The sequence below is a fragment of the Neoroseomonas soli genome, from assembly GCF_018129065.1.
Lineage (GTDB): Bacteria > Pseudomonadota > Alphaproteobacteria > Acetobacterales > Acetobacteraceae > Neoroseomonas > Neoroseomonas soli.
The window spans coordinates 1-44,417 of the sequence record NZ_JAAEDM010000036.1 but is presented as its reverse complement, the minus strand read 5'-3'; the positions used below and the strand labels follow the sequence as shown (position 1 = coordinate 44,417).

At 70.1% G+C, this 44,417-nt stretch carries 34 protein-coding genes; 12 read left to right on the top strand and 22 right to left on the bottom strand.

Translation table 11 applies throughout. The features are described from left to right. The 9 genes from GXW76_RS13965 to GXW76_RS13925 all read right to left on the bottom strand — a co-directional run. Positions 1-2,467: molybdopterin oxidoreductase family protein (locus tag GXW76_RS13965; RefSeq protein WP_211862695.1), on the bottom strand; the 2,467-nt coding region annotated here is incomplete at its 3' end. Continuing rightward, positions 2,467-4,041: a sulfite reductase subunit alpha gene (locus GXW76_RS13960; protein WP_211862694.1), complete on the bottom strand. Its 1,575-nt coding sequence runs from the start codon at positions 4,039-4,041 to the stop codon at positions 2,467-2,469. The genes GXW76_RS13965 and GXW76_RS13960, both read right to left, overlap by 1 nt. After that, a complete protein-coding gene (locus tag GXW76_RS13955; RefSeq protein ID WP_211862693.1) occupies positions 4,038-5,765 on the bottom strand; it encodes a NirA family protein in 1,728 nt (575 codons plus the stop codon). The genes GXW76_RS13960 and GXW76_RS13955 overlap by 4 nt, the downstream gene beginning before the upstream one ends. Then, the gene (locus GXW76_RS13950) at positions 5,765-6,955 is read right to left on the bottom strand and encodes an NAD(P)/FAD-dependent oxidoreductase (protein WP_211862692.1); all 1,191 of its coding nucleotides are present in this window, start codon (positions 6,953-6,955) and stop codon (positions 5,765-5,767) included. Before GXW76_RS13950 ends, GXW76_RS13955 begins: the two co-directional genes overlap by 1 nt. Before the next feature lie 2 nt (positions 6,956-6,957). Beyond that, complete coding sequence (locus tag GXW76_RS13945; protein WP_211862691.1) at positions 6,958-7,749, bottom strand: ABC transporter ATP-binding protein; 792 nt, start codon at positions 7,747-7,749, stop codon at positions 6,958-6,960. Positions 7,750-7,760: 11 nt separating this feature from the next. After that, a complete protein-coding gene (gene ntrB, locus GXW76_RS13940) occupies positions 7,761-8,642 on the bottom strand; it encodes a nitrate ABC transporter permease (protein WP_211862690.1) in 882 nt (293 codons plus the stop codon). 4 nt (positions 8,643-8,646) lie between these two features. Further along, complete coding sequence (locus tag GXW76_RS13935; RefSeq protein ID WP_211862689.1) at positions 8,647-9,921, bottom strand: CmpA/NrtA family ABC transporter substrate-binding protein; 1,275 nt, start codon at positions 9,919-9,921, stop codon at positions 8,647-8,649. Next, complete coding sequence (locus tag GXW76_RS13930; protein WP_211862688.1) at positions 9,918-11,024, bottom strand: CmpA/NrtA family ABC transporter substrate-binding protein; 1,107 nt, start codon at positions 11,022-11,024, stop codon at positions 9,918-9,920. Before GXW76_RS13930 ends, GXW76_RS13935 begins: the two co-directional genes overlap by 4 nt. 234 nt (positions 11,025-11,258) lie before the next feature. After that, entirely contained in the window at positions 11,259-11,813 is a 555-nt protein-coding gene (locus GXW76_RS13925) for an ANTAR domain-containing response regulator (protein WP_338150961.1), read from the bottom strand. 215 nt (positions 11,814-12,028) lie between these two features. Between GXW76_RS13925 and GXW76_RS13920 the strand changes: the two genes are divergently transcribed. The 3 genes from GXW76_RS13920 to GXW76_RS13910 are packed head-to-tail and all read left to right on the top strand — an operon-like array spanning position 12,029 to position 16,932. Beyond that, positions 12,029-13,072 (top strand): HlyD family secretion protein, encoded by a 1,044-nt coding sequence (locus GXW76_RS13920; protein ID WP_246514292.1) that lies wholly within the window; start codon positions 12,029-12,031, stop codon positions 13,070-13,072. Then, entirely contained in the window at positions 13,069-15,807 is a 2,739-nt protein-coding gene (rbbA, locus tag GXW76_RS13915) for a ribosome-associated ATPase/putative transporter RbbA (protein WP_211862686.1), read from the top strand. The genes GXW76_RS13920 and rbbA overlap by 4 nt, the downstream gene beginning before the upstream one ends. A gap of 3 nt (positions 15,808-15,810) precedes the next feature. Further along, positions 15,811-16,932 (top strand): ABC transporter permease, encoded by a 1,122-nt coding sequence (locus tag GXW76_RS13910; protein ID WP_211862685.1) that lies wholly within the window; start codon positions 15,811-15,813, stop codon positions 16,930-16,932. Positions 16,933-16,939: 7 nt separating this feature from the next. On the opposite strand, the gene GXW76_RS13905 is transcribed toward GXW76_RS13910, so the two are convergent. From GXW76_RS13905 to GXW76_RS13885, 5 genes are read right to left on the bottom strand one after another with little or no spacing between them, the layout of a single operon-like run. Next, positions 16,940-18,004, bottom strand: coding sequence for an ABC transporter ATP-binding protein (locus tag GXW76_RS13905; RefSeq protein WP_211862684.1), 1,065 nt, complete (start codon positions 18,002-18,004; stop codon positions 16,940-16,942). After that, positions 18,001-20,208 carry an ABC transporter permease gene (locus tag GXW76_RS13900; protein WP_211862683.1) on the bottom strand — a complete coding sequence of 736 codons (2,208 nt, stop codon included), beginning with the start codon at positions 20,206-20,208 and terminating at the stop codon, positions 18,001-18,003. The genes GXW76_RS13905 and GXW76_RS13900 overlap by 4 nt, the downstream gene beginning before the upstream one ends. 9 nt (positions 20,209-20,217) lie before the next feature. Further along, positions 20,218-21,240 (bottom strand): ABC transporter substrate-binding protein, encoded by a 1,023-nt coding sequence (locus GXW76_RS13895; protein WP_211862682.1) that lies wholly within the window; start codon positions 21,238-21,240, stop codon positions 20,218-20,220. A gap of 27 nt (positions 21,241-21,267) precedes the next feature. Then, positions 21,268-22,290 (bottom strand): ABC transporter substrate-binding protein, encoded by a 1,023-nt coding sequence (locus GXW76_RS13890; RefSeq protein WP_211862681.1) that lies wholly within the window; start codon positions 22,288-22,290, stop codon positions 21,268-21,270. Between the two features lie 26 nt (positions 22,291-22,316). Next, positions 22,317-23,351, bottom strand: a complete 1,035-nt coding sequence (locus GXW76_RS13885) for an ABC transporter substrate-binding protein (RefSeq protein ID WP_211862680.1) — start codon at positions 23,349-23,351, stop codon at positions 22,317-22,319. Between the two features lie 332 nt (positions 23,352-23,683). On the opposite strand from GXW76_RS13885, the gene urtA reads away from it, so the two are divergent. From urtA to GXW76_RS13855, 6 genes are all read left to right on the top strand, one after another. Continuing rightward, complete coding sequence (gene urtA / locus GXW76_RS13880; RefSeq protein WP_456307109.1) at positions 23,684-24,925, top strand: urea ABC transporter substrate-binding protein; 1,242 nt, start codon at positions 23,684-23,686, stop codon at positions 24,923-24,925. A 7-nt stretch (positions 24,926-24,932) separates the two neighbouring features. Next, a complete protein-coding gene (gene urtB / locus GXW76_RS13875) occupies positions 24,933-26,498 on the top strand; it encodes an urea ABC transporter permease subunit UrtB (protein ID WP_211862679.1) in 1,566 nt (521 codons plus the stop codon). Positions 26,499-26,542: 44 nt separating this feature from the next. After that, a complete protein-coding gene (gene urtC / locus GXW76_RS13870; protein WP_211862697.1) occupies positions 26,543-27,598 on the top strand; it encodes an urea ABC transporter permease subunit UrtC in 1,056 nt (351 codons plus the stop codon). Then, positions 27,595-28,332 carry an urea ABC transporter ATP-binding protein UrtD gene (gene urtD, locus GXW76_RS13865; RefSeq protein WP_211862678.1) on the top strand — a complete coding sequence of 246 codons (738 nt, stop codon included), beginning with the start codon at positions 27,595-27,597 and terminating at the stop codon, positions 28,330-28,332. Before urtC ends, urtD begins: the two co-directional genes overlap by 4 nt. 6 nt (positions 28,333-28,338) lie before the next feature. Further along, a complete protein-coding gene (gene urtE / locus GXW76_RS13860) occupies positions 28,339-29,031 on the top strand; it encodes an urea ABC transporter ATP-binding subunit UrtE (protein WP_211862677.1) in 693 nt (230 codons plus the stop codon). A 432-nt stretch (positions 29,032-29,463) separates the two neighbouring features. Continuing rightward, the gene (locus tag GXW76_RS13855) at positions 29,464-31,017 is read left to right on the top strand and encodes a HAMP domain-containing protein (RefSeq protein ID WP_211862676.1); all 1,554 of its coding nucleotides are present in this window, start codon (positions 29,464-29,466) and stop codon (positions 31,015-31,017) included. Positions 31,018-31,209: 192 nt separating this feature from the next. Here GXW76_RS13855 and GXW76_RS13850 read toward each other — a convergent pair whose 3' ends face one another. Both GXW76_RS13850 and GXW76_RS13845 read right to left on the bottom strand, forming a co-directional pair. Continuing rightward, complete coding sequence (locus tag GXW76_RS13850; protein WP_211862675.1) at positions 31,210-31,974, bottom strand: arginyltransferase; 765 nt, start codon at positions 31,972-31,974, stop codon at positions 31,210-31,212. 53 nt (positions 31,975-32,027) lie between these two features. Then, positions 32,028-34,412 (bottom strand): penicillin acylase family protein, encoded by a 2,385-nt coding sequence (locus GXW76_RS13845; protein WP_338150960.1) that lies wholly within the window; start codon positions 34,410-34,412, stop codon positions 32,028-32,030. A gap of 193 nt (positions 34,413-34,605) precedes the next feature. Here GXW76_RS13845 and GXW76_RS13840 point away from each other — a divergent pair, with 193 nt between their 5' ends. Next, positions 34,606-37,098, top strand: coding sequence for a tetratricopeptide repeat protein (locus GXW76_RS13840; RefSeq protein ID WP_211862673.1), 2,493 nt, complete (start codon positions 34,606-34,608; stop codon positions 37,096-37,098). A gap of 102 nt (positions 37,099-37,200) precedes the next feature. Here GXW76_RS13840 and GXW76_RS13835 read toward each other — a convergent pair whose 3' ends face one another. Further along, positions 37,201-37,743 (bottom strand): surface-adhesin E family protein, encoded by a 543-nt coding sequence (locus tag GXW76_RS13835; RefSeq protein ID WP_211862672.1) that lies wholly within the window; start codon positions 37,741-37,743, stop codon positions 37,201-37,203. Between the two features lie 356 nt (positions 37,744-38,099). Continuing rightward, complete coding sequence (locus GXW76_RS13830) at positions 38,100-38,750, bottom strand: hypothetical protein (RefSeq protein WP_211862671.1); 651 nt, start codon at positions 38,748-38,750, stop codon at positions 38,100-38,102. Between the two features lie 460 nt (positions 38,751-39,210). Here GXW76_RS13830 and GXW76_RS26155 point away from each other — a divergent pair, with 460 nt between their 5' ends. Together GXW76_RS26155 and GXW76_RS25720 are read left to right on the top strand one after the other, a co-directional pair. After that, positions 39,211-40,806, top strand: coding sequence for an HsdM family class I SAM-dependent methyltransferase (locus tag GXW76_RS26155; RefSeq protein ID WP_211862670.1), 1,596 nt, complete (start codon positions 39,211-39,213; stop codon positions 40,804-40,806). A 53-nt stretch (positions 40,807-40,859) separates the two neighbouring features. After that, the gene (locus GXW76_RS25720; RefSeq protein ID WP_211862669.1) at positions 40,860-41,507 is read left to right on the top strand and encodes a restriction endonuclease subunit S; all 648 of its coding nucleotides are present in this window, start codon (positions 40,860-40,862) and stop codon (positions 41,505-41,507) included. Here the strand turns inward: GXW76_RS25720 and GXW76_RS13815 are convergent. The 4 genes from GXW76_RS13815 to GXW76_RS13800 all read right to left on the bottom strand — a co-directional run bounded on the left by GXW76_RS13815 (position 41,504) and on the right by GXW76_RS13800 (position 44,109). Continuing rightward, on the bottom strand, positions 41,504-42,532 hold the full coding sequence (locus GXW76_RS13815; RefSeq protein WP_211862668.1) for a hypothetical protein: 1,029 nt from the start codon (positions 42,530-42,532) through the stop codon (positions 41,504-41,506). The two genes, GXW76_RS25720 and GXW76_RS13815, sit on opposite strands and share 4 nt — an antisense overlap. A 100-nt stretch (positions 42,533-42,632) precedes the next feature. Then, a complete protein-coding gene (locus GXW76_RS13810) occupies positions 42,633-43,031 on the bottom strand; it encodes a hypothetical protein (protein WP_211862667.1) in 399 nt (132 codons plus the stop codon). A gap of 17 nt (positions 43,032-43,048) precedes the next feature. After that, positions 43,049-43,342, bottom strand: a complete 294-nt coding sequence (locus GXW76_RS13805; RefSeq protein ID WP_211862666.1) for a hypothetical protein — start codon at positions 43,340-43,342, stop codon at positions 43,049-43,051. Beyond that, on the bottom strand, positions 43,339-44,109 hold the full coding sequence (locus tag GXW76_RS13800; protein WP_211862665.1) for a hypothetical protein: 771 nt from the start codon (positions 44,107-44,109) through the stop codon (positions 43,339-43,341). The genes GXW76_RS13805 and GXW76_RS13800 overlap by 4 nt, the downstream gene beginning before the upstream one ends. Between the last annotated feature and the right edge of the window lie 308 nt (positions 44,110-44,417).

The following is a 44,417-nucleotide window of genomic DNA, read 5'->3' as shown; positions in this document are numbered from 1 at the left end:
CGACCAGCAGCGCCGCGCGATCGGCCGGCGCCAGCAGTCCGGCGGCCATCAGCGCCGCGAGCCAGGCCCGCGGCGGCAGTTCGGCCGCGGGCGCGACCGCGACGAAGCCTGTCAGTGTCCCGCCGGCGAGCGACGCAGCCCGGAAAACGCCTGCGACGGGGTCCTCGAGCAGCGCCCAGTCCTCGGCGGGCAGCAGGGCGCGCAGGCGAGCGAAAGCATCGGCCGGGGCTTCCTGCCCGGCAAGTTCGTGCCGCCAGGCGCCGCCATCGAGCGGCGCGGCGGCGCACCATTCGGCGATGTCCGGCTGGCAGCGGTGCGGCGCGAGCAGGAAGCCGTGCCAGGCGGCGGCGTAGGGCGTCACGCGCAGCGGCGTGTGCTTGAGCTCCGGCTGGCCGCTGACGGGGTCCGTCGCAGCGATGAGTGCGGCATTGATGCGAGCAGCGGGAGCGAACTGCGCGGTCCAGTGCATCGGTGCGAAGGCAGTGCCGCGGCGTTGGCCGGCATCGCGAGCGAGGCGCATCACGGCCGCGCCGGCCGGTGTCTCGGCGCGCACCAGGCTGTCGGCCTGCAACTCCGTCAGGTCGTCGGGATGCAAGGTCAGCACCGGCTCCGGCGCATGGGCCATCAGGCGCGGGACGCTGCCGGTGCGCGTCATCATGTGCCACTGGTCGCGCAGACGACCCGTCAGCAGGCGAAGCGGGAAGTCCTTGTCGGGCTGGGCGCGCGGTGCGCGAAAGGGCGTGGGCACCAGCCGCGCGCGGCCTGCGGGGAAGCCGCCGGCGGCGAAGAAGCGTGCGTCGGGCTCGCCCTCGGCCGGCACCGGCCAGCGCGTCGGGGGCATGGCGGCGTAGTCGGCGTCGCTGATGCGGGCAAGGCCGGAGATGTCGAAGGCGCGCGGCGCCGGGCGGGCGAGGCCCGTCACCGCGGCATGCTCGCGGAAGATCGCCGCGGGATTGCTCCAGGCGAAGGCCTGGCCGTGGCCCAGGCGCTTCGCCACCTGCGCGACCGCCCACCAGTCCGGCTTCGCCTCGCCGGGCCGGCGAAGAAAGGCGCGCTGGCGGCTCATGACGCGCTCGCTGTTCGTCACCGTGCCGTCCTTCTCGCCCCAGCCGAGGGCGGGCAGGCGCACATGCGCGAAACTCGCCGTGTCGGAACGGCGCGTGACCTCGGAGACGACGAGGAAGGGCGCGCGCGCCAGCGCATCGCGCACCGCATCGCCTTCGGGCAGGGATACCGCGGGATTGGTCGCCATTACCCAGAGCGCGCCGATGCCGCCCTCGCCGAGTACGCGGAACAGGTCCAGCGCCTTGAGGCCTGGCTTCGGCGCGAGCCGTGGCATGCCCCAGAAGGCCGCGAGCGCCGCGTGCTCGCCCGGCCGGTCCCAGTCGAGATGGCCGGCGAGCATGTTCGCCAGCGCCCCCGTCTCTCGCCCGCCCATCGCATTGGGCTGGCCGGTGACGCTGAAGGGACCCATGCCAGGCCGGCCGATGCGCCCGGTGTAGAGATGCGCGTTGATGATGGCGCCGGCCTTGTCGGTGCCGGCGCTCGACTGGTTGACGCCCTGGCTCCAGAGGGTGACGACGCGCGGCGCTTCCGCCCACATGGCGCAGAAGCGATCTATGTCGGCGGCCGGCAGGCCGGTCAGTGCGGGCGCCCCGGCGGCCGTGGCGCGCGCGGCGGCAAGGGTTTCCGTCACGCCTTCCGCGTGCTGCGCCAGGAAGGCGGCGTCACCGAGGCCACGCGCCTCCAGCGTGGCGAGCAGCGCGGCGAAGAGCGCGACATCGCCGCCCGGTGCAATCGGCAGATGGAGGTCGGCGCCCTCGCAGGTCGCTGTTCGGCGCGGGTCGATGACCACGATCCGCATCCCGGGCCGCGCCGCCTTCGCCGCCATGACACGCTGGAACAGCACCGGATGGCACCAGGCAAGGTTGGAGCCGACCAGCACGAGCAGGTCCGCCTGCTCGAGGTCCTCGTAGGTGCCGGGCACCACGTCCTCGCCGAAGGCGCGGCGGTGCGCGGCAACCGCGCTTGCCATGCAAAGGCGCGAATTGCTGTCGATGTTCGCGGTGCCGAGCACGCCCTTCGCGAACTTGTTGGCGGCGTAGTAGTCCTCGGTCAGCAATTGGCCCGAGACGTAGAGGGCGACGCCCTCCGGCCCGAGCCGGGCAAGGGCGCGGGAGAAGCCCTCGGCCACCGCATCGAGCGCCGCGTCCCAGGAGGCGCGCCTGCCGCCGACCTCCGGGTGCAGCAGCCGGTCGGTCAGGCCCAGCGTCTCCCCGAGCGCGGTGCCCTTGCTGCAGAGGCGGCCATGGTTCGCCGGGTGCGCGGTGTCACCCTCGATCGCCGCCCCGCCCCGCCCATCCGGCGTGGCACGGACGCCGCAGCCGACGCCGCAATAGGGGCAGGTGGTGCGGACGGCCTGCGCGCCCGCCCTGCCGGCCGTGCGGGCACCAAGCGAGCCGTCCATCAGTAGACGTCCCGCTGGTAGCGGCCCTGGCGCGCGAGGGCGACGATCCAATCCCGCGCCTGGTCCTGGGTCATCCCGCCTTCGGACAGCGCGATGCCGCGCAGCGCCGCATCGACATCCTTCGCCATGCGGGAGGCGTCGCCACAGACGTAGAAATGCGCCCCGTCCTGGAGCCAGCGCCAGAGGTCGGCCGCTTCCTCCTTCATGCGGTGCTGCACGTAGTCCTTGCGCGCGCCGTCGCGGCTCCAGGCGAGGGAGAGGCGGGAGAGCGCGCCCTCCTTCCGCCAGGCCTCGATCTCCGGCTCGAAGAGGAAGTCGGTGGCGCGGCGGCGGTCACCGAAGAACAGCCAGGACCGTCCCTTTTCGCCGCGCGCGGCGCGGTGCTGAAGGAAGGCTCGGAACGGCGCGATGCCCGTGCCGGGGCCGACCATGATGATGGGTGTCGCCGGATCGGCCGGAAGGCGGAAGTGGCTGACCTGGATCTCGGCGCGCAGCGGCGCCTTTGGCGTCGCGCGATGCGCCAGGTGGCAGGAAGCGACGCCGTCCCGCGCGCGACCGTGCCGCGTTTCCCGCACCACGCCGACGCAGAGTTCGACGCGTTCCCCGACCGCGCTTTGCGAGGATGCGATGGAATAGAGCCGAGGCTTCAGCGCCGGCAGGCTGTCGAGCAGCGCCTGCAGCGGCGGGCGAGCGGAGGGAAAAGCCTGCAGCAGGTCGAGCAGGTCGGCATCGACGGGCTCGGCGCCGTCATTGCCATCGGCGAGGGCGCGCAGCGCGGCGGCGTGCGGAGCATGCGTCGCGGCACCGGCGAGCAGGTCGAGCGTGCGGTCGAGGGGGCGGGCGATGTCGAGTGATTCGGCGAGCGCCTCGCCGAGCGTGGTCTCTCCCCTGCCGGCGCGTACGGGCGCGGCGGAATCGGCATGAAGGGCGTCGATCACCGCCGTGACCAGCGCGGGATCGTTCGGGCAGGCGAGGGAGAGGCTGTCGCCCGGTTCGTAGGCGAGCCCGCTGCCGGAGAGGTCGATCACGACATGGCGCACGTCCTTTTCCGATCCGTCACCGGTGAGGCGCGCAGTGGAGATAACGGGCACGAGCACGCCACGGGGCTTCGCAGCAGCCGGCGCTGCGGCGGGGGGCGGGGTAGGGACGATGGGCGCCGGCGCCTCGGCGAGGATCGCCTTCAGCGCCTTCTGCGTTGGCTTGGCGCCGGGCGCGCAGAGCGCCGTGGATGTCTCCGCCCCGCCGGCCAGCGCCTCGGCATAGGTCTGGCAGACATAGCCGCATTGGCCGCAGTCGAGCTGCGCCATCGCCGCCATCAGGCGACGGGGCAGGGGACGGCCCTCGGCGAGTGTCAGGCGCTCATCGAGTTCGAGCGCCGGATCGTGCCAGGGGAAGTCCTCGGCCGGGGGCGAAGGAGCGGCGGAGGCATTGTCCGCCGCCTGTGCCGCACCACCGTAGATCCCGGCGAGGAAGCCATTCAGCCAAGCGCGCTGCGCCGGCGTGAAGGGCGCGCTCTCGGGGATGAGCGGCACAGGCGCCGAACCGGGAAAGGCCTGCGGGATGAGGGCGTTCATGCCGGGTCCTCCACGCGCGAGGCGGCCTCGGCGAGGGCGGCGTCCTGCTGCCGGGCGCAGAAGAGGTGGAAGGTTTCGCCCGGCGCTCGCTGCGCGAGCCAGGCCTGCAGCATGCCGAGCACGACCGGGCCCAACTCGTCATGCGCGACCTTGGCGCGAATCAGGCGACCGATCTTCTGCTCGGGTCCTGCACCACCGCCGACATGGAGGTCGTAGCCCTCGACCAGGTCCTCGCCGCGTTCGACCTTGGCGCCGAGCAGGCCGATGTCGGCGATGTAGTGCTGCGCGCAGGAGTGATGACAACCGGTGAGGTGGATGTTGACCGGCTGGTCGAGCGTCAGGCGCCTTTCGAGGTAGTCCGCAAGTTCCGCCGCGTGCCGCTTGGTGTTGCTCGCGGCGAACTTGCAGCCGGCATTGCCGGTGCAGGCGACGAGGCCGCCGCGCAGGGCGCTCGCCTCGTGCGTCAGGCCGAGCGCGGCGATGGCGACGATCGCTTCCTCGATCTGTGCCTCGGGGACGTCGCTGACCAGCAGGTTCTGCCAGACTGTCAGCCGCAGCGTGCCGGAACCGAAGCGTCGGGCGATGTCGGCGAGGCCGCGCAACTGCGTGACCGTCAGTCGCCCGACCGGCGTGACCACGCCGATGTAGTGAAGGCCCGGCTGCTTCTGCGCATGCACGCCGACATGGCCGTGCTTCAGCGGCGGCGTGGGCGGGCGGATTGCGGCTTCCGGCAGGCGCTCCAGTGCGCGTCCGAGGCGCTGCTCGACCAGGCCGAGGAAGGCCTCGATGCCCATGCGGTCGAGCGCGTATTTCAGGCGCGCCGTCTTCCGGTCGGTGCGGTCGCCTTCGGCGATGAAGACGCGCAGGATGGCGTCGCAGACCGCCATGATGTCGTTCTCCGCCACCACAACGCCGGTGCCGCGCGCAAAGTCGCGATGCCCCGTGATGCCGCCGAGCGTGAGGCGGAAGCGCAGGCCGTGGTCGGTGTCCACGGCGGAGAGGCTGATGTCGTTGGTCTCCTGCAGCACCTCCACCGCGCCGCCGCCGGCGACCGAGATGTTGAACTTGCGCGGCAGTGCAAACAGGTCGCGGGTGTTGAGGATGTGGTGGTGCAGCGCGCGCACCGCCGGGCGCGTGTCCGCCAGTTCCTGCGCATCGATCCCGGCGGTCGGGCTCGCGGTGATGTTGCGGATGTTGTCCGCGCCGGTGCCGCGCGGCAGCAGGCCGATGTCGCCGAGGCGCATCACCACCTCCGGCCCCTTCGCTGCCGGGATCTCGCGCAGTTGCAGGTTGGCCCGCGTGGTCACGTCGGCGTAGCCGCCGGCGCAGTCCTCGGCGATGGCGGCGATGCCGTCCATCTGGTGCGCGGAGAGGATGCCGCCCGGGATGCGCAGCCGGCACATGAAGGCATCCTGCGCCGGGCCCACGAAGAAGAGGCCGTGGTACCGGCCGATGAAGTCGTCGATGGGCTTGGGGAACTTGCCCTCGGCGGCACGCGCCGTCAGTTCCGTCCAGCGGTCGAGCGGGTGCTTCTCGCGCTTGGCTTCCTCCTGCGAGACCAGCTTGCCGCCGCGCGCAAGCGTCGCGTCCTGCGCGGCGCGGAGCGCGTCGGGCGGCCCGCCGCCCTCGCCGGTGGGCAGCAGGCTGCCGCGGCGGGCCTCGACGCCGGCCATGAAGCCCTTGAGGTATTCCTGCTGATCGACGGAGAATGGTGCGTCGTTCATCACGCGGCGTCCTGGAAGGCGGGCCCGAAGGGCAGCAGTCCGCGCATCGGCGCGACGTCGCGACCCTCGGTCATCAGGTTCAGGTAGAAGGGCGCATCCGCCGTGTCCCCGTAGAGCACGGCACCGACCAGCCGGCCGGCGCGCAGCCAGAGCCGGCGATAGCGGCCGGCGGCGGCGTCGGAGAGGGTTATCGCCTCGGCGTCCGCAGGCCCGATCTCGCCCGCGGACCAGACGTCGATGCCGGAGACCTTGAGCGCGGTTGGGTCGGGGCGCGGGGCGTAGACGGCCGCTTCGCCGCGCAGTGTCGCCGCGGCGGTCTCGGCCATCGCAAGCGCCGGCGCAACAAGGCCGCAGACCGTACCGCGATGCTCAGCACATTCGCCGATGGCGAGCACCGAAGGCGCGCTGCTGCGCATCGCGTCGTCCACCACGATGCCTCGCCCGACCTCGAGCCCGGCCTCGCGCGCCAGCGCCACCGAGGGCCGGACCCCCACGGCCATGACCACCATCTCGCAGGGAATGCGCTTGCCGTCGGCGAGACGTAGCGCGCGGACATGCGTCTCGCCTTCGATCGCCTCGGTGCGCGCGGGCATCGCAAAGGCGAGGCGGCGGATGGCGCCGAGCTGGCGGGCGAGCAGCGCGCCGGCGGCGGGATCGAGCTGGCGTTCCATCGGCCAGCCCACCGCGTGCACGACCGTCACGCGCGCGCCGCGCTGCGAGAGCGCCGCCGCGGCCTCGAGCCCGAGCAGCCCGCCGCCGATCACCGCGACGCGCGTGCCGGAACCAGCCGACCGGCGCATCGCCAGCACATCCGCCATGCTGCGGTAGAGATAGACCCCCGGCAGGCTGGCGCCTGGCAACGGCAGGAGCACCGCCTCGGACCCCGTGGCGATGACGGCGCGGTCGAAGGCGATGGTTTCCCCGCGAGCCGTCACCGCGCGTCCGGCGGGGTCGAGCGCGGCGATGCGCGTTGCCGGCCGGAAGGCGATACCGAGGTCGCGGAGCCGTGCAGCATCGTGGCTGATCAGCGCCTGGACCTCCGCCTCCCCCGACAGCACCCGGCCGAGCGAGACCCGGTCATAGGGCAGGGCGGGCTCGGTGCCGCAGAACGTCACCGCGAGGCCGGCTTCCGCCGCGCGTTCGGCGCAGCGCATGCCCGCCGGCCCGGCGCCGATGACGAGGACGCGCATGCTCAGGCCACTTCCGGCAGGGCGTGGCGCTCGTGCAGGAAGCGGAGCACCGCCTCCCGCGCCGCGAGGAAGCGCGCATCCGAGGCCAGTGCCAGGCGGTCGCGCGGACGCGGCAGGTCGAGGTCGAGGACTTCTCCGATCGCCGCGTTCGGGCCGTTCGTCATCATCACGATGCGGTCGGAGAGCAGAACCGCCTCGTCCACGTCGTGGGTGATCATCATCACGGTGGTGCCGAGCCGGGCGTGGATGTCCATCACCTGGTCCTGCAGATGCGCACGCGTCAGGGCATCGAGCGCGCCGAAGGGCTCGTCCAGCAGCAGCACCTTCGGGCGCATCGCGAGCGCGCGGGCGATGCCGACGCGCTGCTTCATGCCACCCGAGATCTCGTGGGGGCGCTTCTGCGCATGGTCGGTCATGCGGACCAGGGCGAGGTTTTCCCGCGTCCAGGCATCGCGCTCGGCGCGCGACATGCTCCGGCCCACGGTGCGGTCCACGGCGAGGCGGACGTTCTCGTAGACCGTCAACCAGGGCAGCAGGGAATGGTTCTGGAAGACCACGGCGCGATCGGGGCCCGGTTCGTTTACCTCGGTCCCTTCCAGCACCACGCCGCCGAGTGTTGCCGGTAGCAGCCCCGCCACCACGTTCAGCAGAGTCGACTTGCCGCAGCCCGAGTGACCGATGACGGCGACGTATTCGCCCTGCTTCACCTTGAGGTCGACGCCGTTCAGCACCGGCAGAGCACCGGCGGAGAAGCGCACGACCACGCGGGAGATGTCGAGAAACGTGCGTTCCATGGCCGGCCCCTTCACTGCTGGGAGGTGCCGCGCGTCACGGCGCGGCCGACGAGTGCCATGGCGCGGTCGAGCACGAAGCCGATGACCCCGATGTAGACCAGCGCCACGATGATGTCCGAGAGGTTGGAGGAGTTCCACGCATCCCAGACGAAGAAGCCGATCCCAACCCCGCCGATCAGCATCTCGGCGGCGATGATGGCGAGCCAGGAAAGACCGACGCCGATGCGCAGCCCCGTGAAGATGTAGGGGGCGGCGGCCGGCACGACGATGCGCAGGAACCAATCGATCGGTGAGAGACGGATGACACGCGCGACGTTGCGGTAGTCCTGCGGCACGTTCCTGACGCCGACCGCGGTGTTGATGATGATCGGCCAGACCGCGGTGATGAAGATGACGAAGAGCGCGCTGGGCTGCGCCTCGCGGAACGCTGCGAGCGACAGCGGCAGCCAGGCGAGCGGCGGCACGGTGCGCAGCACCTGGAACAGCGGGTCGAGCGCGCGCATCGCGAAGCGCGACGAGCCGACCAGCATGCCGAGCGCGACGCCGGCCACGGCGGAGAGCAGGAAACCGATCGCGACGCGCTGGAGGCTCGCGGCGAGATGCAGGCCGAGGCCCTTGTCGAGCCCGCCGCGGTCGTAGAAGGGATCGAGGATGAGCTCGTTCGCATCCGCCCAGACGCGGGAGGGTGGCGGCAGCGAGGCGGAAGGGCCGCTCGCCGCCCATTCCCAGATGCCGAGCAGCACGGCGACCAGCAGCGCCGGCGGCAGGATCACCGCGAGCACATTCTGCACGTGCGGGCGCATCCGGTCGGTGAGGCTCGGCGCGCGGCGTGGCGCAGCGGTGGAGGAGGCGGCGAGTTCGGCCGCCGCGGCCGGGGGCGTGATCGCGTTCATCGGATCACGCCGAGCCAAGCTTCTTGATCGCGAGGCTGTCGAGGTAGGCGCGCGGTGCCACCGGGTCGAAGACCTTGCCATCGAAGAAGGTCTCGCGGCCGCGCGAGGTGCCCGACGGCATCTCTGCATTCGGCACGCCGGCGCGCGCGGCGGCCGCGCGCCAGATGTCCTCGCGATTGACCTCGCCGATCAGCTTTGCGGTGTCGAGATCCTCGGGCAGCACGCCCCAGCGGATGTCCTCGGTGAGGAACCACAGCTCGTGCGAGCGGAAGGGGTAGGAGGCATGATCGCGCCAGTACTTCATCGCGATGTTCGCGTTGGTCACCCGTCGCCCGTCGCCGTAGTCGATCACGCCCTGGGTGCGTCCCAGGATGTCGGCCGGCGGCACGTTGAACCAGGCGCGACGGCCGAGGATGGCGGCGAGCTCGGCGTGGTTCGCGGGCGTGTCGCACCAGCGCGCCGCCTCGATCACCGCGGCAGTCAGGGCTTCCGTCGCGTTCGGGTGCCGGGCCACGAAGTCGGCGCGCAGGGCGAAGGACTTCTCCGGGTGGTCCTGCCACAACTCGCCGGTGACGAGCGCCGAGTAGCCGAGGTTCTGGTTGACGAGTTGCGCGTTCCAGGGCTCGCCGACGCAGAAGGCATCCATGATCCCGACGCGCATGTTGGCGACCATCTGCGGCGGCGGAACGACAATGGTCTGCACGTCCTTGTCCGGATCGATGCCGGCGGCGGCGAGCCAATAGCGGATCCACAGGTCGTGGGTGCCGCCGCGGAAGGTCATCGCGACCTTGCTCTCGCTGGTCAGCGCCGAGCGCAGCGGCGCTGCATCAAGCCGCGCGCCAAGCGACTGGTGCTTCTTCGCCACCGAGATCGCCTGGCCGTTGGTGTTGAGCCGCGCCAGGATCGCCATCGGCACGGGCTGGTTGTTCTGGACGATGCGCCCGGTGTGCATGAGGTAGGGCATCGGCGTCAGGATGTGTGCGCCGTCGATGCCTCCGCGCTCGCCGCCCAGCACCAGGTTGTCGCGCGTGGCGCCCCAGGAGGCTTGCTTCGAGACCTCGACGTCCGGCATGCCGTGCTTGGCGAAGAAGCCCTTCTCCTTGGCGACAATGAGCGGCGCGCTGTCGGTCAGCGCGATGTAGCCGAGCGTCGCCTTGCGCACCTCCGGCGTCGTGGAGCCCTGCGCGAAGGCGCCTCGGGGCAGGGCGGCCCGCGCGGTGGCAAGCAGCGCAGCGGCGCCGGCGATGGCGGCGCGGCGGCGGATCGGTGTCTGGCTCATGCGTCGGACTCCAGCGGCATCTGAAGGAGAGGTGAGGGGGAGGCGCGCCCAGTCACGGGCCGAGGAGAGAAGCGCGCGGCGGCGCGATCCCAGAGGTCGGGGCGCCAGGGCGCGAGCGCTTCGGCGTCCGCGGCCGCTGCGTGGCCCCAGCGGCGCATCGCCGAGAACCAGGCGGCCGCCTCCTCACGCCGTGGGCGGGACGCCGCGAGGAAGCGCATCGGTGCTGCGATCGGTTGCGGCGAGAAGCCGGGCGCGGCCGCGACACGGCCCTCGAGCGCGGCGGTGATGGTCGAGAGCGGCAGTTCGGAGAAGGCGCGCTCCTGCAGGATGCGCGCGGCGCTCGGGCGATTGGCCGGGTCTTCCAGCCAGGCCGCTGCCTCGATCACGGCCGCGGTGACGGACAGCACCGCCTCCTCGTCGCGCTCGGCGATGCTTTCGCCGAAGGCGAGGACCTTCTCCGGGTGGTCGCGCCAGATGTCGCCTGTGGCAAGCACGAAGCGGCCTGCGCCCGTCACCACAGCCTGGCTGCCCCAGGGCTCGCCGGCGCAGAAACCCTCGATTGCGCCTTCGGTGAGGGCGCGGGCGACCCGCGGCGGCGGCACCACCACCAGGCGCACGTCATGGTCCGGGTCGAGCCCACCGGCCGCCAGCCAATGCCGCAGCAGGTAGTTGTGCGAAGAGAACGGGAAGACGACGGCGAGAGTGGGCGGCGGCAATCCTTCCTCGGCGCGGGCGTGCAGCGCCTCCGCGAAGCGGCGCGGGTCGAGCGGTGGAGCGAAAGGTCCGATGGCGGCGGCGAGCGCAGGCGAGAGGACGATGGTATTGCCATTGCGCGCGAGGCCGGTGGTGATCGTCAGGCGCCGCCGCAGCCCGCCGGCCCCGGCGGCCAGCGCGATAGCCAGGGGACCGAGAAGATGCGCCGCATGCAGCGCGCCGAAAGCGAGCTTGTCGCGCAGCGCGGCCCAGCCGGCCTCGGCCGAGAGCACCACCGGCACGCCGTGGCGAGCAAAAAGGCCCAGCGCGTCGGCAAGCAGGAGTGGCGCTGCGTCCGTGAGCGGCACGTATCCGACACGCAGTGGCCGCTCGATGGTGGGGGCAGGCATGGCCAAGGGCGCGTGCTCCGACGGAGGTGCGAGGCACCCCACAGAGCGGACCGCCATTGGACCGCCGGACTGGACCCGGAGCCTTGCCCGTTGACCACGCCATTGCGGCCAGGGGCGCGCTGCCTGTTGCAGCGCACCATGGTTAGACCGCAGGCCTTGTACCGAGAGGAAGGAAAAACCTGATCATTCGAGAGGCGATTTCTCGCTGGCAGACATGAATTGCCTGCTTAATGATCACTTTGCATCATGTTCGGACAGCAGTTGCCGCGCAACCTCCACGAGGCGCTGGCTGCGGTCCATCGCCCAGCGCCGCATGAGGCGATAGGCCTCCCCCTCCGATAGACGCCGGCGCTGCATGAGCACGCCCTTCGCACGTTCGATCAGCGTGCGTTCGGCGAGCGTGGCGCGGGCCTCGTCCAGTTCGTTGCGCAGGGCCTGGAAGGCGCGGAAGCGGCGGATCGCGACCTCCAGCACCGGACGCACCCGCGCGGGGGCAAGGCCCTCGACCACGTAGGCGGCGACGCCGGCCTCGAGCGCGGCCTCGATCTGGTCGGGTTCGCCGCGGCTGGCGAAGACCACCACGGGGCGCGGTTCGTCGCGGTTGAGCACGCGCATGCTCTCGAGCGCGTCCCGGGAGGGGTCGTCGAGGTCGCAGACGATCACGTCGGCCTGCGATTCCCGCACGAGGCGGGTGAGGTCGGCGGTATCGGCGGAGACGGCGACGACCTGGAAGCCAGCCGCTTCCAGCCCGGCCTGCACCTCGCAGGCGCGCCTCGAATTCGAATCCACGAGCAGGATGCGCAGGTGGCGGCTCCCATTGGAAAGTCACGCCGTGCCGCGGTTCCTCTTGCCACCCTTATGCCCCGGTTCCGCTGCCTGTGAGAAGGGTTGGCGAAAAAGGATCGGGCTGCCCTTCGCCGCAATGCACCGTTACCCTCCACGCCGAGCCCTCCACAGCCGACAGGCCCAGACCAAGCATGAATGCCACGAAACGACGCTGGATCTTGCGCATCGCCGTCCTGGGTGCGGCCGCGGCGGGCGCCGCCGGCTGGTGGGTCCTGACCCCGGAGGGGCTTCCGGTGGGCATCGCCCGCGGCAATGGCCGCGTCGAGGCGGTGGAGATCGACGTCTCCACCAAGACCGCCGGCCGCATCAGCGAGATCCTGGTGAACGAGGGCGACTTCGTCACGGTCGGCCAGGTGGTGGCCCGGATGGACACGGCCGTGCTTGAGGCCCAGCTGCGCGAGGCCCAGGCACAACTGCAGCGCGCAGCCATCGGCGTCCAGACCGCCAACAGCCAGGTCACGCAGCGCGAGGCGGAGAAGGTCGCGGCCGAGGCGGTCGTCGCCCAGCGCGATGCGCAGGTGACCGCGGCGTATCGCCGGCTCGCGCGCACGGAGGAACTCGCATCCCGCGGCAATGCGCCGCTCCAGACCCTCGACGACGACCGCGCCAGCTACGAAGGCGCGCGCGCGGCGCTGAGCGCGGCGCGCGCGCAGGTCGCGGCCGGGGACGCGGCGATCAGTTCTGCGCGGTCGCAGGTCGTGAGCGCCCAGGCGGCGGTCGAGGCCGCGCATGCGACCATCCAGCGCATCCAGGCCGACATCGACGACAGCGCACTGAAGTCTCCGCGTGCGGGCCGCGTGCAGTTCCGCGTGGCGCAGCCGGGCGAGGTTCTCGCGGCGGGCGGTCGCGTGCTGAACCTTGTGGACCTCACCGACGTCTACATGACCTTCTTCCTGCCCACCGTGGATGCCGGGCGCATCGCGCTCGGCACGGAGGTCAGGCTGGTGCTGGACGCGGCGCCGCAATACGTCTTCCCGGCACGCGTCTCGCTCGTCTCCGACGTCGCGCAGTTCACGCCGCGCATGGTGGAGACGGCGGAGGAGCGGCTGAAGCTGATGTTCCGTGTCCGCGCGCGCGTCAGCCCGGACCTGCTTCACGAGTACGTCACGCAAGTGAAGACCGGCCTGCCGGGCATGGCCTATGTGCGGGTGGACGAGCGGGTGGAATGGCCCGCCAACCTGCAGGTGCGGCTGCCGCGATGATCGAGCCCGTCGCCCGCCTGCGCGAGGTCGGGCTCCGTTACGGCAGGACCGTCGCGCTGGACTCCGTCACACTCGACCTGCCGGCGGGGTGCATGGCCGGGTTGATCGGGCCTGATGGGGTCGGGAAATCGAGCCTGCTCGCGCTGGTGTCGGGCGCGCGGCAGATCCAGGCCGGAAGCGTGGAGGTGTTCGGCGGCGACATGGCCTCCGCGCGGCACCGCGGCGCGGTCGGCCCGCGCATCGCCTACATGCCGCAGGGGTTGGGCAAGAACCTCTACCCGACGCTCTCGGTCTTCGAGAATATCGACTTCTTCGGGCGCCTCTTCGGCCATGACCGCGAGGAGCGCGAGCGCCGGATTGCCGAACTGGTCGAGGCGACCGGCCTGACCCCCTTCACGGACAGGCCGGCGGGCAAGCTTTCGGGCGGCATGAAGCAGAAGCTCAGCCTCTGCTGCTCGCTGATCCACGATCCCGACCTCCTGATCCTGGACGAGCCCACCACGGGCGTGGACCCGCTCTCCCGCCGCCAGTTCTGGGAACTGATCGACCGCATCCGCGCCGGGCGTCCGGGCATGAGCGTGCTGGTGGCGACCGCCTACATGGAGGAGGCGGCGCGCTTCGACTGGCTGGCCGCGATGGATGGCGGGCGCGTGCTCGCGACCGGCACGCCGCGGGCGTTGCTGGAGCGTACCGGCACGTCGTCCCTTGAGGCTGCCTTCATCGCCCTGCTGCCGGCGGAAGACCGGGAAGGCTACCAGCCCGTCGCCATCCAGCCCTTCGTGGCCGAGGATGGCGACGAGGCCGCGATCGAGGCGCGCGGCCTCACCATGCGCTTCGGCGACTTCACCGCGGTGGACAACGTCGGTTTCCGGATCCGCCGCGGCGAGATCTTCGGCTTCCTCGGTTCCAACGGCTGCGGCAAGACGACGACGATGAAGATGCTGACCGGCCTGCTGCCGGCGAGCGAGGGCCAGGCATGGCTGTTCGGACAGGAGGTGGACGCCGGCGATATCGAGACGCGGCGCCGCGTCGGCTACATGTCGCAGGCCTTCTCGCTCTACTCCGAACTGACGGTGAGGCAGAACCTCGAACTGCACGCCCGCCTCTTCAGCCTGCCGGCCGAGGCCATTCCCGACCGCATCGAGGAGATGGCCCGCCGCTTCGGCCTCGCCGACATCATGGACGCGCTGCCGGATGCGTTGCCACTCGGTCAGCGGCAGCGCCTCTCGCTCGCGGTCGCCATGATCCACGGGCCGGAGATGCTGATCCTGGACGAGCCGACCTCCGGCGTGGACCCGGTGGCGCGTGACGGCTTCTGGCGCATCCTGATCGAGCTCGCGCGCCGCGACCGCGTCACGATCTTCATTTCCACCCACTTCATGAACGAGGCGGAGCGCTGCGACCGCATCTCGCTGATGCACGCAGGCCGTGTGCTGGTAAGCGACACGCCGGGAGCCTTGGTGGAAAGGCGCGGCGCGCAGACGCTGGAACAGGCCTTCATCGGTTATCTCGAGGAGGCGGTCGCCGAGGCGGGCGATGCCGGGCCGGCCCCGACGACCCAGGGCATCACGAAGGCGACGCCACCCGCGCACCGTCCCCATCGCGGCTTCGACTTCCGCCGCATGTTCTCCTTCTCGCGCCGCGAGGCGATGGAACTGCGCCGCGACCCGATCCGAGCGACGCTGGCGCTGCTGGGCAGCGTGATCCTCATGCTCGTCATGGGCTACGGCATCACCATGGATGTCGAAGACCTGACCTTCGCCGTGCTCGACCGCGACCAGACCATCACCAGCCGCGACTACGCGCTGAACATCGCCGGCTCCCGCTACTTCACGGAGCGGCCGCCGATCAGGGACTACGACGACCTCGACCGCCGCATGCAGGCGGGGGAGGTGACGCTCGCGATCGAGATCCCGCCAGGTTTCGGACGGGACGTGGCGCGCGGCAGGCCCGTGCAGATCGCCGCATGGATCGACGGCGCCATGCCTTCCCGCGGGCAGACCATCCGCGGCTACGTGCAGGGCATGCACGCCCATTGGCTGGCGCGGCGGGTTGCCCATTCATCCACGGGCACTACGGCGGCGGGCCAGCTTTTCAGCATCGAGACACGCTTCCGCTACAACCCGGATGTCCGCAGCCTGGTGGCGATGGTGCCGGCGGTGATCCCCATCCTGCTGATGCTGATCCCGGCGATGCTCACCGCACTCAGCATCGTGCGGGAGAAGGAGATGGGTTCGATCGTCAACCTCTACGTGACGCCGGTGACGAGGTTCGAATTCCTGTTGGGCAAGCAGGTGCCCTATGTGCTGCTCGGAATGGTCAACTTCCTGCTGCTCGTGCTGCTCGCGATGTTCGTGTTTCGTGTGCCGCTCACCGGCAGTTTCCTAGTCCTGACGGCCGGAACCGCCCTGTACCTTTGCGCGGCCACGGCGCTCGGGCTTCTCGCCTCGAGCTTTCTCAAGACCCAGATCGCCGCCATTTTCGGCACCGCGGTCATGACGATCGTGCCCGCAACCCAGTTTTCCGGCCTGATCGACCCGGTCTCCTCGCTGGAGGGGATGGGCGCCGTGATCGGACATCTCTATCCCACCACCTACTACGTCACGATCGCGCGCGGCACCTTCTCGAAGGCGCTGCAATTCTCCGATCTTCGCAGTGAATTCCTCCCGCTGCTGCTCGCCGCGCCGGTGCTGATCTCGCTGAGCGCGATGCTGCTCAGGAAGCAGGAGCGCTGAGCCATGCGGCTGGCCAACATTGCGAACCTGGGCGTCAAGGAACTCCGCAGCCTGATCCGCGACCCGATGATGCTGGTGCTGATCGTCTATTCCTTCACCTTCGCCATCTACAGCGCCGCCACGGCGATGCCCGAGACCCTGAGCCGCGCGACCATCTCGATCGTGGACGAGGACCGTTCGCCGGTTTCGGCGCGGATCGCCGGCGCCTTCTACCCGCCCTATTTCCTGCCGCCGGCGCAGATCACACAGAGCGAGATGGATGCCCGGATGGATGCCGGGCTCGACACCTTCGCGCTCGACATCCCGCCCGACTTCCAGCGCGACCTTCTGGCCGGCCGGCAACCGACCATCCAATTGAACGTCGATGCGACCCGGATGAGCCAGGCGTTCACCGGAAGCGGCTATGTCCAGACGATTGTCGGCGATGAGGTGACGGCCTTCGCCCGCCGCTACCGGACCGTGGACACGCCTCAGGTGGATCTGGTGCTGCGCGCGCGCTTCAACCCGGAACTGAAGCCGTCCTGGTTCGGCGCCATCATGCAACTGGTCAACCAGATCACGATGCTCTCCATCGTGCTGGCCGGCGCCGCACTGATCCGCGAGCGCGAACACGGCACCATCGAGCATCTGCTGGTCATGCCGGTGACGCCCTTCGAGATCATGACCGCCAAGGTCTGGGCCATGGCACTGGTTGTGCTGGTGGCCAGTTCCCTGTGCATCGCGCTGGTCGTGCAGGGAATGATGGGCGTGCCGATCGAGGGCTCGATCCCGCTCTTCCTCGTGGGGGCGGCGGTGCATGTGTTCGCGACCACCTCGATGGGCATCTTCCTCGGGACGGTGGCACGTTCGATGCCGCAGTTCGGGCTGTTGCTGATTCTGGTCCTGCTGCCGCTGCAGATGCTCTCCGGTGGCACGACGCCGCGCGAGAGCATGCCGGAACTCGTGCAGGTGGTGATGATGGCAGCGCCGACGACGCACTTCGTCAGCATGGCCCAGGCGATCCTCTACCGCGGCGCGGGCCTGTCCGTGGTGTGGCCGCAGATGCTGATGCTGGTTGCCATCGGGGGCGCGCTGTTCGGCTTCGCGCTGGCGCGCTTCCGCGCGACGGTGGCGCGGATCGGGTAGTCGGTCGTCAGGGACGGACGATCACCACGCCTTCGACGTCCAGCATTACCGCGACCGCGGAACCCTTCGGCAGCAGCGTGCGTTGCCGCGGGGCGATGACGAACAGCTCCCCGAGCGGCGTCGAGACGACATATTCGGCGTGCGATCCCATGTAGGTCGCCCGCGTGATGCGGCCGGCCATGCCCTCTGCGCCCTCCGCGGCGAGGCGGATGGCCTCGGGCCGCGCGACCACGTCCACGGGACCGGGGGGCAGGCCGCGGGCGGGCAGGGCGAACCGCAGCGCATCCAGCGCGACACTTGCCATGCCGTTCTCGACGCGTTCGATGGTGCCGCGCAGGTGGTTTGCCTCGCCCATGAAGGTGGCAACGAAGACCGACTCCGGTTGGGCGTAGAGCTCCTCCGGCGTGCCGGCCTGGGCGATCTCGGCATTGCGCATGACGACGATGCGGTCGGAGACGGCGAGTGCTTCCGACTGGTCGTGCGTGACATAGACGACCGTCAGGCCAAGCCGCTGCTGCAGCGCGCGGATCTCCTCCCGCATCGAGCGGCGCAGCCGGGCGTCGAGATTCGACAGTGGCTCGTCGAAGAGCAGCACGCGCGGCTGCAGCACCAGGGCGCGCGCCACGGCGACACGCTGCTGCTGGCCGCCCGAAAGCTCCGAGGGTAGCCGGGCGCCGAAGCCCTTCAGGCCCACGGTCTCGAGCGCAGCCTCGGCCTTCTCCTGCGCATCCCGTCGGCGCAGGCCCGAGGAGACGAGGCCATAGGCGACATTGTCCAGCACGCTCATGTGCGGAAAGAGCGCGTAGGACTGGAACACCATGGAGACGTTGCGCTCGCCGGCGGAGAGCAGCGTCATATCCTCGTCGCCGATGAGCAGGCGGCCCTCCGTCGGCTGTTCCAGCCCTGCGATCATGCGCAGCAGCGTCGTCTTGCCGCAGCCGGAGGGGCCGAGCAGCGTGACCAGCGTGCCGCCCTCGATCGTCAGGTCGAGCGGCTTCACTGCGGTGACCTTGCCGTAGCGCTTGCCGATGCCGATGAGGCGCACCTCGGCGCCGGTCTGCGAGGCGCTCATGTGTGTGCTCCTGCCGGTGTGGCGCCGGCAGCCGAGCGGCGCCCGAGCCTGCGGCGACCGACCAGAAGCTGGATCAGCCCGATCGCCGCCATCATCAGCACGATCAGTACGGCGCAATAGGCGATCGCCAGGCCGTAGTCGCCGTTGATGACGCGGTTGATGATGAAGACGGTCGCCATTTCGTACTCCGCCGAAACCAGGAAGATCACCGCCGATACGGTCGTCATCGCACGCACGAAGGCATAGACCAGCGCGGTGACGATGGCGGGCTTGAGCAGTGGCAGAACCACGGTGCGCAACGTCCGGAATGTGGAGGCGCGCAGAGTCACTGCGGCCTCGTCGAGGCTCTTGTCGAGCTGGCTCATGGCCGCGACGCCGGAGCGCACGCCGACCGGCAGGTTTCGGAACACGAAACAGGCGACCAGGATGACGGCCGTGCCGGTGATCTCGAGCGGTGGAATGTTGTAGGTCAGGATATAGGCCACGCCGATGACAGTGCCCGGGACGGCGAAGGTCAGCATGAGCGCGAATTCCAGCGTCGTGCGTCCACGGAATGTTTGGCGCGCCAGCACCCAGGCGGCGAGCAGGCCGAGCGCCGCGGTGATCGGCGCCGCGATCGCCGCGAGACTGATCGTCGTCCAGAGCGAGTGCCAGGCGCCGCCCGCGAAGATCAGCGCGCCGTCCACCGTCCATTCCAACGCGAAGGCGCGGCGGAAATGCTCGAGCGTCGGCGTCCAGTCGCGACCCCACACCTTCACGAAGGCGCCCGCCAGCGCCATCAGGTAGACCACGATGGTCAGGAACGCCCAGGGCAGGGCCACCGCAAATGCCGCGCGGCGCACGCCGTCGGGCAGCGCCACGTGCAGCCCGACATCGCCCTTGCCGGTCATCGAAACATAGGACCGCCGCCCGACCACCTTCCGTTGCAGGATGAAGGCGACCAGCGCCACCATCAGCATCACGCCGGCCAGTGCTGCCGCGCGGCCGAAATCCTGCTGGGCGCCGACGACGGCGAAGAAGATCTCGGTCGAGAGGACACCGAACGAGCCGCCAAGGACGATCGGGTTGCCGAAATCGGCAAGGCTCTCGACGAAGACGACCAGCCAGGCATTGGCCAGGCCCGGCAACATCAGTGGCAGCGTCACGGCGCGGAAGGTCCGCATGCGGCTGGCGCGCAGGGTCGTGGAGGCCTCCTCCATGGATGGCGAGATGCCTTCCACGACACCAATCAGCACAAGGAAGGCGGTGGGCGTGAAGGAGAAGACCTGTGCCAGCCACACGCCCCCGAAACCGTATATCCAGCGGCCGAGTTGGACGCCGAAGATGCTGTCGGCCAACTGGTTCACGACACCGGAGCGCCCGAAGATCAGGATCAGCCCGAGACCGATGACGAAGGGCGGCGTGATGATCGGCAGCACCGTCAGCAGCCGCAGTGCCTTCTTCGCCTTGAAGCCCGTGCGCGTCGCGATCAGCGCGAAGGAGAGGCCGAGCGCGGTCGCAGCCGTCGCGCTCGCGGTCGCCAGCATCAGCGTGTTCCAGAATACGCCGCAATTCACGTTCGCCGTGGTGCAGGCGAGGCCCCAGATCTTGCGGTCCATCACCCGGTCCAGCAGCGCGCCGGACCAGGAAAGGCTCTCCCGCGGCGTGAACATCTGGGAGAGCATCGTCAGCACCGGCCAGGCGGTGAAGACGATGATCGAGCCCGCCAGCAGCCCGACGGCGCCGGACACGAAGCGGTCCCCCTTGAACAGGCCCCGCCGCGCAAGCCCGTCCGTAAGGAGAAAGAGGAAGCCCAGCATCGCCAGGGTGCCCCCGAGGCCGATGCCGAACTGTCGGTCGTTGAGTTCGCCGAAGGTGTCGGCGAGCCACGGCCAGGACCAGCCCTGCACGCCGATGGCGAGGCCCTGCAGAACGATCGCGAGAAGACCAAGCCCACCCGCCACCGCAAGCACACGCGCCTGGCGCGCGCTTCGCCCCTGCGGCAGCGCCGCCGGCAGGGCAAGCGCCAGCGCGGCGACGACCGGCCAGAACCAGAACCGGCCATGCGCCGCGGCCTGCCAGAGCGCAGACGCCGCCTCCGCATCCTCCCGACCCAGCGCGAACACGCCGCTCAGGGTCACGCCGTCCTGCTGCATGTGCCAGGGCACGACAAGCGTGCCGAGCGCGGCCAGCAGCCAGGGGAGGAGGGAAGAGGTCCTGCGCATGACGGCGGTTCAGCGCGGCAGGGCGCTGATCTCGCGGTCCCAGCGCCCGAGAAGGCGGCGGCGCTCCGCGCTCGCGCCGAAGCGGGCGTTATCGTAATCGATGATGCGCGCGGTCGCCATGTTGGGCGCACCCTCGGTCAGCGGTACGTTGCGGTTCGCCATGGTCTGCAGCTTCCGCGCTTCCCGGCTCGCCGTGATCTGGGCTTCGGCGGACAGCGCCCAGTGGTAGAAGCGCTGCGCGTTCGGCAGGTTCCGCGCGCCGCGAATGATCGACATGGACCCGATCTCGTAGCCCGTGCCCTCGCAGGGGACGGCGTGGCCGACCGGGAATCCCGCCGCGGCTTCCTCGGCCGCATTGTGGACGAAGGAAATGGACAGCGCCGTCTCCCCGCGCGCCACCGCATTGATCGGCGCGGTGCCGCTGCGCGGATAGGAGTTGATGCTGCCGTGCAACTGCTTGAGGTATTCGAAGGCGGGCTCCTCGCCCATCATCTGCACCAGCGTCGCGATGACGATGTAGGCCGTGCCCGAGGAGTTCGGGTTCGCCATCTGGATCTCGCCGCGGTAGGTCGGATTCAGCAGGTCCGCCCAGCAGCGCGGCGCGGGCAGGTTCCGCCGCGCGACCAGTTCGGTGTTGAAGCCGAAGCCGAGCACGGAGGCATAGACGCCGACCGTGCGGCCCTGGGTCTGGCGCCACTGCGCCTGGGCCCAGTCATACAGCTCGGCGATGCGCGGGCTTTCATGGGCCTGGGTCAGGCCTTCCTCGCCGGCGGCGACATGCGGGTCGCCGGTGCCGCCCCACCACACGTCGCCGCGCGGGTTGCGGGCTTCGGCGCGCAGCTGCGCCAGCATCTCGCCGGTGGATTTCTGCGAGAGGACGACGCGGATCCCCGTCTCGCGCTCGAAGCCGCGCGCGATCGGCTGGCACCATTCGATGGTGGCGGAACAGTAGAGGTTGAGCTGTCCCTGGGCGGCAGCCGGCAGTGCCGGCAGCATCGCCAGCGCTGCCGCGGCGAGGATACGCGTGGTCATGTCTTCTTCCCGGTCTTGTTGTCGTTGTCAGCGCGGCAGGGAGCCGATCTCCCGGTCCCAGCGCTCCAGGATCCGGCGACGCGTCGCCGCGTTCCCGAAGGCCGCGAAATCGTAGTTCACCAGCCGGATCTGCGAGAGGTCCGGGATGCGCGGGTCCGGTGCCGCGCCGCGATGCGCCGGGACGTGCCATTGGTTCACCCGCGGGCCGATGTCCATCGCCGCGGGCGTCAGGTACCAGTCATAGAAGCGACGCGCCTGGTTCGCGTTCCGCGCGCCGCGGATGATCGACATGCAGGCCACCTCGTAGGAGGTGCCTTCTTCCGGATACCCGATCTCGATCGGGAAGCCGGCCTGCATCATGGAGGTGACCTCCATGTTGAAGGAGACGGCGAGCCCCGTCTCCCCCCGCGCCACGGCCTGCATCGGCGCTGCGCCGGAGCGGGTGTAGGCGTTCACGTTCGCATGCAGGCGCTTCAGGTAGTCGAAGGCGCGGTCCTCGTCCCACAACTGCACCAGGCCCGCGATGATGGTGTAGGCAGTGCCGGAGGAATTCGGGTTCGGCAGCTGGATCTCCCCGCGATAGGCGGGGTTCAGCAGGTCCGCCCAGGACCGCGGGATGGGCAGGGCCTTGCGCGCCATCAACTCGCGGTTCCAGGCGATGCCGATGGCGCCGGAGGAGACGCCGACGCAACGCCCCTCGGTGATGCGGTGCACATTCTGCGCCCACTCGTGCAGCCCGGACATGTTGGGCGAGGTGTAGGGCTGCAGGAGATTGGCCTCGGCGGCGGAGATATGCGTCTCGGCCGAGCCGCCGAACCACACATCGGTGCGCGGGTTCTGTGCCTCGGCACGGATCTGCGCCAGGATCTCCCCGGCGGATTTGCGCGACATGGACACGCGCACGCCGGTCTCGCGCTGGAAGGCCGTGGCGATCGCCTCGCACCAGTCGGCCTGCGGGGCACAAAGCATGTTGAGGCTGCCCTGCGCTGCGGCATTCCCCGCGAAGGCGAGGGAGAAGGCCGCGGCGACGGCGAGGCTGCGAAGCGACATCGGGACGCCCTCCGGTGCGATGACGGTCAGCGGGGCAGGGAGCCGACCTCGCGGTCCCAGCGCTCGATCAGCCGGCGGCGCTCTGCGGCGCGTCCATATTTCGCGAAGTCGTATTCGATGAGGCGGATCTGCGAGAGGTCCGGCGCGTTCGGCGGCAGCGGGGCCGAGCGGTTCGCCGGTGTCTGCAACTGCCCGCCTGCCTCGAAGCCGAGGCGCTGGGCCGGCTCGGTCAGCGCCCAGTCGTAGAAGCGCCGCGCCTGGTTCACGTTGCGGGCGCCGCGGATGATGGACATCGAGCCGATCTCGTAGCCCGTGCCCTCGCAGGGCGTGGTGTAGGCGACGGGGAAGCCGGCATTGCGTTCCGTCACCGCGTCATGGACGAAGGAGAGCGAGACGCCGGTCTCCCCGCGCGCGACTGCCTTGATCGGGCCGGTGCCGGAGCGGGCATAGGAATTGATGTTGGGGTGAAGCTGGCGCATGTAGGCGAAGGCCTGATCCTCGCCCATCAGCTGCACCAACGTCGCGATGATGACGTAGGCGGTGCCGGAGGAATTCGGGTTGGCCACCTGGATCTCGCCGCGGAAGCGCGGCTGCACCAGGTCGGCCCAGCAGCGCGGCGGCTCGATGCCCTTTCGCGCCAGCAATTCCGTATTGTAGCCGAAGCCGACCGCACCCGCGTAGACGCCGACGGCGCGCCGGCCGGACTGCTCCCACTGGCGCAGTGCCCAGTCATGCAATTGCGTGCGGTTGGGGCTTTCATAGGCCTGGGTGAGGTTCTCCTCCCCGGCCGCGAGGTGGGGGTCGCCGGTGCCACCGAACCACACGTCGCCTCGCGGGTTCTGTCCCTCGGCGCGGATCGCTGCGAGCGTCTCGCCCGAGCCGCGCTGAGTCATGTTCACGCGGATGCCGCTGTCACGCTGGAAGTTGTTGGCGATGGCCTGGCACCACTCGATCTGCACGGAGCAGTAGAGGTTGAGCGTGCCCTGTGCCGCGGCGGGCGCCGCATCGACACCCAGCATGCCCGCCAGGGCGATCGCCGCGGTCCAGCGTGCCGTTCTCATGCGTGCCCCCCTGCTCGATGCGCCGGCATTCGCGAAGCAGCGGCGCTGACCGGTCAGTAGGACAGAATGCGGCGAATGTCATCAGATGGTCATCAATACGTCACACCCGTTCCGGCACCCACGGGGCGGGTGCCCCGATCGGAGGCCGGAGGCGGGTGACGCCGCCGTCATCTGCCGAAACGGACGGCGAAGTGACTGCATTTTGGGCGGGCGTTTCCCGCGATACGCCGCATTGCGCACCGTTTTCGCTGGCACGGATTTCGCAGTCGGGAACCCCCGGGAGACGAAGCCGCCAATCGGGTCGGAGCGTCCTCCCGCGAGGAGGCCAACCCTTGACCAAGACCCTCATCACCCGGCGCAGCGTGCTGGCCGGCACGGGCGCCCTGCTTGCCGCTCCCTCCATCCGGCCCTCGATGGCGCAGTCGGCGCCGATCAGGATCGGTGTGCTGCACTCATTGTCCGGCACAATGGCGATCAGCGAGACGGCGCTGCGCGACACGGTGCTGATGATGGTCGAGTACCAGAACAGCCGCGGTGGCCTGCTCGGCCGGCGTCTCGAGGCGGTGGTGGTCGATCCGGCCTCCAACTGGCCGCTCTTCGCGGAAAAGGCGCGTGAACTCTTGCAGGTCCACAAGGTGGACGTGACCTTCGGGTGCTGGACCTCGGTGTCCCGCAAGTCCGTGCTCCCGGTCTTCGAGGAGCTGAACGGAATGCTCTTCTACCCTGTCCAGTACGAGGGCGAGGAAGAGAGCCGCAACATCTTCTACACCGGCGCCGCGCCGAACCAGCAGGCGATCCCTGCCGTGGAATACCTGATGTCGGCCGATGGCGGCGACGCCAAGCGCATCGCGCTGCTCGGCACGGACTACGTCTATCCGCGTACCACCAACCGCATCCTGCGCGGCTTCCTGAACTCCAAGGGCATCGCCGATGCCGACATCATGGAGGAATACACCCCCTTCGGGCATTCCGACTGGCAGGGCATCGTCGCGCGCGTGAAGCGCTTCGCGGCCGAGGGCAAGAAGACTGCCATCGTCTCGACCATCAACGGCGACGCGAACATTCCTTTCTACCGCGAACTCGGCAACCAGGGCATCAAGGCTGAGGAGATCCCCTGCGTCGCCTTCTCGGTGGGCGAGGAGGAACTCGCCGGCATCGATACGCGCCCATTGGTCGGCCACCTTGCCGCCTGGAACTACTTCATGTCGGTGCAGTCGCCGGCGAATACGCGCTTCCTCGAACTGTGGCGTGCATACATCCGCAATCCGCGCCGCGTCACCAACGACCCGATGGAGGCCACCTACACCGGCTTCAGCATGTGGGCGCAGGCCGTGGCCCAGGCCGGCACCACCGCGGTGGACGCGGTGCGCACGGCGGTGATCGGCCAGAAGTTCGACGCGCCCGCCGGCTACACGGAGGAGATGCTGCCCAATCACCACCTCTCCAAGCCGGTGATGATCGGCGAGGTCCAGGCGGATGGGCAGTTCAATATCGTGTGGAAGACGCAGAACGCGGTCCCCGCCGAGAACTGGTCCCAGTTCATCCCGGAGAACGCCAATCGCCGCCGCGGCTGACGAACCGATGCGGCGCATCGCCATCCTCCTGCTGGTCCTGCTCGCGCCCCTTGCCGGGCATGCGCAGGACGCCTTCGAGGCGGCGCTGGCCGGCCTCGGCGGCGGCTTTGCCCAGCAGGCGGAGGCGGCCGAACGGCTCGGCATGCTGGGCGACCCGCGCGCCGTGCCGATCCTGCGCGCCCTGTCCGACGGCCGGTTGTTGCGCGCCGGCGATGGCGCGCTGCTGGTGCGGGAGGGCGATCGCAATACCTTCGCCCTGACGGGCGCCGCAGCCGAGATCTCCGGCGCCGAGCCGGTGCGCATCAACAACCGCGTCCGGGCGGCGCTTCGCGGAGCCCTCGGGCGGCTCTCGCTGGTCTCCCCGGACCAGGCCGAACGCCTGGCGGCGGCCGAGGCGGTGTTCCGCAGCCGTGCCGCCGAGAACATCCCGCTCCTTGAGGCGGCGCTGGCCCGTGAGAATGTCGCGCGCATCCGCGAGAGGATGGAACTCGCCCTTGCCGCCTCGCGCCTGGCCGCGGGGGACGAGGCGGCGAAGCGGGCGGGCATCGCTGAACTCGGGGCCTCCGCCTCGACCGAGGCGCGCGCCGTGCTGCTCGAATCCCGCGCCGCCGCCCCGGCGCTTGCGGCCGAGATCGACGCGGCCGTCACCGCGATCGACCGCCGGCTCGCCATTCGCCATGCGGCGGAAACCTTCTTCCAGGGACTCTCGCTCGGCTCCGTGCTGTTGCTGGCCGCGCTTGGCCTGGCCGTGACCTTCGGCGTCATGGGTGTGATCAACATGGCGCATGGCGAGTTCGTCATGCTCGGCGCCTACACCACCTTCGTGATGCAGGAGGCATTGCGCGGCATTCCGGCGCTCGCGCCCTGGTCGCTGCCGCTCTCCGTGCCGGCGGCTTTCCTGGTGGCCGCCGCCTGCGGGGCGGTGCTGGAACGCGGCCTGATCCGCCACCTCTACGGACGGCCCCTCGAGACACTGCTGCTGACCTTCGGCGTCGGCATGATGATCCAGCAGGCGGTGCGCCTCGGCTTCGGTGCGCAGAACCGGGAGGTGACCAGCCCGCCCTGGATGCAGGGCACGCTCGAACTCGCTTTCGGCGTGACGGTCACGCAGAACCGGCTGTGGATCCTGGTCTTCTCGCTGCTCGTCCTGGGCCTGACGGTGGCGGCCATCCACCTGACGCGCTTCGGGCTGGAGATGCGTGCCGTAACGCAGAACCGGCGCATCGCGGCGGCGATGGGTATTCGCACCGGGCGCGTCGATGCCTTCACCTTCGCCTTCGGCTCCGGCATCGCCGGCATCGCGGGCGTGGCGCTGAGCCAGATCGACAATGTGAGCCCCAACCTTGGCAGCGGCTACATCATCGACAGCTTCATGGTGGTGGTCTTCGGGGGCGTGGGTTCGCTGGCGGGCACGCTGGTGGGCGCGATGAGCCTCGGCGTCGTCAACAAGGTGCTCGAACCCTATGCCGGCGTGGTGCTGGCCAAGGTCTTCGTGCTGGTGGCCATCATGCTGTTCATCCAGCGGCGGCCGCGTGGCCTCTTTGCCCTCAGGGGCCGGGCGGCGGAACAGTGAGCCTGGCGCTCTCCGCACCGCCGCCATCGCGGCTTCGCCTCGGCATGCGGGCCGGGCTCGGCGCCGCCGTGGGGCTTCTCGCGCTGCTGCCGGCGCTCAATGCTCTGCCCACGGATCATGCGCTGCACGTCTCCGACTTCATCGTCTCGGTGACGGGGAAGTGGATCTGCTACGCGATCCTCGCGCTCTCGCTCGACCTCGCCTGGGGATATGCGGGGATCCTCTCGCTGGGGCATGGGGCATTCTTCGCCCTTGGCGGCTATGCGATCGGGATGCACCTGATGCGTCTCATCGGGCCGCGCGGGGCCTATGGGCATCCGGTGCTGCCGGATTTCATGGTGTTCCTCGGCTACACCCAGTTGCCGTGGTTCTGGCGGGGCTTCGAGTATTTCCCCTATGCGGCGCTGATGGTGCTGCTGGTGCCGGGCGCCCTGGCGCTGGTGGTGGGGTTCCTCGCCTTCCGCAGCCGCATCACCGGGGTGTACCTGTCGATCCTGACGCAGGCGATGACCTACGCGCTGATGCTGGCATTCTTCCGCAACGACATGGGGTTCGGGGGCAACAACGGCTTCACCGATTTCAAGGAACTGCTCGGCATGCCGCTCGCCACGCCGAGGGCGCGGGCGGCGCTGTTCTATGCTTCCCTGGTCGCGCTGGTGGCTGCCTTCCTGATCTGCTCGGTGCTGACGCGCACCAAGTACGGGCGGGTGCTGACGGCGATCCGCGACGCGGAAAGCCGTGCACGCTTCCTCGGCTACGACACGGCGCGACACAAGCTGTTCGCCTTCGTGCTCTCGGCCATGTTGGCGGGGCTCGCGGGTGCGCTCTACGTGCCGCAGGTCGGCATCATCAATCCCGGCGAGTTCAACCCCGGAAACTCGATCGAGGCCGTCATCTGGGTTGCGGTCGGCGGGCGTGGCACGCTGGTCGGCGCGGTGCTCGGCGCCTTCTCGGTGAATGCGCTGAAGACCTGGCTGACCTCGGCGGCGCCGGACCTCTGGCTCTTCGCGCTCGGCGGGCTCTTCGTGGTGGTCACGCTCTTTCTGCCGCGCGGCCTGATCGGCGTGTTCGACCGGCTGAGGAAGGGGAGGGCGCCATGAAGGGCAGGGCGCTCTACCTCGACGGCGTATCGGTCGTCTTCGATGGCTTCCGCGCGCTGAACAATCTTTCCCTCATCGTCGAGCCCGGCGAGCTGCGCGCCGTCATCGGCCCGAATGGCGCGGGCAAGACGACGATGATGGACGTCATCACCGGCAAGACCCGACCGACCGCCGGCACCGTCCGCTTCGGGGAGGCCGACCTCACGCGGCTGGACGAGCCCGCCATCGCCACCCTCGGCATCGGCCGCAAGTTCCAGAAGCCGACGGTCTTCGACCACCTGACCGTCTTCGAGAACCTGGAACTGGCGCTGAAGGCGCCGCGCGGCGCGATCGCCTGCGTGAAGTGGCGGCTCTCGGGCGAGGCGCGCGACCGCATCGCGCGGGTGACGGAGGAGGTCGGCCTGCTCGCTCGCGCGCATGATCCGGCCGGCATCCTCTCCCATGGCCAGCGGCAATGGCTGGAGATCGGCATGCTGCTCGCGCAGGACCCGGAACTGCTGCTGGTGGATGAGCCCGTCGCCGGCATGACCGACGCCGAGACGGAGCGCACCGCCGCCATGCTCGTTGGCATCGCCGGCCCGCGCAGCGTCGTCGTCGTCGAGCATGACCTTGAATTCGTCCGCGCCCTCGGCCGCCGCGTGACGGTGCTGCATGAGGGCAGCGTGCTGTCGGAAGGCTCCATCGACCACGTGCAGAACGACCCGCGCGTGATCGAGGTGTATCTGGGGCGATAGGATCAGATGCTCGACGTTCGCTCCATCGACCTCTCCTACGGCGCGAGCCTCTGCCTGCGCGGCGTCTCCATTGCCGTCGAGCCGGGGAGCATCACCTGCGTGCTCGGCCGCAACGGGGTCGGCAAGTCCTCCCTGCTGCGCTCGATCATGGGGCTGGAGACGGTCGGTGGCGGGACCGTCGCCTGGGAAGGGTGCGACATCACGCGCATGCCGACGGCGGAGCGCGCCCGCGCCGGCATCGGCTACGTGCCGCAGGGCCGGGAGATCTTCCCCTTCCTGACGGTCCAGGAGAATCTCGAGACCGCGCTGGCCGCCGCGCCGCGCGGCTCCTCCGTCGATTCCGAGGTCTTCGACCTCTTCCCCATCCTGCGCCAGTTCCTCCGCCGGCGCGGCGGCGACCTCTCGGGCGGGCAGCAGCAGCAACTCGCCATTGCGCGCGCGCTATGCGCACGGCCGCGGCTTCTCATTCTCGACGAGCCGACCGAGGGCATCCAGCCGAACGTCATAAAGGACATCGGCCGCGTTATCGCCCATCTGGCGAAGGATCGCGGCATGGGCGTGCTGCTGGTCGAGCAGTATTACGAGTTCGCCCGCGGCCTGGCCGATCGGCTCGCCATCATGGTGCGCGGGGAGGTGGCGCTGAGCGGGGAACCGGCCGCGCTGGACGAGGATGCGGTGCGCCGGCTGCTGACCGTTTAGAGCGGCTTCCACATCGGTGGAAACCGCCCTCGCCATGTCGGAGCGAGCATCGTCACGCATGCGGCTGATTCCAGCCCTATGCGATCTGCGCTGCGCGGTCAGGAACTCCCCGACGTGCATTCTCTGCATGCTTGCCCGGCGAACGCCGCACCGCTAGCGTTTGCTTATAGAGATTCCGGCGCGTGTCCCACCGCCGGCACCGGATGGCGGGCGGAGCGGAAGAACCTCCTGGGCGTGCAAACGAATCATCCCCGCGGGACCGCCCGCTTCGCTTGCCGCGATCTCCGCCGGCGTCGCGCGGGCATGGCGCTGTCCGTGCAGCCGGTTCGTGACCTGGCCCATCGGGGTTCCCGCTAGATGAAAGAATCGCCCGAGGAGACGTACGCCGTCCGCTCGGCGCGGGACGGAATGGAACGCAGGGCGCGCTGGCGCTTGACCGAGTGGCTGGGCCGCATCGGCACGCGAGCGGGGATCGCCTCCGTTCTCATTCTCGTCGCGGTCGCGCTGCAGGGCTGGAATGCTTTCGACATCCTCGCGCGCCAAGCTGAGGTCATCGAGGAACTGGGTCCGCGGCAGCGCGCGCTTCAGGGCACGGTGGACTCGTTTGCGGGCGGGGTCGCCGCCTACGGGAGCGCCTTCGTCGCCGTCGTCGCAGGCAGCGTGCCGCCGAATGCCGTCGTCGGGCGGATGGCGTTGCCGGCCAACCAATTGGCGACATCGTTCCGCCGCCTGGAGGAGCAACTCGGGCCTGATCTCGACCCCGCCGTGGTCGGCGCCGGGCGGGACATGCTCGCCCGGCTGCCGGACCTCACGGAACGCGCGCGCCAGACGGCCGTGCTCCGGCGGCGTCCTGAGCCGCCGCTGCTGGAGGAGTGGCTGGACCTCCAGACCGCCTTCAACCGCCTGGCCGTGGCGGCGAGGGAGGCGGTGGACCGGCGATCCGACGCCGCGCTGAGGGCGGCGAGCGAAGTCTCCCGGCGTGGGCACGGCGTCACGCTCGCCGCCGCCCTGATCGGCCTGCTCGCCGTGGTGCTGGTGTGGGTGATGGTCCGCATAATCATTCGCCCCGTCGGGCGGATCGCTCAGGCGATGATCCGGGTTGCCCGTGGCGACCTGGGCGTCACAGTGCCGATGACGCGGCGGGAGGACCAGATCGGCCAGGTGGCGCGCGCGGTGGAGGTGCTGAGGGAAAGACTGGCCGCGACGCACCGGCTGGCCGAGCGGGCGCTGGAAGGCGCGCGGCAGACCGCCTCGATCGCCACCCAGGCCTCCGGCACGCTCGGGGTCCTTGCCGATGGCTCCGGCGCGCAGCTTGCCGGGCTGCAAGGGTTGGCAGCCGGTCTCGCCGACAGCGCAGACGCGCTGCGGGCCGCGGGCGGAAGCGCAAGGGACGCGCTTGAGCGCGCGGGCGATTTGAAGGTGCTGCTGGACGACAATCTCGGGCGGCTGCGTGACCTGGGCGAAATCGTTCATCGCCTCGGCGACGACACCGATCACGTGTCGCAAAACGTCAAGGCGATCGTCGATCTCGCCGCCCAGGCGAGAACCCTGGCCGCCGATGTCGCCTCCGCTGCCAGCCGCGCCGGGGAGCATGGTCGGGCCCTTGCCGTCGTGGCCGAGGGGATGGACCGGCTTGGCACCGGCACCGGGCATCTGGCGCGCGAGATCGCCGCAATCGTGGACAGCGCCGGGCAGCGCCGCGGCGAGGCTGCCCGCAGCCTCGCGGAGATCCGCGCCGCCCTCGAACGGCTCGATGAGATGCTCGCCGAGCTGGCGCTGCTCGGGGGCGCGGTCGTCGAGGCGACAGTGCAGCAGGAGCAGGCCCTGCGGCATCTCGACGAGCGCGGCGGGGTCCTTTCGGGCATGGGTGGCGCGAGCGCGGCGACGGCCGAACAGGCCTCCGCCGCCATGCGCGAACTCTCGCGCCTCGCGGGGGATGCGAAGGCCGCGGCGGAGGCCATGACGAGCGAGACCCGCGCCGGTTAGGGCACATCGCATGTGGCCGGGATGCACCGCATCCGTGGCGCTGCCCGCTCATGCCGCCGAGCCTTGCGATGGTCCCGTCATGGGCGAGGCGAATGGCATGGCGCGCGGGGTTGGCGGGGCGGCCGCACGCGGAACTGCGGCGCATCCGGAAATTGACCGGGGCGAAGGGCGGCGCGACGCCTGCGCGAACCGTCAGGCCTCGACGCTGGACATGACAACGGAAGCGTTCACGGTCTCATCCCCGAGCACGCGCCAGATGCCGCCCACGAGCACCTCGCTCGGTCGGAAGCGGGCCTTGTAGGCCATCTTGCGGCTCTCCGGCACCCAGTAGCCGAGATAGACATAGGGCAGGCCGAGCTCGCGCGCGCGGTCAACCAGCCACAGCACCGCGTGGGTGCCGAGCGAGCGCTTCTCCGCCGAGGGGTCGTAGAAGGAATAGACGGCCGAGAGCCCGTCCGAGAGCCGGTCCGTCAGGCAGGCCCCGAGCAGCCGGTCGGTGCCATCGCGGAACTCCACCACGCCGGTGCCGATCGGCGTGTCCTCGACCATGGCGCGGTAGTCGTAGAAGCCCATCGCGGCCATGTCGCCATCGGCGTGGCGGGCCTTCTGGTAGCGGTGGAACAGGGCGAACTGCTCGGCGGTCGCGCGCGGCGGCATCTCGACGGCGGAGACGTCGGCATTGGCGCGGGCGATGCGGCGCTGCGTGCGGTCCGGCTCGAAGGCGCCGGCGATGATGCGGATGGGGATGCAGGCCTGGCAGCCCGGGCAGACCGGCGAATAGGCGATGTTGTGGCTGCGCCGGAAGCCGGCCCGGGAGAGGCGGTCGTGCAGCGCCTCCGCCTCCGGGCCGGAAAGCTCGGTCACGATCTTCCGTTCCGTCCGTCCGGCCAGGTAAGGGCAGGGCAGTGGCGCGGTCGTGTAGAAGAACTGCGGACGGCGGGCGGATCGCTGGAGCATGTTGTCGTCCCTAGTGTCGGCGCGCGCCGCCCTGGAATCAACCATCGCCCGCATCAGGGCGTGAGGCGGATGCGACCGGACGGCTCTCCTTCGACCGGCCCGAGGCGTAGCAGCACGCCGTCCCGCCAGGCCGGCACCTGGTCCGCCCAGTGTTGGCTCATTGGATGGCCCGACTGGCCGGTTGCAATGACGACGAAGGTCGCCGTGGGATCCGCGAGGTCGAAGACACCGCGGAAGCCGGCACCGTGGATATTGCCGAAGCGGCCGCCGACCTCGGGCCCCAGGCCGGCGCGGGCCACCGTCTCCCCGTCGCCGCCCGTCGGTGTCGTGATGCGCGTCAGCGCGCCAAGCCCGGGCAGGAAGCGCAGCAGGGAGTGTTCGAAGCGCGCCTCGTGCGCCGGCCCCCAGCGCCAGGCTGCCGGGTCGGGGCCGTGCACCGGCGCAAGGTCCGCGACCGCCCGCGCGAGCGCGGCCGAGAGCAGCGGGCCGCAGCCGGCTTCCCCGCACCAGGCTGCGCCGGTCGCGGCGTCGGTCAGCACGCGGCGGAGGAATTCCGGGCTGGCCCGCCAGGCGTCCTCGGGCAGGCCGGCGCGGGTCAGCAGGCCGCGGCCGAAGCGGGCGAGGGCGGCGTGGAAGAGAAGCGGCTCGGCGCGCGCGGCCTCCATGCCGCCCTGCCATGCGGAGAGAATGTCGTGCGCAGCGCCCGCCGCGCCGGGCGGTCGCGGGGCGGCGCGCAGGGCGGGCAGCACCTCCGCGGCGAAGAGGGAATACCGGTCCGCCTGCATGGCCGCGAAACCTGCGGCATCCGGCCGGGAAGGCCCGTCCAGCAATGCGCCGATCCGCCGGAAGCGCCAGTCGCCCGGCCAGTCGCGGCCGAGGAACACCCCATGGCCCGCCGGCACGATCCGGTTGTTCGCATTGGCGATCAGGCCGCTCGCCGGGCGTTCGACATGGGGCAGCGCCTCGAAGGGCGCGAAGCCGGTCCAGTCTGCGCTGCCGTCCCAGCCGGGGACGGGCCGGCTGCCATCACCCGAGCGGCGGACGGGCGCGCGGCCGGTGAGGAACATCGCGATGCCGCCATCGGCATCGGCGACCATCAGGTTCTGCGACGGGCTGGTGATCAGGCGCGCCGCTTCCCGCGCCTCAGCGATGCTGCGCGCGCCGTTCAGCGCGATCAGGCCAGCGGCGGCGGTGTCGCCCGGTTGAAGGTTCGCCATGGCGACGGCGAGGACCGTGCCGTCCGCCCGCCCCGCCGGGGCATCGAGGTCCGAGACGACCGGCCCGTGCCGCGTCTCCCGCACGCGCAGGGTCACAGGCGCGCCCCAGCGGACCTGGATCACCTCCTCCCGCACCGTGAAGGTGCGGGGCCCCTCGGGGGTCTCGTAGGCATCGGGGCCGGCGAGGCGCTCGACGAAGACATCCTGCGTGTCGGAATGCGTGGTGGTGAAGCCCCAGGCGAGGCGGTCGCTGCGGCCGATGACGATGCCCGGCACGCCAGGCGCGGAGGCCCCGGCGAGAATGCGTCCACCCGGCAGTTCGATGCGCGCCAGGTACCAGAGGATCGGCGCGCCGAAGCCGAGATGCGGGTCGCTGGCCAGCAGCGGTGCGCCGGTGGCCGAGCGCGCGCCATCCACCGTCCAGGCGTTCGAGGCCATGGAAGGCAATGGCGCATCCTCGGGGAAGCGCGGCAGCGCCGCCTCCAGGCGCTCGAGCCCCGCCAGCGGCGGCACGGCGGGGGGCGGCGCCTCGGCGGGTGCGAGCGCGGCCTGCATCTCCGGCGCGTCGGGCCGGCCCGCCGAAAAGTCCCGCGGCCAGAGATCCTCCAGCCGCTCCGGCGGCAGGATGGCGGCAAGGCGCGCGCGGTCGAGTTCGGTGCGCCAGTTCCCCGACAGCCAGAGGCCCATGACCTTGCCCCAGAGCAGGCTGTCCACCGGCCGCCACGGTTCCGGCGCGCCGAGCAGGACGAATTCCGGCCCGGCGAAGCGGCCGCGGCGCGCGATCCAGGCATTCACCCCCCGCGCATAGGCCTCCAGCGCGGCGCGGACATCCGCGGGCAGGGCGGCGAGGTCGGCCTCCGCCCGCGGCACCAAGCCGAGCAGGCGCATGAAGCGGTCGACGCGCAGGCCGCCGCTGCCGGTCACCTCCGCCAGCCGGCCGCTCGCCCCGCGCCGCATCATCTCCATCTGGAACATGCGGTCGCGTGCGTGCAGCCAGCCGAGCGCGGCCCAGGCGTCGTGCTCCGCCCGGGCGGAGATGCGCGGGATGCCGTACTCGTCGAAGGCGACCTCGACCGGCGCCGAGAGGCCCGGGATGTCGAAGTGCCCGTCGCGGGCGGGCAGAGTCCACCACACCGTGGCCGCCACGCCGGCGACGACGAGGGCCAGGAGGAGGATCAGGCCGCCAGCAATCCGGCCGCACCAGCGGAGAAGAGTCTTCACGCGGGTGAAGATGGCGCCGGCCGGCCGGGATGGGAACCAGCGACGTCGGGGCGGGGGCGCCGGATCGATGCGCCGGGCGAATCCTGTGAGAGCGGTTTCCACATCGGTGGCAGCCGCTCTCGCCATGGTTGAGCGAGCATCTTCACGCATACGGCTGCTTCCAGCCGCATGCGATCTGCTCTAAGCGGCAGGCATGCCTCAGCCCGACCGGCCGCCCGCCCGCCTGCTCCGTCAGTCGGGCGGCATCCGTCTGCATGTCTGGCCCGGCGAAGGGCCTGCCACGCTCGTCGTCTTCGCGCCCGGGCGCATCGAGGCGATGGCGCCGGACGAATGGTGGGGCCACGGCCTCGCGGCGAGGCTCGGCTGGACCACGCTCTCCTTCTCCACGGACGCACAGGACTGGTATCCGGCGGAGCCGATGAGCGAGTTGCTGCCGGAGGCGGTGGCGGCGGGCGGGCCGGCCTCGGTCACCTATGGTTTCTCGATGGGCGGCTACGCGGCGCTGAAATATGCCCGTGCGCTCGGCGCGAAGGCGACGCTGGCGCTCTCGCCGCAATATTCGATCGACCCGGCCGATGTGCCGGAGGACGCGCGCTCGCAGCAATTCTTCGACAATGCCCGCCATGTCGGCATGGCTGTTCGCGCGGAGGACCTGGCGCCGACCGCGATCATGGCCTTCGACCCGTTCGATCGGGAGGACGGCGCCCATGCCGCGCTGCTTGCCCGGCTGCCCGGGCTGCATGCCGCGCCGCTGCGCCATGCCGGCCATGCCACCCCGACGGTGCTGGTCGAATCCCGATCCGCGCGGCATGTGCTGATGGCTGCGCTGGCGGAGGACCCGGCACTGGCGCTCGCGACGCTCCGCGAGGCGCGGCGCGCCTCCCCGACGCTCCTCTCGGCCTTGGCCCTGGCGCTGGAGCAGCGGGGCCATCCGCGCTGGGCCAAGGCCTTCGGGGCCGCGGCGGATGGGGGGCGGACCGTGCCGCCGCACCGCGGGCTGGACGCGCGGGCGCGCGCGCTGCGCCGCGTTGGGCGCTACGAGGAGGAGGAAGCGCTGCTGCGCGAATGGATCGCGCAACGGCCGGAGGAACCGGAGCCCCGGTTGCGCCTCGCCAATTGCTGCATCGCCATGGACGATCCCGCGCGCGCCGCGCCGGCGATCCGCGAGGCGATCGCAACGGGACCGGTCGACCAGCACCTGCGCGGCGCGCTGGTGCAGTGCCTGAAGCGCCTCGGGCGGGTGGCGGAGGCCGTCACGGCGGCGGAAGAGGCCGTTGCCGCGGCGCCTCGCCTTGCCTCGGCACATGCGCAGCTCGGCTCCATACTGGCCTGGGCCCGCCGGCCCGGCGCGGCGCGGCGGGCCTTCACCCGCGCCATCGCCATCGACCCGTCGGATACGGAGGCCGCCACCGGCCTCGCCATCCTGGAGCCGCCACCCGAGGGCGGCACGGGCCATGGTCCGCGGATGACGGAACTGCTCGCGCGCATGTCGGCGGCGCCGGCGGCCGAGGGCGCCTGGCACGCCCTGGCGAACCAGTTGCGCGAGGCGCGCCGGGTGCCGGATGCGATTGCCGTCGCGGAGCTCGGCCTGCATGCGCACCCGGCGGCCTTGGGGCTGCGTCGGCTTCTGGCCACGCTGAGGCTGGGAGCCGGGCAACTGGCGGAGGCCGAGACGGGTTTCCGCGCGCTGACCGAGGCCGCGCCCGAGGAGCTCGACGGCTGGCTTGGCCTGACCGACGCGCTCTGGCGTCAGCGTCGCTTCGCCGATGGCCACGCGGCTGCCGCCGCGGGGGCGATCGCGCACCCCACCAGCGCCGTGCTTGCCGCGCGGCACGCGACCTACCTGCTGCTGGCGGGCGAAGGCGGGGCGGTGGCCGCCGAGAAGGAGGCCCGCCGGGCGATCGCGCTCGATCCGGGCGAGGAGAACGCCTACCTCACCCTCGCCGATGCGCTGTGGCGCCAGCATCGCGCGAAGGATGCGCTGCGGGAGATCAGGGCCGCCGCCGGGACCTTGCAGGACAGCGTCGCGATCGCGGCGCGGCTCGGCCATCTGCTGCTTTCGCAGGATTCACCCGCGGCCGCCGCGGAGGCCTTTGCCCGGGCCACGGTCGGACCGCGCGTCCCGGCCCATGTCTGGCTGGGATATACCGACGCGCTCTGGCGCGCCGGCCGGGTCGAGGAGGCAGCCCAGGCGGCACGGCGGGGCGTCGCCGCGCATCCGAAGGCGGCCGATCTGCGCGCGCGCCTCGGGCAGTTGCTGCTGGCCGGAGGCGATGCGGGCGCGGCGCGCGAGGCGCTGGCCGAGGCACTGGAGGCGAGCCCTTCCTCCGAGGAGGTGCACCTCGCCCTGGCCGATGCGTTGTGGCGCCAGGGCCGCCGGGCCGAGGCGGTGTCCGCGGCGCGCGAGGCGGTTGCCGCGGTGCCGGACAAGCCGGCCGTGGCGGCGAGGCTGGGTCACCTGCTGCTCGAGGACGGTGCGGTGGAGGAGGCCGCGGCCATCTTCGGGAAGGTGACGCAGGACGAGCCGACCCTGGTGGCCGGATGGGTAGGGCTGAGCGAGGCGGAGCGGCTGCGCAAGCGCATCAGGCCGGCGCTTGATGCCTATCGGCGCGCGGTGGCCGAAGGCGCTGACCGGCCTACGCAGCGGATGATGCGGTTCCGCCTGTTCGGCGAACTCGAGGAATGACGCGGCGCCGGAACTGACCGCATACGGCCCGGGGGGGGCCGTATGCGTGACGATGCCCGCGCAAACGTGCCGTGAGTGGTGCCCGCTCGCTCGGCGAGCGCTCTACAGGCTGCACGCCGCGTCGAGGAAGGAGCCGCCGAGCGTACCGGGCGTGGCGGCCTGGAAATCCCGCCGGCGCGGACGTTCGGCATGCACCGGCTCCTGCGCGTTCTGGCGGGCGAACCAGGCGCCTTCCAGCGGGCGCCACTGGCGCTCGGCGCAGCGGTATTCGCCCATGAAGCGGACCGAGTGCGCCTGGCCGCCGGTTTCGGGGATGGGGATCGGCTCGCGCAGGTTCAGCAGGATCCAGGCGCGGCGCACCGCGCCGGCGCGGACCAGGCCGCGCCGCTGGACATAACCCGAGACGATGTCGCCGGAGGTGTTGAGCGAGGGTATCGACTCCCAACCCACCGGCGGCGGCGGGGCCGGTTCCGGTGCCGCGACGGGCGCCGGCGCCTCGGTGGCGCAGCCGGCGAGCAGTAGCGCGACGAGGGCAAGGCGACAACCCGGCAGGTTGCGGCGGCGTGGCCGGTTCATGCCCGCGATGCCCGGCGCCGCGCGGAAGCCGCGCGACGCCTCCGTTCTGCAGCGAGCGGGCGCGCTCACGTCATATTCACCATGATGGTCTTCTTGTGCGTCAGGCGGTAACGCCGGAAAAACAGCCAAAACCTGTTAGCCGGGGGCAATCCGGGGGCAATGCCCACGAGGGCGACCGGGGCCGGGGTGGCAGCGTCGGGGACGGCGGGGATCGTGGCCATGGGGGCATGCTGCATCCCCGCCGCCCCACGGGCAACCGGGGCCGAGTGCCGGGCGGCACCGCCGGGCCTGGAAGGGCCTGGGAGGGCGCCGCCGGGGGCGCGGGCACCGTGGGCGCCAGGGCGGCCGTGCCGGTGGCCGTCAGGGCCAGGGGAGGGCCGCCCCGCGCGCTGGCGGGGCGGCACCGGGTCAGCGCGCCGGGTGGGTCAGGCGCATGCGGCGTTGATCGCGTCCGCCCGCTTGGCCAGCGCCGCGCGCCAGGGGATCGCCCAGGCGTCGGGAAGGGGTGAGGCGGGAAACAGACGGACAATGACGTCCTCCCCGCCGTCTTGCCTCTCGGCGCCATAAACCACGAGGAGGCAGCCGCCCGCCTGCATCAAGGTACGCTCGACGTCGGCGTTGAGTTTGGCAGGCGAGTAGCAACGCAAGAGGTCGCGAACCGCGCTGCGGAAAGTCGCCTCCACGGTGTAGTCATCATCGTGAGCCTGGGCGTCCAAGCCCTCGCGTTCGACCAAAGTGGGCTCCGGCGGCTCGGGCGTGATGAAGACGTCCTCATGCGGTCTAGCGATGAGCGTCGGCGCCGCGCGCTCGATGGCGAGCCGCATCAGCGATGCCTGAAACTGCTCCGTGGCGACCGCGACCATCCGCACGGCGCCTCCGTCGTTCTCCACCGCCACAATCGGCCGCGCGGGAGTCAACAAGACCCGCCCCGCGATAAGGAAATGCGCCAGCCGTTCGCGTGCTTCGGGGCCGAAGCACGTCGCCGTGGCGGCGCACTTCCTGCCCCAGGTCGCGAGGGGCTTGGCGAGGTGGTCCATCGAAGAAGAAGCGGAAAAAGGTTGCGTCATGCCGTGCATGAGCATGCTCCTGTAGGTTCGAGTTGTAGGAGCACGGGAGGCTCGGGGCCTCTTAGGGCTGGTGCCTGTTAGACACCCGCCTGCGCGGACCCGCATGCGGCACTCTTGGTGCATCGCATCGGTCGCGTATAGCGAAACCAATGGGCACGGGCCGTAGTCAAGAAATTTTTCGCAGATGTCCGTCGCTTTGCCGCGCGATCTGCCGCAAGCGGGTCAGTCCGATCTTGCGTTGACCTTTTTCCAATCGTAGCCCGGGCACCGTGTCGAGGGCGTCGCACGCGGCGTGAGCCTGGCCGGCTGAAGCTGCTTGCGGCCCGACTCGAGGATGTCTCTACCGGCAGCGTCAGGGCGGCGTTTGGCCATGTGAGACGCGAGCAGAGGGCTAGACGACTCAAGCCTCTTATGACACCTTGTCGGCATGAGATCAGACAAAGCGTCTAAACACGTTATTCCGGAGGAGGTGCAGCACCTTCTTCGCCTCCCGCATAACTCCGGCCACTCCGCTTTGCTGGTGCAGATCGCGGGGATCGCATGCCAGGTCATCCTCAACGCCGCGAAAACCCCCTACCTGGTAGTGCTGGTTGCCGAAGGCACGGCGACCCCGGAGCATGAGGACGGCTTGAAAGCGGTGATGGCGGACCATCCCACTGTCGCCGTTGGAGTTCTCATTGCCGAGAAGGTCAAATTCATAAGGAAGAACTTTCGCACGCAGGACTTTGAGTATGTCTCGCGCATAGAGCCAGCAGGACAAATTGCCCCGTCCTTCATCCTAGCGCCTCCGACGGATCGAGAGCCCGCGGCGAGAGGCCTCAAGCCCTTGGCGGACCGCCTCGAAAACATCCTGTTTGAGGTTCACAGCGCCCTGCGCGACCTGGACGGGCTCCATGCGCCCGACGCTTTGGACGAGGTGTGCAAGCTACTGTACGCTAAGGTTTCGGATGAGGAGGCAGGTGCTCGGCGAGGCGAGTACCGCTTTCAGCGCGCTCGCTACCTATCCGCCGAGGAATGCGCGGCTGAAGTACGCCGCCTCTACCTGGATGCGGTCGAGAGCGACCGCACCGTGTTCGCCAACAGAATCCCCGGTTACGAAAGGTCGCGCGGGGTCTTTCGCGAGCCGATCACGCTGTCCAGCTCGGCCATTGTAAGGGCGGTGGAGCTGCTGCAGCACTACGACATCTCCGGCTCGCCCGTGGACATCAAGGGCCGTGCCTTTCAGAACGTGCTCCTCCCGGCCATTCGCTCAGGGATGGGCCAGTACTTCACTCCCAAGCAGGTCATTTCCTTCGTCGTGCAGGCCATGAACCCGAAGGTAGGTGATCTCATCATGGACCCGTTCTGCGGGTCCGGGCACTTCCTCACCGAGGCCCTGGATCACGTCAGAAGGACGCGCGCCGCCGAGGACAAAGCTTTTCACGAATTCGCCTTCACCCGACTCCACGGAATCGAGAAGAGCGACCGCATGGTGCGCGTCGCCATGACCGACATGCGCCTTCACGGAGACGGCCACAGCAACATTCGGTGCGTCGATGCCCTGCTGCCGTTCGAGAACTACCCAGACCTGCACGAGGGATCGTTCGACCTGATTATGACCAACCCACCGTTCGGGTCCGACCTGCCGGCGGAGGCAATCGCGCAACTCGGTCCCTTCGAGATTGGGCAAGGGCGCAGGGGCACTTTGCCGTTGGAGATCGTCGGCTTGGAACGGTGCGTGCAGCTGCTCCGACCCGGAGGCAGGCTTGCCATTGTGCTGCCCGACAGCGTCCTTGGTAACCGCAGCACGAGCTACGCCCGCGACTGGTTGTGGAGCACGACCCGGGTTAGGGGGATCGTCAGTTTGCCTATCGAGACGTTCACCCCCTTTGGGGCGAACATCAAAACGAGCGTGCTCATCGTGCGGAAGATGGAGCACGGGGAGCGGGCAGAGGCGGACTACCCGGTCTTCATGGCGGACATCACTAACGTCGGGCACGACGCCGCAGGCCGCACCATTCAGGGCAGTGAACTGACCGTTGCGGCAGAAGCATTCGTTCAGTTCATCAACGAGGAGGGCTGGTGATGTGGGCGGGCAGGGTTCCAAGCGGCCAGCTTCGCGAGGCCGGACGTTGGGTTGTGTCCTACTTCGCCAAGACAGGATTTTCGGCGGCCTCAGCCTTCCCCATGCAAACGCTGCGCGACGTGGTGCGCGAGCGGCAGGGAGCGACCGACCCTCAGCAGCTTGGCGATCAGCCCATTTCCTACCTCGGTCTGGAGCACGTGCGCTCGGGCTCAGGTGAGCTTGTCGAGTTCGCTCAGCGTCCGGCGAACAGCGTCAAATCGAGATCGAAGGTATTCCGGAAGGGAGATGTGCTGTTCGGGCGCATGCGGCCGGAGCTGAACAAGGTCTATCTCGCGGAGGGCGAGGTAGAGGAGGGCATCTGCTCGACGGAGTTTGTCGTGCTGATCGCCTTGGAAGGGGTCGTGGTGCCGCGGTTTCTGCGCCACGTCCTCACAACTAGCTTTGTCACGGATCAGATCGGCCGTTTTCGCGGCGGCGCCGCGCTGCCGCGCATCAACACGGGCGACCTGCTGAGTATCCCCATCCCCGTGCCGCCGCTCGACGTGCAGCACCGCATGGCGGCACAGCTTCTAGAATTGGAGCGGGAGTTGATCGGGTTGCGGCGCCGCGTGGAGGCGCTGCCGGCGCTTATGTTGGAGGGCCTCAGCCAAGCGCTGATCGCCGGCAGCGACAAGTTGGAGGTGGACCAGGGTCCGAACTAACGTGGCGCGAAGAAGGTTCGCAGTCTGTCGCGGTAGTCGGGAACGCTCTGACTGATTGCGTCCCGAATCTCTCCCTTGTCTCCAGCCTCCGATATGCCGAGCGACTTGGCAAAAGATCTCCACTCGCTGACCCCGTACTGGTTCAGCTCTTCATCGGGGTAAAACTCGTGGATCAGGCTGATGTACTGGTGGCAAACGGTGTTGTCCGCTCGCATCTCGCGGAAAACGCTGCTCGCCTCCTTGCCGCTTGTCTTGAGCATGCGCACTAGACCACCGAAGTTGGCCGCATAGTCCACGCCTTTCGGTTTGCGGGTCGCCGGCCCTGAGCGTCGTTCGCGCTTTCCGGACTCGTTGAGGGGCTCGCCGACGTGCGTGCACTTGGCTGAGGAGCATCCGTCCGGGCAGGCACCCGTCTCCACGAAGCTCCCGCCTCTTGCGAGGTGCAGCCGGTCCCGCATGCGAATGATCGGGAGCGAGGGACCTAGGAAGTAGCTGTGGACCTTCGGCCAGACGTAGTGCTTGTCGTGCTCGGTCCAGGACCACAGAAGCACCAGCAGGTGGTCAAACCGGCTAGTTTCGGAGACGAGGTTGGTGAAGTGACCTTTGGCCTCATCGACGCCTAGGTTCATCGACTTAGCTTCGACGCGGAAGAGCTCGCCTTCGCGCGATTCTGGCTTCCAATCGGCTTTGCGGATGATACAGGCGAAGTCAGCGGGTTGGTGGTCGGGGAGCCAGACGAACTCGCACTCGCGCGCAATGCCGCCTTGGCCCGCCAGGGTGTTGTTCATGTAGTAGACCCAGAGCGCCTCAAGGAGGCTGCCCATGCCGCTTCCAAGCCGTCCTCCCCTCGTGCGGAAGGTCTTGGCTGTGAATTCGTTCATTCCGGCTATGACATAAGGGGCGTCTTCGCAGACGACCTTTACGGCAGCCTCGCTGAGGGTTGGGTCTGTCACCATGGTCTCAGTAGGTTCGATTTGCGAGTGCAGGGCAAGATGGATCGTCCAGGTGCGGATTCCAGCCGGCACAACTGCTCCAAATCGCGATACGATTCTCTCGATCGGACGTTGGACAGAGCGATATGGGGAGGTTAGCCGGCCTGAACGCCACCGGTCCAGGCACCGCACCTCACCCCCGCATCCGCTGCTCCACCTCATCGACGCTGAGCAGCCTCTTGCTATCGGCGTCCCGCAGATTGCCGCTGCTGTCGATGAGCAACACCACTGCATCGCCGCACGCGGACTCCGCGACGCCGAGGACGATGCTGCCACCCTTCGGCTCCTTCGTAATCGCGAGCCGCCAATGCGGGCCGCGCGGCGAGCGTCCGGCGTTGCGCCGCAGCAGTTCGGCAGCACAGGCATCGGCGGCGCGCCACACCATCGGCGACGGGCCACGCGACTGCGGCGGTGTATGCGCTGCCGCCCGGCGCGCGATGGGCGCGGTGCGCGCGATTCCGGCGAGTGCGCGCTGCTTGATCTGCGCCTGACGGTGCAGGATGCCGGTGCGGTTGGATGGGTCGTAGGGCACAGGATCGTTCTCCGTTGTCAGATGCGCGGCGCGGTGGCCGGGTGGAGCGAATTCGCGAGGCGGCGCGCGGGGCTGGTGATGCCGGCGCTGCGTTGCGCGGCAACCTCGGCACGCACGGCCGCGAGTTCGGCGCGGGCGTTAGCGAGTTCGCTGCGCGTTGCCGTGAGGTCGGCGCGCAACACTGCAACTTCGGCCCGGAGTTGCGCACGCGCCTTGTCGAGTTCTTCGTGCAAGTAGCGGTGGATGCCAGTGAGCAGCGCCTCCGTGTTCTTGTCGATCTTCGGCGCTGCCTTCTTCTCCGTCGTGCTCATGCCGCGCACTCCTCCGCTTCCGATGCGTCTGCCATCCACCGCATCGCGCGCACCGCATCGGCTGCGCGTTCGGCTTCGTCGTCGGGGCCGTGGATCAGCAGCGCCAGCACGCCGGGTTCGCGCTCCACGTAGCGGGCCGGCGGTGCCAGGTGTCCCGCGAACGTCGCCGCGATGGCGGCGAGCAGCGCGGCGGCCTCCGCGCCCGCGTCGAGCGGCCAGCGTTCAAGGTCGGTGTCGGGCGGCAACGCTTCGCCGAAAATCGCGCGATGGGCGCCCCGCACGGCCGCGCGCCACGAGAGCCGCGCAGCGTCGGCGGGGCAGCGTTCCACCACGGCGCGGCCGTCTGGATTGTCCGCGGTTTCCCAAAGCAGCACGGCCGCGCGCACCAGCAGGGCCGCGAGCGCATGCGCGGTGACGCCGACGCCGAAGTGATTGCGCGCGTCGTCGTGGTCGTAGCCGGCGGTGCCGGCGGCGGGTAGCGTCACGGTGAGGTTCGGGAAGTCGTAGATCGTGTGCCGCGCCCACACGGGCCAAAAGCCGATGGCGCGGATCACGACGCGCGGTGGCGTGGCGTTGTGCAGCGGTGGATCGAGGGAGCGCCAGATCGCGGCGAGCGCGCGGTCGGCGGCGGCCTGCTGCTGGCGAAGGGGTTCGCGCTGCTCAACCGGAACGAGGAACGGCGGCGGCGCGAAGTCGATGCGGGGATCGGGGAAGCCGAGGCGGGCGGGTGTTGAGCCGGCCGGCGGCGGCGCGGTGGTGGGCGGCATGGGGGCTCCGTGGCACGCGTTGCGGGGAGCGCCGGCCGGCCCGGTTCGGGAGCAATGGGGCCGGCCGGCGCATGACGGCGCGCGGGCAAAGCGCGCCGCCGAGCCGCGCGGCGTGGCGGGTGCGGGTGCAATGGCGGACGGCCTGCATGCCTGCTCCCTGGCGCTGCGTGACGGGGGCACCGCCGCAGAGCGCGCGCGCGAGGTCTGGAGCGGCCCCCAATTCGACCGGACAGGCGGCATAGCCCGGAGGGCCTAGGTTCAAGCCTAGGCGCACGCCTATGTCGAAGCCCATCGAGCGCGTTGAGATC

What these genes read in the sequence shown, in the direction of transcription:
- GXW76_RS13960 (WP_211862694.1), bottom strand. Translation starts at nt 4,041, where the DNA reads ATGAACGCCCTCATCCCGCAGGCCTTTCCCGGTTCGGCGCCTGTGCCG.
- GXW76_RS13955 (WP_211862693.1), bottom strand. Translation starts at nt 5,765, where the DNA reads ATGAACGACGCACCATTCTCCGTCGATCAGCAGGAATACCTCAAGGGC.
- GXW76_RS13950 (WP_211862692.1), bottom strand. Translation starts at nt 6,955, where the DNA reads ATGCGCGTCCTCGTCATCGGCGCCGGGCCGGCGGGCATGCGCTGCGCC.
- GXW76_RS13945 (WP_211862691.1), bottom strand. Translation starts at nt 7,749, where the DNA reads ATGGAACGCACGTTTCTCGACATCTCCCGCGTGGTCGTGCGCTTCTCC.
- ntrB (WP_211862690.1), bottom strand. Translation starts at nt 8,642, where the DNA reads ATGAACGCGATCACGCCCCCGGCCGCGGCGGCCGAACTCGCCGCCTCC.
- GXW76_RS13935 (WP_211862689.1), bottom strand. Translation starts at nt 9,921, where the DNA reads ATGAGCCAGACACCGATCCGCCGCCGCGCCGCCATCGCCGGCGCCGCT.
- GXW76_RS13930 (WP_211862688.1), bottom strand. Translation starts at nt 11,024, where the DNA reads ATGCCTGCCCCCACCATCGAGCGGCCACTGCGTGTCGGATACGTGCCG.
- rbbA (WP_211862686.1), top strand. Translation starts at nt 13,069, where the DNA reads ATGATCGAGCCCGTCGCCCGCCTGCGCGAGGTCGGGCTCCGTTACGGC.
- GXW76_RS13910 (WP_211862685.1), top strand. Translation starts at nt 15,811, where the DNA reads ATGCGGCTGGCCAACATTGCGAACCTGGGCGTCAAGGAACTCCGCAGC.
- GXW76_RS13905 (WP_211862684.1), bottom strand. Translation starts at nt 18,004, where the DNA reads ATGAGCGCCTCGCAGACCGGCGCCGAGGTGCGCCTCATCGGCATCGGC.
- GXW76_RS13900 (WP_211862683.1), bottom strand. Translation starts at nt 20,208, where the DNA reads ATGCGCAGGACCTCTTCCCTCCTCCCCTGGCTGCTGGCCGCGCTCGGC.
- GXW76_RS13895 (WP_211862682.1), bottom strand. Translation starts at nt 21,240, where the DNA reads ATGACCACGCGTATCCTCGCCGCGGCAGCGCTGGCGATGCTGCCGGCA.
- GXW76_RS13890 (WP_211862681.1), bottom strand. Translation starts at nt 22,290, where the DNA reads ATGTCGCTTCGCAGCCTCGCCGTCGCCGCGGCCTTCTCCCTCGCCTTC.
- GXW76_RS13885 (WP_211862680.1), bottom strand. Translation starts at nt 23,351, where the DNA reads ATGAGAACGGCACGCTGGACCGCGGCGATCGCCCTGGCGGGCATGCTG.
- urtB (WP_211862679.1), top strand. Translation starts at nt 24,933, where the DNA reads ATGCGGCGCATCGCCATCCTCCTGCTGGTCCTGCTCGCGCCCCTTGCC.
- urtC (WP_211862697.1), top strand. Translation starts at nt 26,543, where the DNA reads ATGCGGGCCGGGCTCGGCGCCGCCGTGGGGCTTCTCGCGCTGCTGCCG.
- urtD (WP_211862678.1), top strand. Translation starts at nt 27,595, where the DNA reads ATGAAGGGCAGGGCGCTCTACCTCGACGGCGTATCGGTCGTCTTCGAT.
- urtE (WP_211862677.1), top strand. Translation starts at nt 28,339, where the DNA reads ATGCTCGACGTTCGCTCCATCGACCTCTCCTACGGCGCGAGCCTCTGC.
- GXW76_RS13850 (WP_211862675.1), bottom strand. Translation starts at nt 31,974, where the DNA reads ATGCTCCAGCGATCCGCCCGCCGTCCGCAGTTCTTCTACACGACCGCG.
- GXW76_RS13840 (WP_211862673.1), top strand. Translation starts at nt 34,606, where the DNA reads ATGCCTCAGCCCGACCGGCCGCCCGCCCGCCTGCTCCGTCAGTCGGGC.
- GXW76_RS13830 (WP_211862671.1), bottom strand. Translation starts at nt 38,750, where the DNA reads ATGCACGGCATGACGCAACCTTTTTCCGCTTCTTCTTCGATGGACCAC.
- GXW76_RS13805 (WP_211862666.1), bottom strand. Translation starts at nt 43,342, where the DNA reads ATGAGCACGACGGAGAAGAAGGCAGCGCCGAAGATCGACAAGAACACG.
- GXW76_RS13800 (WP_211862665.1), bottom strand. Translation starts at nt 44,109, where the DNA reads ATGCCGCCCACCACCGCGCCGCCGCCGGCCGGCTCAACACCCGCCCGC.